Origin of the sequence: Escherichia sp. B1147, from assembly GCF_001660175.1 — a bacterium.
GTDB lineage: Bacteria > Pseudomonadota > Gammaproteobacteria > Enterobacterales > Enterobacteriaceae > Escherichia > Escherichia whittamii.
The window spans coordinates 460,916-518,586 of sequence record NZ_LFHY01000015.1 but is presented as its reverse complement, the minus strand read 5'-3'; the positions used below and the strand labels follow the sequence as shown (position 1 = coordinate 518,586).

The 57,671-nt window shown below is 49.6% G+C and carries 43 protein-coding genes, 1 tRNA gene and 2 pseudogenes (2 of these 46 running past the window's edge); 21 read left to right on the top strand and 25 right to left on the bottom strand.

Annotation, left to right across the window (positions count from 1 at the left end; genetic code table 11):
• A protein-coding gene (gene amiC, locus A9180_RS17410; RefSeq protein WP_044189882.1) for an N-acetylmuramoyl-L-alanine amidase AmiC crosses the window boundary here: on the bottom strand, window positions 1-815 show its 5' portion. The gene continues 439 nt to the left of window position 1, outside the view; 815 of the gene's 1,254 nt are visible here — the first part of the coding sequence; its start codon is at window positions 813-815; its stop codon lies off the left edge, out of view.
• 231 nt (window positions 816-1,046) lie between these two features.
• Here amiC and argA point away from each other — a divergent pair, with 231 nt between their 5' ends.
• Window positions 1,047-2,378, top strand: coding sequence for an amino-acid N-acetyltransferase (gene argA / locus A9180_RS17405; protein ID WP_064529846.1), 1,332 nt, complete (start codon window positions 1,047-1,049; stop codon window positions 2,376-2,378).
• Window positions 2,379-2,664: 286 nt separating this feature from the next.
• Here the strand turns inward: argA and recD are convergent, their stop codons facing one another.
• The 13 genes from recD to A9180_RS24965 form a co-directional block, all read right to left on the bottom strand.
• Entirely contained in the window at window positions 2,665-4,491 is a 1,827-nt protein-coding gene (gene recD / locus A9180_RS17400) for an exodeoxyribonuclease V subunit alpha (protein ID WP_064529845.1), read from the bottom strand.
• Window positions 4,491-8,033, bottom strand: coding sequence for an exodeoxyribonuclease V subunit beta (gene recB / locus A9180_RS17395; protein ID WP_064529844.1), 3,543 nt, complete (start codon window positions 8,031-8,033; stop codon window positions 4,491-4,493). The genes recD and recB overlap by 1 nt, the downstream gene beginning before the upstream one ends.
• Complete coding sequence (ptrA, locus tag A9180_RS17390; RefSeq protein ID WP_064529843.1) at window positions 8,026-10,914, bottom strand: pitrilysin; 2,889 nt, start codon at window positions 10,912-10,914, stop codon at window positions 8,026-8,028. The genes recB and ptrA overlap by 8 nt, the downstream gene beginning before the upstream one ends.
• A 175-nt stretch (window positions 10,915-11,089) precedes the next feature.
• A complete protein-coding gene (gene recC / locus A9180_RS17385) occupies window positions 11,090-14,458 on the bottom strand; it encodes an exodeoxyribonuclease V subunit gamma (protein ID WP_064529842.1) in 3,369 nt (1,122 codons plus the stop codon).
• A 12-nt stretch (window positions 14,459-14,470) separates the two neighbouring features.
• Entirely contained in the window at window positions 14,471-14,794 is a 324-nt protein-coding gene (locus tag A9180_RS17380; protein WP_064529841.1) for a prepilin-type N-terminal cleavage/methylation domain-containing protein, read from the bottom strand.
• Window positions 14,779-15,186, bottom strand: coding sequence for a DUF2509 family protein (locus A9180_RS17375; protein WP_064529840.1), 408 nt, complete (start codon window positions 15,184-15,186; stop codon window positions 14,779-14,781). The genes A9180_RS17380 and A9180_RS17375 overlap by 16 nt, the downstream gene beginning before the upstream one ends.
• Window positions 15,183-15,746: a prepilin peptidase-dependent protein gene (locus A9180_RS17370; protein WP_064529839.1), complete on the bottom strand. Its 564-nt coding sequence runs from the start codon at window positions 15,744-15,746 to the stop codon at window positions 15,183-15,185. The genes A9180_RS17375 and A9180_RS17370 overlap by 4 nt, the downstream gene beginning before the upstream one ends.
• Window positions 15,737-16,207, bottom strand: coding sequence for a prepilin peptidase-dependent protein (locus A9180_RS17365; protein ID WP_064529879.1), 471 nt, complete (start codon window positions 16,205-16,207; stop codon window positions 15,737-15,739). The genes A9180_RS17370 and A9180_RS17365 overlap by 10 nt, the downstream gene beginning before the upstream one ends.
• 185 nt (window positions 16,208-16,392) lie before the next feature.
• A complete protein-coding gene (gene thyA / locus A9180_RS17360) occupies window positions 16,393-17,187 on the bottom strand; it encodes a thymidylate synthase (RefSeq protein ID WP_000816232.1) in 795 nt (264 codons plus the stop codon).
• A 6-nt stretch (window positions 17,188-17,193) separates the two neighbouring features.
• Entirely contained in the window at window positions 17,194-18,069 is an 876-nt protein-coding gene (lgt, locus tag A9180_RS17355; RefSeq protein WP_000204656.1) for a prolipoprotein diacylglyceryl transferase, read from the bottom strand.
• Between the two features lie 150 nt (window positions 18,070-18,219).
• Window positions 18,220-20,466: a phosphoenolpyruvate--protein phosphotransferase gene (gene ptsP, locus A9180_RS17350; protein ID WP_064529838.1), complete on the bottom strand. Its 2,247-nt coding sequence runs from the start codon at window positions 20,464-20,466 to the stop codon at window positions 18,220-18,222.
• Window positions 20,467-20,478: 12 nt separating this feature from the next.
• Window positions 20,479-21,009: an RNA pyrophosphohydrolase gene (rppH, locus tag A9180_RS17345; protein WP_064529837.1), complete on the bottom strand. Its 531-nt coding sequence runs from the start codon at window positions 21,007-21,009 to the stop codon at window positions 20,479-20,481.
• A 352-nt stretch (window positions 21,010-21,361) separates the two neighbouring features.
• A complete protein-coding gene (locus A9180_RS24965; RefSeq protein WP_274540061.1) occupies window positions 21,362-21,508 on the bottom strand; it encodes a hypothetical protein in 147 nt (48 codons plus the stop codon).
• Between the two features lie 185 nt (window positions 21,509-21,693).
• On the opposite strand from A9180_RS24965, the gene mutH reads away from it, so the two are divergent.
• The 5 genes from mutH to A9180_RS17310 all read left to right on the top strand — a co-directional run bounded on the left by mutH (window position 21,694) and on the right by A9180_RS17310 (window position 26,499).
• The gene (mutH, locus tag A9180_RS17330) at window positions 21,694-22,395 is read left to right on the top strand and encodes a DNA mismatch repair endonuclease MutH (RefSeq protein ID WP_064529834.1); all 702 of its coding nucleotides are present in this window, start codon (window positions 21,694-21,696) and stop codon (window positions 22,393-22,395) included.
• 58 nt (window positions 22,396-22,453) lie between these two features.
• Entirely contained in the window at window positions 22,454-23,167 is a 714-nt protein-coding gene (locus tag A9180_RS17325) for a TerC family protein (RefSeq protein ID WP_064529833.1), read from the top strand.
• 138 nt (window positions 23,168-23,305) lie between these two features.
• Complete coding sequence (gene ygdR / locus A9180_RS17320; protein ID WP_061090702.1) at window positions 23,306-23,524, top strand: lipoprotein YgdR; 219 nt, start codon at window positions 23,306-23,308, stop codon at window positions 23,522-23,524.
• A 107-nt stretch (window positions 23,525-23,631) separates the two neighbouring features.
• Window positions 23,632-24,672, top strand: a complete 1,041-nt coding sequence (locus tag A9180_RS17315; protein ID WP_064529832.1) for an NADP(H)-dependent aldo-keto reductase — start codon at window positions 23,632-23,634, stop codon at window positions 24,670-24,672.
• A gap of 156 nt (window positions 24,673-24,828) precedes the next feature.
• Window positions 24,829-26,499: a DUF4139 domain-containing protein gene (locus A9180_RS17310; protein WP_077883538.1), complete on the top strand. Its 1,671-nt coding sequence runs from the start codon at window positions 24,829-24,831 to the stop codon at window positions 26,497-26,499.
• 38 nt (window positions 26,500-26,537) lie between these two features.
• Here the strand turns inward: A9180_RS17310 and lplT are convergent, their stop codons facing one another.
• Both lplT and aas read right to left on the bottom strand, forming a co-directional pair.
• Complete coding sequence (lplT, locus tag A9180_RS17305) at window positions 26,538-27,731, bottom strand: lysophospholipid transporter LplT (protein WP_064529831.1); 1,194 nt, start codon at window positions 27,729-27,731, stop codon at window positions 26,538-26,540.
• Window positions 27,724-29,883: a bifunctional acyl-ACP--phospholipid O-acyltransferase/long-chain-fatty-acid--ACP ligase gene (gene aas / locus A9180_RS17300; protein ID WP_064529830.1), complete on the bottom strand. Its 2,160-nt coding sequence runs from the start codon at window positions 29,881-29,883 to the stop codon at window positions 27,724-27,726. The genes lplT and aas overlap by 8 nt, the downstream gene beginning before the upstream one ends.
• 586 nt (window positions 29,884-30,469) lie before the next feature.
• On the opposite strand from aas, the gene galR reads away from it, so the two are divergent.
• Window positions 30,470-31,501, top strand: coding sequence for an HTH-type transcriptional regulator GalR (gene galR, locus A9180_RS17295; RefSeq protein ID WP_064529829.1), 1,032 nt, complete (start codon window positions 30,470-30,472; stop codon window positions 31,499-31,501).
• 6 nt (window positions 31,502-31,507) lie between these two features.
• Here galR and lysA read toward each other — a convergent pair whose 3' ends face one another.
• Window positions 31,508-32,770, bottom strand: a complete 1,263-nt coding sequence (gene lysA / locus A9180_RS17290; protein ID WP_064529828.1) for a diaminopimelate decarboxylase — start codon at window positions 32,768-32,770, stop codon at window positions 31,508-31,510.
• 121 nt (window positions 32,771-32,891) lie between these two features.
• Here lysA and lysR point away from each other — a divergent pair, with 121 nt between their 5' ends.
• A complete protein-coding gene (gene lysR, locus A9180_RS17285) occupies window positions 32,892-33,809 on the top strand; it encodes a DNA-binding transcriptional regulator LysR (protein ID WP_064529827.1) in 918 nt (305 codons plus the stop codon).
• 4 nt (window positions 33,810-33,813) lie between these two features.
• On the opposite strand, the gene ygeA is transcribed toward lysR, so the two are convergent.
• The 5 genes and pseudogenes from ygeA to A9180_RS17260 all read right to left on the bottom strand — a co-directional run bounded on the left by ygeA (window position 33,814) and on the right by A9180_RS17260 (window position 38,383).
• Complete coding sequence (gene ygeA, locus A9180_RS17280; protein WP_064529826.1) at window positions 33,814-34,506, bottom strand: amino acid racemase; 693 nt, start codon at window positions 34,504-34,506, stop codon at window positions 33,814-33,816.
• 118 nt (window positions 34,507-34,624) lie between these two features.
• A pseudogene (locus A9180_RS24370) lies at window positions 34,625-34,801 on the bottom strand (MFS transporter); the annotation flags it as partial.
• Between the two features lie 489 nt (window positions 34,802-35,290).
• A complete protein-coding gene (gene kduD, locus A9180_RS17270; protein WP_064529824.1) occupies window positions 35,291-36,052 on the bottom strand; it encodes a 2-dehydro-3-deoxy-D-gluconate 5-dehydrogenase KduD in 762 nt (253 codons plus the stop codon).
• 28 nt (window positions 36,053-36,080) lie between these two features.
• The gene (gene kduI / locus A9180_RS17265; protein ID WP_064529823.1) at window positions 36,081-36,917 is read right to left on the bottom strand and encodes a 5-dehydro-4-deoxy-D-glucuronate isomerase; all 837 of its coding nucleotides are present in this window, start codon (window positions 36,915-36,917) and stop codon (window positions 36,081-36,083) included.
• Window positions 36,918-37,195: 278 nt separating this feature from the next.
• Window positions 37,196-38,383 carry an acetyl-CoA C-acetyltransferase gene (locus A9180_RS17260; protein WP_064529822.1) on the bottom strand — a complete coding sequence of 396 codons (1,188 nt, stop codon included), beginning with the start codon at window positions 38,381-38,383 and terminating at the stop codon, window positions 37,196-37,198.
• Between the two features lie 254 nt (window positions 38,384-38,637).
• On the opposite strand from A9180_RS17260, the gene A9180_RS17255 reads away from it, so the two are divergent.
• The 5 genes and pseudogenes from A9180_RS17255 (at window position 38,638) to A9180_RS17235 (ending at window position 44,593) form a co-directional block, all read left to right on the top strand.
• On the top strand, window positions 38,638-39,867 hold the full coding sequence (locus A9180_RS17255) for an amino acid permease (protein ID WP_064529821.1): 1,230 nt from the start codon (window positions 38,638-38,640) through the stop codon (window positions 39,865-39,867).
• Window positions 39,868-40,327: 460 nt separating this feature from the next.
• The gene (locus A9180_RS17250) at window positions 40,328-40,960 is read left to right on the top strand and encodes a helix-turn-helix transcriptional regulator (RefSeq protein ID WP_064529877.1); all 633 of its coding nucleotides are present in this window, start codon (window positions 40,328-40,330) and stop codon (window positions 40,958-40,960) included.
• Window positions 40,961-41,302: 342 nt separating this feature from the next.
• Window positions 41,303-42,118, top strand: coding sequence for a transcriptional regulator (locus A9180_RS17245; protein ID WP_064529820.1), 816 nt, complete (start codon window positions 41,303-41,305; stop codon window positions 42,116-42,118).
• Window positions 42,105-42,586: pseudogene (locus tag A9180_RS17240) on the top strand (hypothetical protein). The gene A9180_RS17245 and the pseudogene A9180_RS17240 overlap by 14 nt, the downstream one beginning before the upstream one ends.
• 600 nt (window positions 42,587-43,186) lie before the next feature.
• Window positions 43,187-44,593, top strand: a complete 1,407-nt coding sequence (locus A9180_RS17235) for a winged helix-turn-helix domain-containing protein (protein WP_064529819.1) — start codon at window positions 43,187-43,189, stop codon at window positions 44,591-44,593.
• Window positions 44,594-44,757: 164 nt separating this feature from the next.
• Here A9180_RS17235 and A9180_RS17230 read toward each other — a convergent pair.
• A tRNA-Gly gene (locus A9180_RS17230) sits at window positions 44,758-44,831 on the bottom strand.
• Window positions 44,832-44,909: 78 nt separating this feature from the next.
• On the bottom strand, window positions 44,910-45,668 hold the full coding sequence (gene actS, locus A9180_RS17225; protein WP_064529818.1) for an amidase activator ActS: 759 nt from the start codon (window positions 45,666-45,668) through the stop codon (window positions 44,910-44,912).
• A gap of 376 nt (window positions 45,669-46,044) precedes the next feature.
• Between actS and xdhA the strand changes: the two genes are divergently transcribed.
• Genes xdhA through xdhC form a run of 3 tightly spaced genes read left to right on the top strand, consistent with a single transcriptional unit; the run spans window position 46,045 to window position 49,707 of the window.
• A complete protein-coding gene (xdhA, locus tag A9180_RS17220; protein WP_064529817.1) occupies window positions 46,045-48,342 on the top strand; it encodes a xanthine dehydrogenase molybdenum-binding subunit XdhA in 2,298 nt (765 codons plus the stop codon).
• A gap of 10 nt (window positions 48,343-48,352) precedes the next feature.
• Window positions 48,353-49,231, top strand: coding sequence for a xanthine dehydrogenase FAD-binding subunit XdhB (gene xdhB / locus A9180_RS17215; RefSeq protein WP_064529816.1), 879 nt, complete (start codon window positions 48,353-48,355; stop codon window positions 49,229-49,231).
• Window positions 49,228-49,707, top strand: coding sequence for a xanthine dehydrogenase iron sulfur-binding subunit XdhC (xdhC, locus tag A9180_RS17210; RefSeq protein WP_064529815.1), 480 nt, complete (start codon window positions 49,228-49,230; stop codon window positions 49,705-49,707). Before xdhB ends, xdhC begins: the two co-directional genes overlap by 4 nt.
• A gap of 40 nt (window positions 49,708-49,747) precedes the next feature.
• Here the strand turns inward: xdhC and A9180_RS17205 are convergent, their stop codons facing one another.
• The gene (locus A9180_RS17205) at window positions 49,748-51,526 is read right to left on the bottom strand and encodes a sigma-54 interaction domain-containing protein (protein ID WP_064529814.1); all 1,779 of its coding nucleotides are present in this window, start codon (window positions 51,524-51,526) and stop codon (window positions 49,748-49,750) included.
• A 478-nt stretch (window positions 51,527-52,004) separates the two neighbouring features.
• Between A9180_RS17205 and ygeW the strand changes: the two genes are divergently transcribed.
• The 5 genes from ygeW to arcC form a co-directional block, all read left to right on the top strand.
• Window positions 52,005-53,192 (top strand): knotted carbamoyltransferase YgeW, encoded by a 1,188-nt coding sequence (gene ygeW / locus A9180_RS17200; RefSeq protein ID WP_001360948.1) that lies wholly within the window; start codon window positions 52,005-52,007, stop codon window positions 53,190-53,192.
• Between the two features lie 57 nt (window positions 53,193-53,249).
• Complete coding sequence (gene dpaL / locus A9180_RS17195; protein WP_064529813.1) at window positions 53,250-54,446, top strand: diaminopropionate ammonia-lyase; 1,197 nt, start codon at window positions 53,250-53,252, stop codon at window positions 54,444-54,446.
• A gap of 57 nt (window positions 54,447-54,503) precedes the next feature.
• The gene (locus A9180_RS17190; RefSeq protein ID WP_064529812.1) at window positions 54,504-55,715 is read left to right on the top strand and encodes a YgeY family selenium metabolism-linked hydrolase; all 1,212 of its coding nucleotides are present in this window, start codon (window positions 54,504-54,506) and stop codon (window positions 55,713-55,715) included.
• A 215-nt stretch (window positions 55,716-55,930) separates the two neighbouring features.
• Window positions 55,931-57,316 carry a D-phenylhydantoinase gene (hyuA, locus tag A9180_RS17185; protein WP_064529811.1) on the top strand — a complete coding sequence of 462 codons (1,386 nt, stop codon included), beginning with the start codon at window positions 55,931-55,933 and terminating at the stop codon, window positions 57,314-57,316.
• A 47-nt stretch (window positions 57,317-57,363) separates the two neighbouring features.
• Window positions 57,364-57,671 carry the 5' portion of a carbamate kinase gene (arcC, locus tag A9180_RS17180; RefSeq protein WP_064529810.1) on the top strand. Its footprint extends 625 nt past the window's final position, so the window shows 308 of its 933 coding nt (coding positions 1-308); the start codon lies at window positions 57,364-57,366; its stop codon lies beyond the right edge, outside the window.

Here is a 57,671-nt window from a genome sequence, read left to right as displayed (position 1 = left end):
CGACTGGTAAAGGCGTCGGCATGAATAGAGACAAACAAGTCAGCACGCTGTTTCTGTGCTTTTGCTACGCGCACTTGCAACGGAATGAAGATGTCTTCATTACGCGTCATGTAAACCTTCATATTGCCCTCTTTCTCGATCAGAGAGCGCAGACGGCGAGCTATTTGCAATACCACGTCTTTTTCGCGCGTTTTGTATTTCCCCACCGCGCCAGAGTCTTCGCCGCCGTGGCCAGGGTCAAGCATAATGACAATCGGACGATCGCGCCCTGCCTTGCCAGGCTGTGGGCCACTCTGTGCAGGCGGCACCTGCTTTTCGAGGTCGCCTTTATTGTAATCTTCCAGCAGTGCCAACAGTGGGTCCTGCATGTCCTGAGCATTGGCCGGATAAAGGTCCATCACCAGGCGTTCTTTAAACCCGGCGACCGGCGCGAGGGCAAACATCTGCGGTTTTACATTTTGCTTTAACTCAAAAACCATCCGCACGGTTTGCGGATCAAATTGGCCAACGCGTGCCGACTTGATGAACGGGTCGTCAGCGCGGATTTGCGCAGCCATCCCCTTGAGCACCGAGTTCAGGTTTACATCTTCGATATCCACCACCACGCGTTCAGGGTTACTCAACGCAAACTGCTTATATTTCAGCTGACGATTTGATTCTACCGTCACACGGGTATAGCTGGATGCAGGCCAGACGCGCACCGCCACGACCTGACTGACCGCAGCCAGACTCACCTGGCTTACGCTCAATAGCCACATGGCGCCCGCGCCTTGCAGTAAACGACGGCGGCTGATTGCAGTGTTGGATCCTGACATGCCTCTCCCGAGCAAAAGAAATCTAAGCTGTGTAACAAGTAAACGACCAATTTGACCGGAAACTTTAGCGAAAGACGCATAATCTGTCATCTATAAAAAGGTAAACATTCTATTTATATTCACGGTATTACTGATAAAAAAGTCGCTCCCGCATAAAATTCGCACTTGCACACGGCGAAAAAACAGAATAAAAATACAGTAATTTCGAATAATCATGCAAAGAGGTGTGCCGTGGTAAAGGAACGTAAAACCGAGCTGGTCGAGGGATTCCGCCATTCGGTTCCCTATATCAATACCCACCGGGGAAAAACGTTTGTCATCATGCTCGGCGGAGAAGCCATTGAGCATGAAAATTTCTCCAGTATTGTCAATGACATTGGGTTATTGCATAGCCTCGGCATTCGTCTGGTGGTGGTTTATGGCGCACGTCCCCAGATCGACGCAAATCTGGCAGCGCATCACCATGAGCCGCTATATCACAAGAATACGCGCGTGACCGACGCCAAAACGCTGGAGCTGGTGAAGCAGGCTGCGGGTACGTTACAGCTGGATATTACCGCTCGCCTGTCAATGAGCCTCAACAACACGCCATTGCAAGGCGCGCATATCAACGTCGTCAGCGGCAATTTTATTATTGCCCAGCCGCTGGGCGTAGATGATGGTGTGGATTACTGCCATAGCGGGCGCATCCGGCGGATTGATGAAGAAGCGATTCATCGCCAACTGGACAGCGGTGCGATTGTACTGATGGGGCCGGTGGCGGTTTCGGTCACTGGCGAGAGCTTTAACCTGACCTCGGAAGAGATTGCCACTCAGCTGGCCATCAAACTGAAAGCCGAGAAGATGATAGGTTTTTGCTCTTCGCAAGGTGTCACCAATGACGATGGCGATATTGTCTCCGAACTTTTCCCTAACGAGGCGCAAGCGCGGGTAGAAGCCCAGGAAGAGAAAGGCGATTACAACTCTGGTACGGTGCGCTTTTTGCGAGGCGCGGTGAAAGCCTGTCGCAGCGGCGTACGTCGCTGTCATTTAATCAGTTATCAGGAAGACGGCGCGCTGTTGCAAGAGCTGTTCTCACGCGACGGTATCGGTACACAGATTGTGATGGAAAGCGCCGAGCAGATTCGTCGCGCAACAATCAACGATATTGGCGGCATTCTGGAGTTGATCCGTCCACTTGAGCAGCAGGGTATTCTGGTGCGTCGTTCTCGCGAACAACTGGAGATGGAAATCGATAAATTCACTATTATTCAGCGCGATAACACGACTATTGCCTGCGCAGCACTCTATCCATTCCCGGAAGAGAAGATAGGTGAAATGGCGTGCGTGGCTGTACATCCGGATTACCGCAGTTCATCAAGGGGCGAAGTTTTGCTGGAACGCATAGCGGCCCAGGCGAAGCAAAGCGGCTTAAGCAAATTGTTTGTACTGACCACGCGCAGTATTCACTGGTTCCAGGAACGTGGATTTACCCCGGTGGATATTGATTTGCTGCCGGAGAGCAAAAAGCAGTTGTATAACTACCAGCGTAAATCCAAAGTGTTGATGGCGGATTTGGGATAAGCGATGGAAATCGCCGGATGCGGCGTGAACGCCTTATCCAACCTACGCAGCACTCCATAGGCATAATAAGACGCGCCAGCATCGCATCAGGCATTGGCACTCATCGTCGGATGCGGCGTGAACGCCTTATCCGACCTACGCAGCACTCCGTAGGCATGATAAGACGCGCCAGCATCGCATCAGGCATTGGCACTCATCGCCGGATGCGGCGTGAACACCTTATCCGACCTACGCAGCACACCGTAGGCATGATAAGACGCGCCAGCGTCGCATCAGGCATTTACGTTCACTCCCGCGCACCAAACAACGCTGCCAGCCCGCTACGCCGCTCGGTGCGCGTGGCGATTGCCGCACTTAAAATGCGTTCATCGGCATACAATGACAAACGTCGACGCGCGCGTGTCACTGCGGTGTAAACCAGCTCTCGCGTTACTACCGGCGTGCGTTGGCTCGGTAAAATCAACGCCGCATGGTCGAACTCCGATCCCTGCGATTTATGTACCGTCATCGCCCACGTAGTTTCGTGCTCCGGCAAGCGACTCGGTTGCACTGACTTGATATTGCCATCCGGCATCGCAAACCAGACGCGCGTCCCCTGCCCGCGATCCAGCGCAATACCGATATCGCCATTAAACAACCCAAGCGCGCTGTCATTGCGGGCAATCATCACTGGCCTGCCTTCGTACCAGCGTGAGTGCAGATGCCGATGGATTTTGCGCTTCTGTTGCATAAACTGCTCAATTCGCTCATTCAGTCCAGCCACGCCAAATGGACCTTCCCGCAGGGCGCACAAAAGCTGGTACTCATTAAACGCCTGAATGATTAAATCCGGCTCGGCACGCGCTTGCAGCAGATCCAGATAACGTCCGTAACCGGCAAGAGCTTCCTCAAGCATCGCAATATAATCTTCGCCGCTCTGTAAAAGCCGTTTTTCGATGTCAGTAAAATCCTGCTGAAAAACCGTTTTCATTGCCGTTTTATCGCCGCGATTGATAGCCGCAGCTAACTGACCAATGCCAGAGTTGCTGCCGAAACGGTAACTTTTTTGCAGCAGGCAGAGACTGTCGCGCAGTGATGCCGCTTCTGTGCCGCTTCCCGCTGGAACGTGACTTCCTGTTAAGCGACTTAACTGCCCGGCGCGCTCTGCGGTAAAGCCCGCATTGGCATAAGCGCAGATATCCCCCAGCACAGCTCCAGCCTCAACGGAGGCCAGTTGATCACGATCGCCGAGGAAGATCACTCGCGCATGATCGGGCAAGGCATCGATCAACCGCGACATCATAGGCAGATCGATCATTGACGCTTCATCCACCACCAGCACATCAAGATGCAGCGGGTTACCCGCATGGTGGCGTAAACGCTGACTACCCGGCTGCGCGCCCAGGAGGCGGTGCAAGGTACTGGCATCTTCCGGTATGCGTTTCTTTTGTTCATCGGTCAGCGGTAACTGGCGCAAAGCTTTGCCAAGCGATTCGGTTAAGCGCGCAGCAGCTTTCCCCGTTGGCGCGGCCAGGCGGATACGACAGCGTTCACCGTCGGCCATCTGAATTAACGCTGCTAACAACTTCGCCACGGTCGTCGTTTTACCTGTGCCGGGGCCGCCGGAAATTACCGAAATGCGCCGCGTCAGCGCCACTGCTGCCGCCACTTTTTGCCAGTTAATCTCATCACCTGGCGGGAAGAGTTTATCCAGCGTTTGCTTCAGCAACGTCTCATCCACCTCAATGGCATGATTCACTTCGTTGAAAAAGCGTGCCACTGTGCGCTCATTACACCACATGCGATTCAGATAAAGGCGATCGCCACAGAGGATCATCGGCGTTGGCTCATCTCCCCGGCTGACCGCTTGTGAAGCCAGCAAGCACTCTTCCCAATTTTGTAGCTCACCGATTTCACTGACACAGGTCGCCAACAGCGGATGCGAGGCTTCGTTATTTTCCAGTCGTGAAAGCGGCAAACAGACGTGCCCTTCTCCGGCGTCGTGGCTTAACAGTGCCGCCGCAAGGGTGACTGCAGGATGTTCATCTCCCGCCACGGTCAGGGCAAACTGCACGTCCAGCGGGCGTAGCTGTTTGTGCTCCACAGCTTCCAGTAATTGCTTTTGCAATTTCATCACGCCTCCTCCAGGGTCATACCGGCAAACATCTCATCCATCAGGGCAATCAACCCGGCGTTGGGTCGGGTCGCGTAGATCCCTTGTTGCGGATGTTCTTTATCAACGCCACGCAGAAACAGATAGATAACGCCGCCAAAGTGGCGTTCATAGTCGTAATCAGCAATGCGATGGCGCAGATAACGGTGCAGCGCCAGGGTATAAAGCTGATATTGCAGATCATAGCGGTGTGCCTGCATCGCCGCTGCCATAGCCTGTTGGGTGTAAGCCGAACTGTCTTCACCCAACCAGTTGGATTTATAGTCGAGCAGGTAATAACGCCCTTCGTGGCGAAACACCAGGTCAATAAAACCTTTTAACATGCCGCGTACCTGCATGAACTCCAGCGGCGGGCAGCCTGCGGATAGCGGGTCAAACTGGCGGATTAACGTATCAAGCTGACTGGCGATAAGCGGCTCGCTAATCGGCAGGTAAAACTCCATCTCCACCTGTTTATCACGGGCGGAAAGCTGACTCAGAGTAACGCCGGTTTCATTGAGCGGCGCCTGAAGAATAGCGCTGATCCACTCGGTTAACACCGGTTCCCAGTGCGCTTCAAAACCACCAAGTTCCAGTTTTTCCCGCATCCAGTTCGGGTCAATCGGCTGGGTAAAATCCAGGTCTTCAAACAAACTGTGCAAGAACGTCCCCGGTGACGCACCGCGCGGGAACTGATGCGGTGTTAACGTCGCTTCTTCAACGACGCTGGCAACGCCTGCGGCATCGACATCCAGCCGAGGCATCAAATCCTGGGCGATACCGTGACTACGCTGTTGCAAACCGGAGTAGCTGGTAACGCGCCAGTTATCGCCGGGCAATCGTTGTAATGTCCTGGCATTCAGTTCAGCAGTTAAAGCATCATTAACCTGCCATGGCTGGTTAGCGCCAGTTTGTGCCGTTTGCCAGGCAATATCCTTATCACACAATGCTTCAATACAGGCACGAAGCCCTGCCGCATCTTGCGGTTCCCCTTTTTGCAGCAAGCGCCCGAGCGCACTTTGATGAACGTCGGTGTCACCTTTTTTATCGCCACGACGGCGCACCAGCGGCGCAACACCGAGACTGCAGTGCCAGACCGAACGCGTGAGCGCCACGTAAAGCAAACGCAGATCTTCAGCCAGACGCTCGGCTTCAGCGAGATCCACGCTTTCTGGCGCAGAGTTAAGATCCAGAACAGCTTCAAACGAGCCTCGATCGTGATAGAACGCCTGATCCTGTACACGGAAATTGGTGATAAACGGCAGCCAGACCAGCGGATATTCCAGCCCTTTCGATTTGTGGATCGTGACGATCTGCACCAGATATTTGTCGCTTTCGAGACGCATTTGTTGGCTGGAGGCATTACTGTCGGGTTCGAGGATATGTTGCGATAACCAGCGTACCAGCGCATGTTCACTTTCCAGCTGCGTTCCAGCTTCTTGTAGCAGTTCGCTGATATGCAAGATGTCAGTAAGACGCCGCTCGCCACCTGCCGTTGCCAGCAGGTTTTCTGCAATGTTGCGCGCCGACATCAGCGCCCGCAGCATTGGCATGACGCCGCGTTTGCGCCAGATTTGCCGATAACCATCGAACTCTTCGACCACCGCGTCCCACGCATTTTCGTCATTGTTCAGCGTTTCGATATCCAGTGCGTTCAGCCCCATCATTGACGTTGCCAGCGCACTACGCAGGGTGTTCTCTCGTTCGGGCGTCATCACCGCCTGCAACAGCCAAAGCATCTCCTGCGCTTCCAGAGTTTCAAAAACACTGTCGCGGTTCGAAAGGTAAACGGAAGGGATTTCCAGCAGCGTTAAGGCATCGCGCACCTGGGCGGCCTCCTGGCGGCTGCGCACCAGCACACTGATGTCCGAAGCGCGTACCGGACGAGCATCATCGCCGTTCATCAGCAACGCTTCGCCCCGCTGCCCGGCCTGTAACCAGTCGCGGATTTGCGCGGCACATACCTGTGCCATGGTACTTTGATAATCGCCAACGCCGCAGCTTTCGCCTTCCATCAACCACATTTTCATCGCCGGCTGCGTTTCTCCTTTAAATACAAAACGCAGTGCCTGATTTTTCCCGGCTGATTTCACTGGGATAAACGGTATTTCGCGAAACATGAAAGCGTCATCAGTCTGGCTGAATAGCTTATTTACGCTGTTCACCATTCCCGGTGCGGAACGCCAGTTGGTATCTAAGGTGTAGTGCGCGTGAACTTCGCTGCGCGCCTTCATGTAGGTGAAGATATCCGCACCACGGAATGCATAAATGGCCTGTTTCGGGTCACCTATCAGCAACAATGCGGTTTCCGGCTGATGGTGCCAGATACGGCGAAAAATCCGGTACTGCTGCGGGTCTGTGTCCTGAAATTCGTCGATCATTGCCACCGGGAATCGCGTACGGATCGCTGTCGCCAGAGCCTCACCGCTTTCGCTACGCAGCGCGGAATCGAGCCGGCTTAACATGTCGTCAAACCCCAGTTCGCCACGGCGACGTTTTTCACGCGCTACCGTTTCGCGGATCTCAGCCAACGCGCGGGTGATCACCAGATCGCGGATCGACAATGGTTCTGCAAGCAGTTGATCGATCACCTCAAACAGCGGATGGCGCGGCGTCTCGCCCCCCGCTTTCGTGCGATCTTCTAAGAAACTCTGAGAGAATTTTTCCAGCGACTCCGGTAACTGATAACTGTTTGTCTCTTCTTCTGCCCAGGCACTGATCTTGTCTATCCATTTAGCCTGATTGCTACGGTTAAACTTGCGGCGATCAATACCAGAAGATTCGATCAGTGCATCCAGTTCGCCCACCGCATCACGCCACTGCTGTTTTACGCCATCGATACGCGCCACAATTTGCGCGTGGCGGGAAGCCAGCGTTTCATCATCGGGCGGCGGTGCTTTGATAACCGGCGCTTCCCCTTGCAGATAACGATTAATATCGCGCAGCAACGCCTGCGGCCCTTTCCAGGTTTCAAAGACTACCTGGGCAATTTCACGCGGCAGCGGGTAGCAATGGCGACGCCAGAAATCGGCGCAGGCCTGGTAGCGCAGTAGCGATTCATCTTCAATCAATTGCTGCTCAAACAACATGCCGGATTCAAAGGCATTCAGGTTGAGCATACGCTGGCAAAAACCGTGAATGGTAAAGACTGCCGCTTCGTCCATCTGCCGTTCGGCTAACAGCAACCACTGCGCGGCCTGTGCTTTATCGTCGATCTCTTCCAGAAGGCGCGCGTAAAGAGGGTTGTCGGTGGTTTCACGCAAACAGGCGATGCGCAACTCGTGGATATTGCTACGGATACGACCGCGCAATTCTGCGGTGGCAGCCTCGGTAAAGGTCACCACCAGCAGTTCTTCAACGGTCAGCAGGCGGGGAAAGGCGGCAGAACCGCCTAGTCCAAGTAACAGGCGCAAATAGAGCGCCGCAATCGTAAAGGTTTTGCCTGTGCCGGCAGAGGCTTCAATCAGGCGCTCGCCCAGTAAGGGCAAGCGCAAAGGATCTAGTGTCTCGGCGACATCACTCATTCTTTTCACTCATCAGGGGCATTGTTTGCTGCAACGCGCTGACGTTCTCCCACACTTTCCAGCCTTCAGGGTGTACATATTCTGCTTTCCCATTCTGGCTGCCGGAAATCTGCGACAGGATAGCCATGCCTTGCGGCTCGACTACCGCCTGATGGAAGAAATCGGCCAGTTTTTGCGGCGTCAGCAGTTTAATCTGTGCCACGATTTTATCACGCGAATCGAAGCGCATATTGCCGCGATCGAAATCTTTACTTAACTTCGATGCCTCTTCGCCGAGTGTTTGCGGTGCCTGCAGCATCTGGGTAATAACCGCCTGCTGGATTTGCGCAAACTCTTCTGGCTTCATCGCCCGCAGTTTCGCTTCTGCTGTCGGGAAAAAGGCCTTGTAACGCTCCCACAGGTACGATGGTTGTTTTTCGTTGCTTTGCAGCAGGAAGCCCATGCCCCACTGACGCCCTACGCTCATTGGGAACGCGAACACGGCATAGCCCAGCTGTTCTTCGGTACGCAACTGATTATAGAACCACGGCTGTACAATCTGCGCCAACAGAGAACTGTAGGCTGAACTGGTGTATTCATCGTAGCCGGTTGGTACAAATACCGCTGCCAGTGCGGAGTCGGTGCTGTTACCGGCTTTTTCAAAGATGACGGATTGTTTTTTATCGACCAGTACATCTTTGTTACGACACCACTCTGAACCATCAGCCCCTAACTGTTTTTGCACATCACGTGCCAGTGTTGTTGCCTGGTCTTCGGTCATGTTGCCAATAACCATAAACTCTGGTCGGGCCCCTGATTTTAAGGCGTCACGATAGGCCAGCACCTCTTTCAACGTGATGGAAGGCAAAATTTTGCGCCGTTCATCACGCGAGAAGTAAGGCACCTGGGAAAGCATCTGTGCGGGCATAATCGCCTGCTCAAACGCTTTGCCCTTTTCTGCGGAATCCATCATCTGGTTATACCAGGATTTCGCCTGCTCAAGCTGATCTTCCGTAGCGGTATAGCTAAAGTACCCCTCGAGCAATGCCTGAAACAGCTGCGGCAGACGCTGGGTGTAACCATTAGCATTAACCATAAGGCCGTTGTTAGCGTTGGTGGAAAAACTAATACCGCCAACCGACGCCTGGTTGCTTAACTGATCAAGCGCCAGCCCTGCGAGATAATCATTAAGCGCAAACATTACCTGATTACGGGCGCTGTCCATGGCTTTCGGGTTACGCAAAATCAGGCTGACATCGGCTTTTGGCTCGCTGGCAAAATAACGGCTCGGCGCATACACCACACGCAGGTTCGATTCATCCACAATCAACTCTGGATGGTCGTATTTCTTCTCTGTCTTAATCAGCGAGAAATCGTCAGGAATATAGGGGTTAAGCTCCGGCAAAGAGAGCGCTATGTCGGCGGCTTTCTTCTGCCAGTCAGCGAAAGTTTGTTCGCTGATTTTATCGACCTGATACGGCGCATCGACAAAGTAAGCTGTTTTGTTGTGCGGCTCTTTCGGGCTGATATACCAGATACGCGCGTTCTGCGGCGTCATCATCGCCAGACGTTCTTTTACTGCTTTTGCATCGTACTGATCGGCAATATTGACCGCATCCAGCGTATGCTCAACAGGAACGCGAATCATGGTATCCGCCAGCCATTCGACATAATCCATATCGCGGGTGATCGACGGATAGCGGAAGTCGATATCCAGCACATTCGCCAGTTCATCGAAGTATTGTTTATCAATGCCTTTTTCACGTAACAGATTGAGATAGCTAAAAATTGCCGCCACAACCTGATCACGATTAGCCAGACCTTTATCGGTTAAAGAGGCAGAGATCGCTAAAACGCCGCTGTTGCCGTTGACGATAGGATCGGAGTTGGCGCTAATGCCCTCAACTAATCCCTGTTTTTGCAGCCAGTCAGAAAGCGTTCCAGGGCTGCGATTGCCAATCAGATAGGTAATCAATTCATCGGTTTTACTACGGAATTTCGCCGAGTTGTTATCAATACGAAACTCGACGCGCAGCACTTTACGCGGCAGCGCCGGAACATAATGAATGATAATGCCCTTTTGCGCGTCGGTGACTACCGGCACGGTGATTTCCGGTTTTTTGCTCTCTTTGTTCGGCACGCGACCGAAGGTATCCGCCGCCATTTTTGCCAACTCCGGCAGCGGTTTATTGCTGTAAATAACCGCCTTCATCAGATTGGCAGAATAGTACTTCTCGTGGAAATCTTTCAGCGCCTGCTGCACAGGGTTACCAGGTTTGTCGCTTAAAGTTTCGAGGTTACCGCCAGAAAACTTTGAACCGGGGTGTGCCGGGTTAATGGTTTCTGCGCTGACCTGCGCCATGCGCATCCCGTCACGCGTACGCGCCATGGTTAATTCGGCATTCACCGCATTACGCTCACGTTCGGCGTATTTCTTGTCGAGCAAGGGGTCAGCGATAGCATCGGCCAGGCGGTCTACCGCACCGGGCAAGGCGTCGTTCTCAACTTCCAGATAGAAAGCCGTGCGATACGGCGCAGTGCTGGCATTGTGACTGCCGCCGTGCATTTTGAGATATTCGGCCAGGCTATCAGCCTGCGGGTACTTTTTCGACCCCATCAGACTCATGTGTTCAAGGTAATGCGCCAGCCCCTGATAAGCCTTGGGATCTTCCAGCGATCCAACAGGCACCACCAGCGCCGAGAGCGATTTAACCGCCTGCGGGTCAGAAACCAGCAAGACCACCATACCGTTATCCAGACGTACGGCCTGATACTGGCGGTTATCTTTATCACTTTTACGGATGGTTTCCTGAATCGGCTGCCATCCCGTTTCTGCCTGACTTAAGGGAACCCAGAGGGCAACAAACAACAATAATGCTTTGAACCAGGTGCTGCGGGGCATTCACGGACCTCATTATCAACTTTATTTTCCAACCAGATTCAACACGTTAACGATAATCATCCGGTAGAATTTAATCTTGTGCTGAACGAGTCAGCCTATGTCTATATATCCATCAGTCCGTGACTGGTGCGCATCATAAAGTAAGCGAATGAATTGCGCAATTTTTATACAGCACTCATGACTGATTAAAGCGAAACAGCGGTAACAGGAAACGTTGCGACTGTTTAACGATGGCTTCCATTGTCTCTGGCGTTAATTGCCGCCATAGCCTCTGATACCAGATATCATCACCTTCGCCACGCACCATCATGTTGCCTTCGTAAGCCTGAAGGAATTTCGTACGGGCTTTTTGCAACGTGGATTCGTCGTCCAGCATGGCATCGTTTTCTGCGTCATAACAGGTTTTTAGCCATGCGCCGCCGCTTTCAGGTAACACCAGCAACGGCGCGGACATACCTTCACGATACCCCTCAATCAGTTGTGAGAGGTAATGTAAAGCCTGCTCTGCTTCAAGTGGCGGAAAGCGCCATTCGCCATCTTTACGCAGAAAAAGGCGACTCACACCATTACCGCCGCTGGCACAGTAGACAAGGTGTTCCAGCCAAAGTTGCATCCCTTGCGCCACACTTAATAAAGATGGGCGCCAGCGCAACAGGCCATCCGACTGGACCTGCGGCAGCCAGCCCGTTATCTGCACGCCGTTGCAGGCGAGATCGATTTCCATGCTCTGGCCCGGCTGACGACAGGCAATAACTCTGTCGGCAAGTTGCTGCATCTCCTGACACTGCGTTTCCCAGAAAATTTCACCAAAGGCGCCATACGGCAAATCCCCTGCCGCCCGGAATCGGCGGAACAAGCGTTCGGCATCATCCTGCTCGACCAGTGCATTTAATAACTGCTGGTTGATTTGATAACGACTAAGCCCTTCCAGAATAAATGGTTCGGTGTCGGGGATTTCGCTGTCTTCGGTACGGAAGTTCACCTGCAAACGCATCTGAAAAAACGCCCGCACCGGATGCGCCCAGAATCGTTGTAGCGTCTCCAGCGGCACGGTTTCCGGCAAGGTAAACGGCAGCGGCTGAACAAATTCAGAATGTGCCTTACCTGCCTGACTGGCCGCGGGTAGCCACTCGCGCGCATAGCTTTGTAAGTTACCGGGCTGGTAGTTTTGTGGGTCAAACGGCATCCGGGTATGGAGACAAGTAAGATGCGCTTTTACCCTTGCCTCGCTTTCATCACAGTTAAGCGTTTCATCGCCCGGTAGATAATGGCTTTGCCCGATGTAGTCGATCAGTTCCTGCACCAGAACCGACGGGAATCGTTCGCTGTTATCCTGGATAGAGCGGCCAATATAGCTGATATAGAGTTTTTGTTGCGCGGATATTAACGCTTCCAGGAACAGATAGCGGTCGTCATCGCGACGGCTGCGGTCACCACGCTTCGGTTTCTGGCTCATCAGGTCAAAGCCCAATGGCGCAAGCTGCCGCGGGTAAACTCCATCGTTCATCCCCAGCAGGCAAACCACTTTGAATGGGATGGAACGCATTGGCATCAGAGTACAAATGTTGACCGGACCTGCGAGAAAACGCTGGCTGATACGTTCTTGATCCAGGCGTTGTGCCAGTTCATCACGTAACAACGATAGCGGCACTGCTTCGCCATACTGTGCACCCAAACCTTCAGCGATAATCGCCTGCCATTGTTGCTCAATAAGCGTCATCGCCGCTTCGGTTTCCGCATCCGGCAGGAAGAAGGCATTGAGCATATCGCGGCAAACCGGCAGCCACTCTTCAAGCGGTCGTTCCTGCGCCAACCCGCGACGCCAGATGTTTAGCTGCATTAGCAGTGACGCCAGGTGTCCTACCAGCTCCGCAATTAAGCCACTCGATTCATCGTAAGGAAGGACCGATTGCCATTCACCCTGTGCGCTTTCCATTGCGTAGCCTAGTAACATGCGCGTCAGACCAAATCGCCAGGTGTGTTGCCCGGTGGCGGGGAGTTCCAGCTCGCGCACGTTGTCGTCATCAATCCCCCAGCGAATGCCAGATTCATTAACCCACTGACGTAAATAACGTAGCCCTTCTTCGGTGATATCAAACCGCGCCGCCAGTACCGGCACGTCCAGCAGTGCTAACACGTCCTCCGACACAAAGCGGCTGTCCGGCAACGATAACAGGCTGATAAACGCTTCAAGTACAGGATGCGACTGCCGCGCCCGACGGTCGGAAATGGCATATGGCAGATACCGATCCGCTGGCGCACTGCCAAACACGGCCTGAATAAACGGACTGTAGCTGTCGATGTCGGCCACCATCACGATGATGTCGCGCGGAGTGAGTGTCGGATCTTCTTCCAGCATCGCCAGCAGGCGATCGTGCAAAACTTCAACTTCACGTTGTGGGCTATGGCAAACATGGAAGGTAACGCTGCTATCCTGTGGGTCAAGCGGGCGTTTGTTATCACTACGGGAAAACTCTTCGAGGTTCACGCCCGCAACGGCGTGGTTTTCCAGTTCCAGAATGTCGGACTGTATGTTATGCAACAGATTGTCTGGCGTGACATCGACAAAGGCGTCCAACTCCTGACTGTTCTCCAGATCGGAAAGAAGAAAGATATAGTCGCGCCCCAACTTGCCCCAGGAGGCCAGCAGCGGGTTGCCGACATCCTGTTCACCGTCGCTATTAAATAATTGTCCGGCATTTTCGCTATCGCGAAATAGCGGCAATTCACGATCTTCAAAACTGTGTCGACGCTGGCGGGTCAGCAGTTTTGCCAGATAAGCAGGATCTTTAATATCGCCCCAGTAATAACGGCAAGGGTTGGTAAACAGGAGATGGATTTCAATATGTTTACCCAGCGCCTGTAGCGCCTGGAGATAAACTGGCGGTAACGCGGAAATACCGCATATAAAGACGCGCGAAGGTAAGCCGGATGGGCAAGTCGTTGCAGACTCCAGCGTTTCGATAAAGCGTTGATAGAGATTGGCACGGTGCCAACGCGGTTGCCCGAGTTCATGGGTATATTCCACCAGCGCCTTCCACAACGGTGCTTGCCAGGCCTGCGCTTCTCCCAGCCCTTCAACCAAATGTCCTGCTTCCCACTGTGCCAGCCAGTCCGGACGATAGACCAGATATTGGTCAAACAGGTCCGCCGCTTTTGAGGAAAGCTGAAACAGTTTTCGCTTGTCGCTATCGTCAGTCAGGTAATGACGCAATAGTGTAAAATCTTCGCGCTCAAGTAGTTGCGGCAGCAGAGTCATCAGTTTCCAGCTCATACTCCGCTTGTTAAAGGCGCTCTCTTTGGGGATCTCCGGTAATACACGGACAAACATATCCCAGATAAAGCTTGCAGGCAGCGGAAAATCAATGTTTGCCGCAATGCCGAACTTCTGCGACAGGGTCATTTGCAGCCACTGCGCCATACCGGTACTTTGCACCAGAATCATTTCTGGCTCGAAAGGATCGTCCAGCCGTTCGCGTTCGACAATAAACTCCATCAACGCTTCCAGTACGTCCAGACGATTGGAATGGTAGACCCTTAACATAGCGGCTCCTGACTACTGACGATTCGGGCAATGCAGGCGGGTCATCTCGCCTTCTCTGCCCCCGGGTGAAAATAGCGTAACGCTGATGCTGACACATCCCGCCTGCGATGTCTGCATTCGGTTGACCTGCCAGTTTGCAGGTGGCGAAATCGCGCGCAGTTGCGTTTGCTGCCAGCCATGCCGCCAAAGTTGTTGGTACTGGTTTCTGCTGCCAAGACTGTTCATTAGTGTTCTCTGATACCCCGATAACGCAGTGACAATCATCACCATCAGCACCATTGCCAGCATCACTTCCGGCAGGCTAAAGCCTTGTTGATTCTTCAGGGAAGCTGACATAACGCCCCCTCTTTTTGCGGGCAGAAATCACTCCAGCCGCGTGGCGAAAAAACAATCTTTCCATCGTTCACTTCGCCTGTTCGCCACAATGAAACGCCTTCATAAACGGCAATCAGCAAGATTTCATTATCTGCCAGTAAACGCAGACAAACTCGGGCATCGGTTGCAGCGTACTGTGAGCACTGAACTGCAGGCTGTGTCTGCCAGGCATGCATTTTCCCCCACTCAAGCGCTGACTGCACAATGGCCTGACGGCGCAATGACTGGCTTTCCATAGTCACCCGAGAGGCAAAACTACGATCCTGCTGGCTCATTCCTTGTAACAGCAAGCTCCCCAAAACCAGCAGCATCAGGACCAGTGCCAACGATGAAACACCCTTTTCGCGGTTCACAGGTTGAATCCTGTCACGCTATAGCTGGCATCCACCACGGTTTGCGGATCAGCCTTGCTGGCAGCGTGCATATTAACCGTCAGCACCGGCGCGAAGCCGCTGTTATCCTGTCGGGTAACCTGAAAAGTTTCGATAGTGACGGCATCTGGATTAGTCAATTTATCCCACCCCTTACCTTCACAGGATGTCGTACCGCGTAGCGTTTCCAGAACATTGTCTTTTAGCCGAAATCCAATCTGGTCGGATTCTTTTCCCGGCTCATGCTCCCAGATGCCGTTACTGTTCGCATCCCACTGCACAATGATGCAGTCACCCTGTCCAACAATTTTCAGCCCTTCACCAGAGCAGGTTCCATGACAATAACCTGCTCTCTGGAGATGCTTCGCGACTGTAAATACTCGCAGCCATATTTCATCTTCCAGCGCCAGCTTGCGAGTAGTCATCAAACTTTCACGCTGTAATGCGGGCAGAAACCGTGCAGCCCCCAGCAACAGTACGCTGCTGATCGCCATAGCAATCAGCACTTCCAGCAGGGAAAATCCTTGCTCTTTTATAAGCATCCTTCTGTTTCTCCTTGCTGACAAAGTCGAAGCCTTCCCCATGGCGAAACCACCAACCACCACTCGCCCGTAGAATTTTTGAAGCGAATATGTCCGGCCCATGCGGTATTGCGTAGGCCAAAGAAAGTAAGCGAAGGTGTCAGGTCGCTCATTTCGACTTCGGGCCAGCGAGGCACAAAGACCAGCGGTGAACTGCCATGACAGGTATTCGCCCCAACGGCAGCACTTGCAAGACACCATGACGCTCCCTCCCTGATGACACTGATACTGTGGTCGCGGTTATGCCAGTTGGCATCCTCACGTAAATAGAGCAAATAGTCTCGCGCCTGGCTGGCGGTTTGCCATAACCGTTGCGACTGCTGCCAGTACTGCCAGCCATAGAGTCCACTTGCACTTAACATGACCAAAATCAGCATCGCGACCAGCGTTTCAATCAGCGTATAACCACGTTGTTTTTTCATGCTGGCAGTATGCGTCGCAAAGAAAAAAAGACGAGTGCCAGTTTCTATTTCTTCGGCGCGTCTTCCGGACAACTTACCCTGTTGCAGGGCGTTGCAAAATTTCGGGAAGGAGTCTCGAAGAATTTAACAGGGGATAAAAAAAAACCGACGCACGCTGGCGTCGGCTCTGGCAGGATGTTTCGTAATTAGATAGCCACCGGTGCCTTAATGCCCGGATGCGGATCGTAGCCTTCAATCTCAAAGTCTTCGAAACGGTAGTCGAAGATGGATTCGGGTTTACGTTTGATAATCAGCTTCGGCAGCGGACGCGGTTCACGGCTTAATTGCAGATGGGTTTGATCCATATGGTTGCTGTACAGGTGCGTGTCGCCACCAGTCCAGACAAAATCACCCACTTCAAGATCGCACTGCTGCGCCATCATATGCACCAGTAACGCGTAGCTGGCGATGTTAAACGGCAGGCCGAGGAAGACGTCACAGGAGCGTTGATAAAGCTGGCAAGAGAGTTTGCCGTCTGCCACATAAAACTGGAAGAACGCATGGCATGGCGCCAGTGCCATTTTATCCAGTTCCCCCACGTTCCACGCTGAAACAATAATGCGGCGGGAATCCGGGTCGTTTTTCAACTGGTTCAGCACTGTGGTTATCTGGTCAATATGACGTCCATCCGGCGTTGGCCAGGCGCGCCACTGTTTGCCATATACCGGGCCGAGATCACCGTTTTCATCAGCCCATTCGTCCCAGATAGTGACATTGTTTTCATGCAGATAAGCAATGTTGGTGTCGCCCTGCAGGAACCACAGCAGTTCGTGGATGATGGAACGCAGGTGGCAACGTTTGGTTGTCACCAGCGGGAATCCATCCTGCAGGTTAAAACGCATCTGATGACCAAAAATGGAAAGCGTTCCGGTTCCGGTACGGTCGTTTTTCTGTGTGCCTTCGTCGAGCACTTTTTGCATCAGTTCTAAATACTGTTTCATGGTTCCTCAGGAAACGTGTTGCTGTGGGCTGCGACGATATGCCCAGACCATCATGAAAACACCCGCGACAATCATCGGGATGGAAAGAATTTGCCCCATGCTGATGTACTGCACCCAGGCGCCGGTAAACTGCGCGTCGGGCTGGCGGAAAAACTCAACAATGATGCGAAACGCGCCGTAGCCAATCAGGAACAAGCCAGACACGGCTCCCATCGGGCGCGGTTTACGAATATACAGGTTGAGGATAATAAACAGCACCACACCTTCCAGCAGCATTTCGTACAACTGTGACGGGTGGCGAGGCAGCACGCCATAAGTATCAAAAATGGATTGCCACTGGGGATTGTTTTGCAGCAACAGAATATCTTCGGTACGGGAACCCGGGAACAGCATGGCAAACGGGAAGTTCGGATCAACTCGGCCCCACAGTTCACCGTTAATAAAGTTGCCCAGACGCCCGGCGCCAAGACCAAACGGAATGAGCGGCGCTATAAAATCAGATACCTGGAAGAAGGAACGTTTAGTGCGGCGGGCGAAGATAATCATCACCACAATCACGCCAATCAGGCCGCCGTGGAAGGACATGCCGCCGTCCCAGACGCGGAACAGATACAGCGGATCGGCCATAAACTGCGGGAAGTTGTAGAACAGAACATACCCAATACGTCCGCCAAGGAAAACGCCGAGGAAGCCCGCATAGAGTAAGTTTTCAACTTCATTTTTGGTCCAGCCGCTCCCCGGACGGTTCGCCCGACGTGTTGCCAGCCACATCGCAAAAATGAAACCCACCAGATACATCAGGCCGTACCAGTGAAGCGCTACGGGTCCTATTGAGAAAATGACCGGATCGAATTCCGGAAAATGCAGATAGCTACTGGTCATCTGTCACCACAAGTTCTTGTTATTTCGCTGAAAGAGAACAGCGATTGAAATGCGCGCCGCAGGTTCCAGGCGCTCCAAAGGTGCGAATAATAGCACAAGGGGACCAGGCTGGTTGCCGGATACCGTTAAAAGATATGTATATGATCCGCGCTACAGCCCTCCGCGAATCAGCCCGCCCATACCGCGACGCTCCATAAATGCTGCAACCTGATGACGAACTTCGGTCGCCAGTTGCGCTTCCAGACTACGCTGCGCAAGGTTTTCCGCTTCGGCAAAATCAATGCGCCGCAGCAAATATTTTACGCGCGCGACAGAACGCCCATTCATGGATAAATGGCGGTAACCCAGTCCAATGAGGATCGCTACGCACATAGGATCTCCCGCCATTTCGCCACACAAACGAAGATCTATCCCTTGCGTTTCCGCTTCCCTGGCGATCATTGCCAGCGCGCGTAACATCGCAGGATGCAGGCTGTCATAAATGTTCGCAACCCGTGTGTTGTTACGATCAACAGCCAGAATGTACTGAGTCAGATCGTTGGTGCCAACAGAGATAAAATCGACCCGTTTTGCCAGGTGAGGCAACATAAACACCATCGATGGCACTTCCAGCATGATACCGATGCGCGGTTTCGGGATCGCATAGCCAATCATCTCCTCGACTTCACGTCCGGCACGTTCGATCAGGCGACGCGCTTCGTCCACTTCATCGAGGCTTGTGACCATCGGCAATAAGATGTTCAGGTTGCCCGTTGCTGCATTGGCACGCAGCATCGCCCGCACCTGGATTAAAAAGATTTCCGGCTGATCGAGTGTAATGCGGATCCCACGCCAACCCAGACATGGATTTTCTTCGCTGATCGGCATGTAAGGCAGTTGTTTATCGGCACCGACATCCAGCGTACGCAGGGTGACGGGCTTATCATTGAACATTTGCAGCATGCCCTGATACTGCGCTACCTGCTCTTCTTCCGACGGGAAACCGCTTTGCAGCATGAAAGGGATTTCGGTGCGATAGAGTCCGATGCCATCAATGCGACTGCCCAGTTTTTCTTCATGTTCCGGGCTTAAACCTGCATTGAGCATGACTTTAATGCGCTCACCGCTTTTTAACTGTGCGGGTAAATTGACGTCATCTTCCGCCAGACGACTTAGCTCATTTTCTTCGCTAATTAGCCGTTGGTATTCTTGCAGCAGCACCGGTTCCGGGTCGACCAGTAATTCTCCGCGATAACCATCAACAATCAGCGTCCGACGATGCAGCACTGAAGGTTGAATATCCGCCCCCATCACGGTAGGAATACCCAGCGCGCGCACCATAATCGCAGCATGGGAGTTGGCCGCACCATCGCGCACGACGACGCCAACTAAGCGATCCTGGGGCAACTCCGCAAGGGTCGTCGCCGACAATTCATCTGCCACCAGAATGAAACGTTCCGGCCAGGCGTTCGGCCCCTGATTCGCATCATCAAGGTGAAACAGCAACCGCTGGCCCAGTGCGCGTAAATCGCCAGCGCGCTCTTTGAGATAGTTATCACTTAGTGCGGCAAACTGTTCAGCAAATTTTTCAATTACCGTTTTCACAGCCCACTCTGCGACCGAGCCTTTATCCACCTCGTCAAACAGTTCGCGACGCAAACGGGTGTCGGAAAGCAGGTGTGAGTAAAGATCGAAAATGGCCGCAGTTTCTTTCTGCGCCCCAGCAGCAAAGCGTTTGCTGTAGCGACGAAATTCGTTAGCTGCCTCTTCCAGCGCTCCGGTCAGGCGCTCACGTTCCAACGCTGGATCAAGCGTTGATGCCTGATACACCTGTTCCATTAAGGGTAATGTTGCATCCTGCCAGCCTTCGGCAATAGCCACACCAGGTGCTGCTGGTAATGCGCGGATTCGCGTCTGGCGATATTGCCCGAATAAGGCAGTCAACTGCGACTGGGAAAGAATGGCCGCCATCTGGGTGGCGAGCGTCACCAGGAAGGATTCTTCGCTTTCGTCGTACTGGCGTAGCTCTCTTTGCTGCACCACCAGCACGCCAAGCAATTGGCGACGCTGAATAATCGGAACGCCTAAGAAAGCACGGAAACGCTCTTCTTTTACGGAGGGGACATATTTAAAACTGGGGTGTTTTTGCGCATCCGCAAGGTTTATCGGTTCCGCCAGCCTGCCAACCAGGCCGACGATCCCTTCATCAAACGCGAGCGTTACGGTACGACCTCGCGGTTTTTTTAGCCCCCGAGTCGCCATCAGGTAGTAACAACGTCGGTCGTGATCGGCCAGGTAGACCGAACAGACCTCGGTATCCATCGCAAGACAGATGTCGGTAACCAGAATATTCAACGCCTCGTTAAGGCGAGGAGCACTGGCTACCTTTTCGACTATTTCGCGCAGGCGAGTGAGCATAATTGGCGTGACTTAACCTCTTTTACGTCGATAAGTAGATGCGTTTTGTGGTTTAGGCGCATTGTCCTGTAACGCCATCACAACACTCGCAAACTCTTTCATTACCCTGCGGTAGACATCACGTTTAAATGACACCACCTGTCTGACCGGATACCAGTAACTTACCCAACGCCAGCCGTCAAACTCTGGTGTACTGCTGGTTTGCATATTGATTTCCGCATCGCCGCTCACCAGCTGCAAGAGAAACCATTTTTGTTTTTGGCCGATACACACCGGCTTCGTGTCCCAACGCACCAAACGTTTTGGTAATTTGTAGCGCAACCAGTTACGTGTTGAAGCAAGGATTCGAACGTCTTTGCGGCTTAATCCTACTTCTTCAAACAATTCACGGTACATCGCCTGTTCTGCGGATTCTCCGGGGTTAATTCCGCCTTGCGGAAATTGCCAGGAGTGCTGACCAAATCGACGGGCCCACATTACTTGCCCCTGACGATTACAAATCACGATACCTACGTTTGGGCGGTAGCCATCGTCATCAATCACCGGACTACCTCAAAATAAAACTTTATATGCGAATGATTGTTTCATACTCCAGGAAGGCGGTAAACCACTCTCTGCAAGGCATTACACACTAATAACAATTGAATAACTCACAGTTAAGTGCAGAGTTATAAACAGCAGAGGGGGAACATCACCGTTTTTATTCACCTTTTCTGTGGATAGAGTTGTGAAGAACTACGGAATTACCACGGGAAAACCCAGAGCATTCTGAACAAGCTTGATTCAGGCATTACAAAATAATAATTACTAATCAATGAACTAGATGCCTAAATTACTACCAAAAAGGTAAATTCGTGACCTGCATCACACTCGCCACATACGAGGTGGTGAAAGATCAACCAATGTCGTATTTATCCACAGAATGTGCCAATAAGTTAAGCACTGCCCCCCTAAAAATTGGAGTTTCGTCGCACGTCAAGGCTGTAAATGGAAACAGTAGTGAGGGTTTTTCACAGTTATCCCAGCTTTCTGTGGATAACATGGTGTAAGATCCTGTTTATTTTCAGTGACCAGATTTGGAAAACCTACCCATACGTTGCGCAACGTGGTTATCTGAAGACTAAAAATCAATATAAATCATGCAATTGAATAACACTCGTGGAAAAAGTTACACTCGGCATATCCGGTATAAAATTACTGCTCAATTTTTAATCAAGGTATAACGCCATGCTCCAACCTCGCCCATTGCTCTCTCCACCAGAAACTGAAGCGCAGTTATTTGCGCAAGCACAGCAACTTTCCGGTTACACATTGGGTGAGCTGGCGGCACTTGCCGGGCTGGTTGCACCGGAGAATTTAAAGCGCGATAAAGGCTGGATAGGCGTGTTGCTGGAAATTTGGCTTGGCGCCAGCGCGGGCAGTAAGCCTGAACAAGATTTTGCGGCCCTGGGGGTAGAGCTAAAAACGATTCCTGTGGATAGCCTTGGCCGTCCTCTGGAAACCACTTTCGTTTGCGTGGCGCCTTTAACCGGCAATAGCGGCGTCACCTGGGAAACCAGCCATGTACGCCATAAGTTAAAACGCGTGCTGTGGATACCTGTAGAGGGCGAGCGCAGTATTCCTCTGGCGCAGCGGCGCGTAGGGTCACCATTACTGTGGAGCCCGAATGAAGAAGAGGAACGGCAGTTACGCGAAGACTGGGAAGAATTGATGGATATGATTGTTCTCGGTCAGGTTGAAAGGATTACCGCTCGTCACGGGGAATATTTACAGATAAGACCTAAAGCGGCGAATGCGAAAGCGCTCACCGAAGCCATTGGCTCCCGGGGTGAACCGATTCTGACACTGCCGCGCGGCTTTTATTTAAAGAAGAATTTCACCAGTGCGCTATTGGCTCGTCATTTTTTGATCCAGCACCCATCGCTTTGACCTGCCGCATTCCGGGCATATAATTACCGCTTCATTTTTTTTGGCAGGGCTTTGTTTGATGTTATTTGCATGGGTAACCGATCCTAACGCCTGGCTTGCGCTCGGTACGCTGACGCTGCTGGAGATCGTTCTTGGGATCGATAATATTATTTTCCTCTCGCTGGTGGTGGCAAAACTACCTACAGCACAACGTGGCCACGCGCGGCGTCTGGGTTTGGCGGCGGCAATGGTCATGCGTCTGGCGCTGCTGGCGTCTATTGCCTGGGTAACGCGTCTGACGAATCCACTTTTTACAATTTTCAGTCAGGAAATTTCCGCCCGTGATTTAATTTTGTTACTCGGCGGCCTGTTCCTTATCTGGAAAGCCAGCAAGGAAATCCACGAGTCCATTGAAGGCGAAGAAGAAGGGCTGAAAACTCGCGTTTCATCATTCCTCGGCGCTATCGTGCAGATTATGCTGCTGGATATTATCTTCAGCCTCGACTCGGTGATTACCGCTGTGGGCCTGTCAGATCACTTATTCATAATGATGGCAGCAGTGGTGATTGCCGTAGGCGTGATGATGTTCGCCGCGCGCTCGATTGGTGATTTTGTCGAACGCCACCCTTCGGTAAAAATGCTGGCGCTCTCTTTCCTGATTCTGGTGGGCTTTACCCTGATTCTGGAAAGTTTCGACATCCACGTACCGAAAGGTTACATCTACTTCGCGATGTTCTTCTCTATTGCGGTTGAAAGCCTCAACCTGATCCGCAACAAAAAGAATCCGCTCTGATATTCCGTTCGCTCTCCTGCGGGAGAGCGTTCCGCCCCCCTTCCTCACAGTTTAAGATTTTCCTGCTTTCATGATGTATAACGTCAGATTATAAACAGTCTATTATCATTAATGGGCAAAATAGGTGAGGATGACCGGATGAAAAAATGGGCAGTATTAATTTCTGCAGTCGGACTGGTATTTGCCGTTTCCGGCTGTTCCAGTGATTACGTCATGGCGACCAAAGATGGCCGTATGATTTTGACAGATGGAAAACCGGAAATTGATGATGATACCGGGCTGGTGAGTTATCACGATCAGCAAGGTAACGCTATGCAAATAAACCGTGATGATGTCTCGCAAATTATTGAACGTTAAAAAATAAGGTCAGCATCCGGCTGGCCTTAAGATTTTTCTCTTTCCCTTTTCCCTTCCCTCTGCCATTTTTATATTCCTTATGTCGTGATTATAAAAAGGAAACGGCTATGCAATATCACCGTATACCCCACAGCTCGCTGGAAGTCAGCACGCTGGGGCTTGGCACGATGACGTTTGGTGAACAGAACAGCGAAGCCGACGCCCACGCACAACTCGACTATGCCGTTGCTCAGGGCATTAACCTTATCGACGTTGCCGAGATGTACCCGGTACCGCCGCGCCCCGAAACTCAGGGGTTAACCGAAACCTATGTCGGTAACTGGCTGGCAAAACATGGCAATCGCGAAAAGTTAATTATCGCCTCCAAAGTGAGCGGACCGTCGCGTAATAATGACAAGGGGATCCGCCCGGATCAGGCGCTGGACAGGAAGAATATTCGCGAAGCTCTGCATGACAGCCTCAAGCGTCTGCAGACTGATTATCTCGATCTCTATCAGGTGCATTGGCCGCAGCGCACCACCAACTGTTTCGGCAAGCTCGGTTATAGCTGGACAGATTCTGCCCCTGCGGTTTCTCTGCTCGACACGCTGGACGCCCTGGCAGAGTACCAACGCGCGGGGAAAATTCGTTATATCGGCGTGTCGAATGAAACCGCATTTGGCGTAATGCGCTATTTACATCTCGCGGATAAACACGACCTGCCGCGTATCGTCACCATTCAAAATCCCTACAGCTTGTTAAATCGTAGCTTTGAAGTGGGACTTGCTGAAGTCAGCCAGTATGAAGGCGTCGAGTTACTGGCCTATTCGTGTCTGGGTTTTGGTACGTTGAGCGGGAAATATCTCAACGGCGCAAAACCGGCTGGCGCGCGCAATACGCTCTTTAGCCGCTTCACCCGCTACAGCGGTGAGCAAACGCAAAAAGCCGTCGCGGCGTATGTTGATATAGCCAAACGTCATGGTCTGGATCCTGCTCAGATGGCGCTGGCCTTTGTGCGCCGTCAACCGTTTGTAGCCAGCACTCTGCTGGGCGCAACAACGATGGAGCAGCTGAAAACTAACGTCGAAAGTTTGCATCTGGAGTTAAGCGAAGACGTATTAGCAGAAATTGAAGCGGTGCATCAGGTTTATACTTATCCGGCACCGTGATCCTCTCGCCTGGCGTTTTGCGCCAGGCGTCTTTTTTCCCACTTTTCAGAATATATTCACTACTTTTCGCCACATCTTTCCTGACAAAGCGCAATAGACTCTTTCGGTCAACGCCAGCGCGCGTTTCAATGTCTGTGCCCATTGTTAAGGATAACCATGTTGATTTTCAAACCTCTTCCCCTCGCCATGTTGCTTACTGGGTGTATGTCCTCCGCCTGGGGGACGCAATTAACCCAACCGCTAACACTTAAAGACGTCACTGTTTATCTGCATGGCGCCAGCCTGCAAGGTGAAGAGACACTCAACTTACCGGCAGGTGAAAGCGAAATCATCTTCACCCATATTGCCAATTCAGTAAGCGACGACAGCATCGCTATCTCTATCGATAACGGAGTGACGGTGCTTTCCTCACGTATCGCGCTAATGGAAACACAGCCGAATGCGTTGCCGTCAGAGATTCAGCAACAGTTAAAAGCAGCAAAGGTGGAACAGACAAAACTAACCGCCGAGAAAAACAATATTGCGGCTCAAATTAAGGTATTAGAGGCAAATAGCACATTAACCAATAAAAGTGCCGCCGAAGTTGGCAAGTATCTGCAAATGGTGAAAGAGAAAAATGGTGAGTTATTACGAGCCGACAATGAGTTGACGCAGAAACTTGCTGATAACCAGCTTGAAATTGAAAGGTTAGAGCAACGCGAGAGTATGCGTAACGGCGATTCTGAGGCAGCCGATGATCCGCTGGTTATTATCGCTAAGGTCTATGCCCCCCAAGCCGTTACGGCGAAGGCGGTGGTGCGCTATATGACGCCAAATGCCACATGGACGCCGCTCTATGATATTCATGCCAGCGCCATTAACCAGCCGCTGCGTCTGGTTTATAAGGCTAATATTCGCCAGTACACCGGGCTTGCATGGAAGAACGTTAATCTCGTGCTCTCGACCAATGAACCTGATACCCATCTCACCTTGCCGCAACTGGAAACACAGTATGTGGATGTACCGGAGTATGGTGGTGTAAGCGGCTCGATTTCTGCTTCAGCTAAAAAGCGGAACCCCGTAATGGAACAGCATTCGCCAGAGTCCTCTGACCAGGATGCCTCAGAATTGCAGAAAGCCCTGGAGACAGAGATGCAAAAAACAAGGGAGCAACGAGCCGGGCGCATGTATGCGGCATCAGCAGCGCCCGTTTCACCGCGCCCTGAAAGTTTCACTGCGCAAAATGTTCGCTATGCGCTTTCGCTGCCGTGGCAAATCGACAGCGATAATACCGCGCGCACGGTGGTCATTAAGGAAGAGTCGATCAACGGAGAATATCGCTTCTTTGCCATTCCGAAAATCAGTAATGCCGCCTGGCTCCAGGTACAGATCAAAGACTGGGAACAGTTGAATCTGATCCCCGGCGAAAGTCAGATCTTCTTTGGCAATAACCGTACAGGTCTGGGCTATTTACAACCGCCGGAAGATGGTAAGTCGCTGGATATTCAGCTAAACCGCGATCCTAAGCTGATTATTCAGCGTAAAGCCGTTCTCAAAAAAGAGAATGCGTTATCTATCTTTAACGACAGCGCAATACGTAACTTCAGTTACACCCTCAATGTGAAGAACAGCTACGGCGAAGCAGTGGATATCACTCTGCTCGACCAGATCCCAGTCAGTGCTAATAGTGATATTACTGTGGAAAAAATGCAGTATGGCCAGGCGCAGTTTGATGCGAAAACGGGTGAACTGTCCTGGACGCTGAAACTGTCAGGCAAAGAGAACGTGAGTCTGCCATTCTCATACAGCGTGAAGTATCCAAAAGGTATGCACCCTTCGGGAATGTGACCTTCACCAGATGGCGGAATGTGCCATCTGGTAAAAGCTTAATGACGGCGTTGCCAGACCCACAGCGCCGTTATTGCCAGCGCAAACAGTGCACCAAAGCCAATACCAATTGGCACAACCGGAATACCCACCATTACCGCCAGCGAGTAAATGCCCAACATCAACAACATGGCGCTGTTTTCACCCAGGTTCTGTACTGCAATCGCATTCCCCGCCCCGACGCTTTTTTTGCCTCGTTCCTGGAGTAACGCATTCAGTGGAACGACAAAAAAACCGCCCAGTACGCCAATCAGCATCAGTAAGGCGTAGGCAGGAAGCAGAGCGTGTTGCAGGGAGAAAATCAGTACCACCACGCCAATCAAAATACCGGCTGGCATGCAGCGTGACACGGTTTCCAGCGTAACCAACTTCGCTGCCGCACCTGCACCAACCACGATACCAATCGCTACCATCGCGTTGAGATAGGTCGGCGTGGCGTTATCGGTAATGCCCAGCGCCACCGGTACCCACAGCACCAACAGGAAGCGCAGCGTGACACCCGCGCCCCAGAATAAACTGGTGCCCACCAGCGAAAATCGTGTTTCACCGTTGCGCCATAATACGGCGCAAGCAGAGATAAAGCTGCGAGCCATGTTGATCAGATTCCACGACTGTCCCGGACGTGCCGCCGCCAGTTTTGGAATATAGAGATTTGCCGCTACCGCCCCAGCATAAGCCAGCGCACAGGCCGCCAGCGCGGCAAGAACATGCCAGTCCGCCAGCACGCCACCCGCTACGGAGCCGAGCAAAATCGCCGCAATAGTGGAGGCCTCCATCAAGCCGTTAGCCTTCACTAACTGATTACCGGTAGTTAACTCACCAAGAATACCGTATTTCGCCGGAGAATAAGCCGCTGCACCGACGCCCACCAACGTATAACCGAGAAACGGATTAATGCCAAAACAGATACTGGCTGCACCCAGCAACTTAAGGCCGTTGGCAAACATCATTACCCGGCCTTTCGCAAAGCTATCCGCCACCTGACCGACAAACGGCGCAAAGAGAATGTAAGCACCAACAAACACCATTTGCAGGATTGGCTGGCTCCAGTCCGGGTAGAACTGCGCTTTCAGCAACGCCAGAGTGGCAAACAGCAGCGCGTTATCGCCAAACGCAGAGAGAAACTGCGCGGCGATAACTGCTTTCATTCCCTTCGACCATAGTGAAGTGTTAGTGTGCACTGACTCACTCATCGTGTTTTTCCGCTTCGTCGACCCAACTTTTCAACGTGACAAAGTCAGGCTTGCCGCTGCCCAGTAATGGCATCTGTTTCAGATAGCGAATGTCGCGCGGTACGGCAAGTTCCGGTACGCCATGTTCGCGGGCATATTGTTGCAGCTTATCGCGCGTCAGTTCGCTGTCTGTAGTGAACAGTACCAGCGCCTCGCCTTTACTGGCGTCGCTCTTAATCGCGGTGGCATGGACTTTATCTGGCGAAACACCAAGTGCCAGTTGTTCCACCATTTCCAGTGAAACCATCTCTCCGGCAATTTTGGCGAAGCGTTTCGCGCGGCCCTGAATCTGCACAAAGCCCTGCTCGTCGAAACGCACGATATCGCCTGTATCATACCAGCCGCGCTCCATCTCACCGTGGATGTTCTCAGCCGTTGGCACTTCCAGCACGCCAGGTTTCTCCACCCGCAGGTAGCCGTTCATTATGTTCGGCCCTTTTAGTTGCAGGCGACCGCCTTCTTCAATGCCAGGAACCGCCAGCAGTCGCGCATCCATCCCCGGCAAAATACGCCCTACCGTACCTGGTTTCGCCGCCATCGGTACGTTGATGGACACCACCGGCGCGCATTCGGTCACGCCGTAACCTTCAAGAATGCGCAGGCCAAACTTATCCTGCCAAAGCTGTTTGGTGCTTTCTTGCAGTTTCTCCGCACCTGCCACCACATAGCGTAGACGATAGAAGTCATACGGGTTGGCGAAGCGCGCGTAGTGACCGAGGAAGGTCGAAGTGCCGAAAAGCACCGTACAACTGCGGTCGTACACCAGTTCCGGCACAATGCGGTAGTGCAGCGGGCTGGGGTATAGGAACACTTCCGCCCCCGTCAACAGTGGCGTAAACAAGCCAACGGTCAGACCAAAAGAGTGAAACAGCGGTAACGCCGACATAAAGCGATCGTTGGTGGTGAAGTCGGCGATAGTTTTAATCTGCTCAACGTTCGCCAGAATGCTTTTATGGCTATGGACAACGCCTTTCGGATGGCCTTCAGAACCGGAAGTAAAGAGGATCAGCGCCTCTTCTTCTGGCTGCTGTTTTACCTGTGCCAGACGCGGCATCAACAGATGGGCGAAGATCCATACTTTGTCGACAGTGGTGACGTCCGCTTTTAAATCTTCCAGATACACCCAGCGCACCTGAGTCAGCTGCTCCGGCAGATGCCAGAGTTTGCCTTTGTCGAGGAACTGGCGGGAAGTGAAGATGGTTTTGATTTCGGCGGCAGTAATAGCACTGGTCAGCCCTTTTACCCCGGCGGTGTAGTTCATCATTGCCGGAATACGGCGACGGGCGATGGCCCCAAAAATCACCGCTGCACTAATGCCCGCATTGGGCAGCATTAAGCCGATTCTTTCCCCTTCAACGCTATATTTTTCGAGGATGCGACCAACAAACAGTGTCTTAGTGAGCAATTTGCGATAGGTGTCTGGGGTAAAGTTGACGTCTTCGACACACTTTTTCCTGGCGCCGAAACGGTACATTGCGCTCAGTAGTGATTCGTACAGCGTTTCACGTGGGCGCACCGCCATACGCGCTTCCATCATAATTTGGTGCAGCATTTCCCCTGCGATTTTACGGCGGTCGCGAGCGCGCGGCGCATCAGGCATCGGCACCTGCGTCGGAGGCAAAATATGCAGATGAATTTGCGGGAACAAGCGCCGTTTAACCAGACCTTTCAGGCGACTGAAGTGCGTAAGCTCCGCCCCTTCAATACGCACCGGAATAACCGTTGCACCTGACTTCGCCGCCACAAAACCAGCCCCATCGTAGATTTTCATCAGCGAGCCGGTGGTCGTGATGCGCCCCTCCGGGAAAATCACTACCGGACGACCTTGCTCCACTAAACGAACCAGATGTTTGATTGCCATCGGCTGAGTCGGATCGAGAGGAACGAAGTCGATAAATGATTTCAACCAACGCATATACCACTGCTGGCTGATGGAGGTGTAAACAGCAAACACCGGGCGAACGGGTAAAAATAAAGCCAGCAGAATGCCATCAATAAAAGAGACGTGATTGGGCGTAATAAGAACGCGCTCGCCCTTAAGCGCCTGGGTGTCACCTGTCACGCGAACGCGGTACAGAGCAAGGCACAAATTTCGAAAAAAGCTAAAAAGCATTTCAACTCCCTTTGCTCATTAATTCATTTAATGCGAATGCGGTGAGATTACACGAGATGAAGAGATCGAGCGACAGTAAAGTCGGTGCGAAAAAAAACCTGCGCATCCGCGCAGGTTGGTGCAAGAGACAGGGTACGAAGAGCGTACCGAATAATCTCACCAATCAATACCTCTGGGATCTTGATTGTGGTCCGCACGGCGACGCTTCGCCAGCGAGAAAAAGCAAAGGAATGAAGGGAAATGCAACGAGGTGTGTAAATTGTCGGTTACTGTTACAGATTTGCGACAGGCAAAAAAAACCTGCGCATCTGCGCAGGCTGGTGTAATTCATGTGCTCAACCCGAAGTTGACTTCACCTATCAATACCTCTGGGATCACCACTTTATCAACCTGTAGACAAATGCCACCAGCAGTCAATCGCAACAGCGTTTCGCAAAGTGTAACCAAAGGTTTGCAATCTCTTTTTTTTCTTACTTATTCTCGTTTCGCGCACACTTCCCACGCTGAAATCACAACGCCCCTTGAACCAACGGGCGTTTTCCGTAAAACTGGCAGATTGTAAGCGTTTACCCACAAAGGTATTTTCATGGCGACCATTAAGGATGTAGCCCGACTGGCAGGCGTTTCAGTCGCCACCGTTTCCCGCGTCATTAATAACTCTCCAAAAGCCAGTGAAGCTTCTCGTCTGGCTGTGCATAGCGCAATGGAATCTCTGAGCTATCACCCGAACGCGAACGCCCGTGCGTTGGCGCAACAGACCACTGAAACGGTCGGCCTGGTCGTTGGTGATGTTTCCGATCCGTTTTTCGGTGCAATGGTGAAAGCGGTCGAACAGGTGGCTTACCATACCGGTAATTTCTTATTAATTGGCAACGGTTACCACAACGAACAAAAAGAGCACCAGGCCATTGAGCAGTTGATTCGCCATCGCTGCGCCGCGCTGGTCGTCCATGCCAAAATGATCCCGGATGCCGATTTGGCCTCATTGATGAAGCAAATACCTGGCATGGTATTGATCAACCGGATCCTTCCGGGTTTTGAGAATCGTTGTATCGCTCTGGACGATCGCTACGGTGCCTGGCTGGCAACACGCCATTTAATTCAGCAAGGTCATACACGCATTGGTTATCTCTGCTCTAACCACTCTATTTCTGATGCCGAAGATCGTCTGCAAGGATATTACGATGCCCTTGCCGAAAGTGGTATTCCGACCAATGATCGGCTGGTGACTTTCGGCGAACCGGACGAAAGCGGTGGCGAACAGGCGATGACTGAACTGTTGGGAAGAGGCAGAAATTTCACCGCCGTGGCCTGTTATAACGACTCAATGGCGGCAGGCGCAATGGGCGTGCTCAATGATAATGGGATTGATGTACCGGGTGAAATTTCGCTGATTGGTTTTGATGATGTGCTGGTGTCACGCTATGTGCGCCCACGGCTGACCACGATCCGTTACCCAATAGTGACAATGGCGACCCAGGCTGCAGAACTGGCATTGGCGCTGGCGGATAATCGCCCCCTGCCGGAAATCACCAACGTCTTTAGTCCTACGCTGGTACGTCGCCATTCAGTTTCAACACCGTCGCTGGATGCAAGTCATAACGCAGCCAGCGACTAGCCACGATTAAAGCAACTCGAGCGCCAGTAATTCCTCAATGGTCTGGCGGCGGCGAATCAACCGCGCCCGACCATTATCAAACAGAACTTCTGGCAACAATGGGCGACTATTGTAGTTAGATGACATTGACGCACCATATGCGCCAGTATCATGCAGAACCAGATAATCGCCAGCCTTCACTTCCGGTAAGGCGCGGGTTTCGACATTCCCCCCTTCCTGCTGGGTAAAAACATCGCCCGATTCACATAATGGCCCTGCGACAACGGTTTCCACCGTTGGCGCATGTTCAAGAGAGCGACCATCAGCCGCCAGCGCGCTAATATGGTGGTAACTGCCGTACATTGCCGGGCGCATCAGATCGTTAAATCCAGCGTCAACCAGCACAAAGTGGCGACTCCCCATTTGTTTGACGCTCCGTACCTGGGTAATTAACACACCAGACTGTGCTACCAGGAAGCGACCCGGTTCAATTTCCAGTTTCACATGGTGACCGAGATGGCGGGCGATTTGCTCACGTGCAGCATTCCACAGACCATAATAATGTTCAGTATCAACCGCCTCTTCTCCCTGCTGATACGGAACAGAAAGCCCGCCCCCCGCAGAGATAGCCTGTAAATCCTGACCAAAATCGACAACCTGACGCACCATCGCACCACACACCTGCTCCAGATGCGCATAATCAACACCAGAACCGATGTGCATGTGAATGCCGACCAGTTGCAGATGATGACGTTGTATCACTTCCAGCGCGGCCGGAAGATCGGTATACCAGATGCCGTGCTTGCTGTTTTCGCCACCGGTATTGGTTTTTTGGCTATGACCGTGACCAAAGCCTGGATTAACGCGCAGCCATACCCGATGCCCTGGCGAAACCTGACCAAGTTGGTCGAGCATATCAACGGAGCCAGCATTCACTGGAATTTGCAATTCACTGACGCGATCGAGCGTCGCCTGATCGATAACATCCGCAGTAAAGACAATATCATCGGGATGCGTTTGCGGATTATATCCCGCCGCCAACGCGCGTTCGATTTCCCCTAATGAGACGGAATCCACTTTCACGCCCTGTTCGCGCATTAAGCGCAAAATATGAATATTGGAACAGGCTTTCTGCGCGAAGCGCACCACATCAAACTGTTTCAGCGCTGCAATCTGCCGACGGATAATTTGTGCATCGTAGACCCAAACCGGGCAACCGAATTCTGCAGGCAAGCGCAGCAGATTTTCGGCGGTGAGATCGGTATCAGTGCTGAATAGTGAATGTGGCATAACAAACTCCGAATAAGTGCTTTTTTATGATTACGCCACATCATAAAAAGAATAAAAAATATCGATTTATGCCGAGTCTATGCAAAAATGATATGGATCACCGAATTGCGAGAGAACGCCAATGGCCGCCGTTAACTTACGTCATATTGAAATTTTTCATGCGGTTATGACCGCCGGCAGTCTGACTGAGGCGGCACAACTGCTGCATACTTCACAGCCAACCGTCAGCCGCGAACTGGCACGCTTTGAAAAGGTGATCGGATTGAAACTGTTTGAGCGCGTTCGCGGGCGATTACATCCTACCGTTCAGGGACTGCGCCTGTTCGAAGAGGTTCAGCGCTCCTGGTACGGGCTGGATCGCATAGTCAGCGCTGCTGAAAGTCTGCGCGAGTTTCGCCAGGGAGAACTTTCTATTGCCTGCCTGCCGGTCTTTTCGCAGTCTTTTTTGCCGCCGCTGCTGCAACCTTTTCTGGCCCGTTATCCTGAAGTCAGCTTAAACATTGTGCCGCAGGAATCGCCGCTACTTGAAGAGTGGCTTTCGGCCCAGCGTCATGATTTAGGCCTCACCGAAACGCTGCATACACCTGCGGGTACGGAACGCACGGAATTACTCTCTTTAGATGAAGTGTGTGTTTTACCGCCGGGCCATCCGCTGGCGGTAAAAAAGGTATTAACGCCGGAAGATTTTCAGGGTGAGAACTACATCAGCCTTTCCCGTACTGACAGCTATCGTCAGCTGCTGGATCAATTGTTTACTGAGAATCAGGTTAAACGACGCATGATTGTAGAAACCCACAGCGCCGCGTCAGTCTGCGCGATGGTACGGTCGGGGGCGGGTGTTTCGGTGGTTAACCCGCTCACCGCTCTGGATTATGCGGCAAGCGGATTAGTGGTTCGGCGGTTCAGTATTGCGGTTCCCTTCACCGTCAGCCTGATTCGCCCTCTGCATCGTCCGTCATCAGCACTGGTACAGGCATTCAGCGAGCATTTACAGAGCGGTTTACCAAAACTGGTTGCCACTCTTGAAGCTATTTTGTAGCGAATTACGACAGCATAAAGGCAACTGCATCCTCGGCATGAATAGCCGTAGTATCAAACACAGGCAGAACACTGCGCTCTTCTGGCACCAGTAAACCAATTTCCGTACAGCCAAAAACGACGCCCTGCGCGCCCTGTTCTGCGAGGCGAGCAATCACCTGCGCATAATAAGCGCGTGATGTTTCGCTAAATTGCCCCAGACACAGTTCTTCAAAAATAATCTGGTTAATTTTCGCCCGCTCATCCGCTTCAGGGATCAGACAGTCGATGGAAAATTGCTCCGCCAGTCGCCCACGATAAAAATCCTGTTCCATGGTGTAGCGCGTACCCAGCAGCGCCACGCGAGTCATTCCGGCACGGGTAATTGCTCGTCCGGTGGCATCCGCAATATGTAAGAAAGGCAGTGAACAACGGGATTCGATAGCATCCGCCACTTTGTGCATCGTATTAGTACATAACACAATGCCTTCAGCCCCCGCCCGCTGTAAACCCAGCGCCGCTTCAGCCAGAATTTCTCCTGCTTTGTCCCACTCCCCGCGACGTTGACACTCTTCTATTTCATGAAAATCAACGCTATGTAACAGCACTTGCGCAGAGTGAAGCCCACCAAGTCGTTGTTTAATGCCTTCATTTATCAGACGATAGTAAGGAATAGTAGATTCCCAGCTCATACCACCCAGCAGACCAATTGTTTTCATTCCTTTCTCCTGACTTGTGAGTTAATGCAGCAAGGCTGAATAAGGAACTCAACGGCCTGGCGCCCGATCTCTATTAGCGAAAAAAAGGCCGGATGTACAGCACATCCGGCCTGTGACATCAGATGCCGATATTTCTCAATTTTTCGCCGGCCATCAGTTTGCGTTCGATATGCTCCAGCGTGACATTCTTGGTTTCCGGAATGAGCCAGAAGGTAATGCCCACAAACGCAATATTCAGCGCGGTGTAGAGCCAGAACGTACCGGCAGCACCAATGCTATTGAGCAGTGTCAGGAAGACTGGTTAGCACAAAGTGATCGGTAATGAACGGCAAGGCTCCGGCGATGACCCCGATATCAAGACCGAATAACAATCCTGCAACCGCAGCAGCTACCGAAACAAACATATTCATACGACGCGTATCTCGTAGAGGACGCGGCGTTAAAGCAGATTCCGTATTGATAGTAACCATTTTTTCCTGCCAGCAGAGAATAAGACATAGTGAAAAAATACGTGAACAACTCATACAGGTGTCAGGTCGGAATTAGCATAAATATGGATTAAATTGCTACGACATGCGGTTATGTGATGGACATTCCAATTTTCAAATTAAGTAAAATTATTGACGTTATTATTAACTACATAATTTTAAAGTAGATAAAACTCATAAAATTTATTAATTGATAATTTATATGGATTATTTCATAACCGAGATATGGATTATGATGATCTGCTGGTATAAAAAACCCTGCCATATGGCAGGGTCATAAAAATGAATTGAATAACTTAACGCGCCAGCCAGCCGCCATCTACGGCGATGGTATAACCATTCACATAGTCTGAAGCACTGGAGGCAAGGAACACCACTGGCCCCATTAGATCGCTCGGCAATCCCCAACGCCCTGCCGGGATGCGGTCAAGAATTTCCGCACTACGCTTTTCATCAGCCCGCAGTTGTTGGGTATTGTTGGTCGCCATGTAGCCCGGAGCAATCGCATTAACGTTGATGTTATGTTTTGCCCATTCGTTCGCCATCAGGCGGGTCACGCCCATCACGCCGCTTTTTGATGCGGTATACGAAGGTACGCGGATCCCGCCCTGAAATGAGAGCATCGAAGCGATATTGATAATCTTGCCGCCGTTGCCCTGTGCAATGAAGTGTTTCGCCGCTGCCTGGGACATGAAGAATACACTTTTGATGTTCAGGTTCATCACATCGTCCCAGTCTTTTTCACTGAAATCGAGAGCATCTTCACGGCGAATCAATCCGGCATTATTCACCAGGATATCAATATGGCCGAACTCTGCTACCGCACGATCCAGAAGTGCAGGAATGCCATCAATCTGACGTAGATCGGCGGTCAGGCTTAAAAAACGACGACCCAGCGCCGTGACCTGTTCAATGGTTTCTGTCGGTTCAACGATATTAATACCGACGATATCACAGCCCGCTTGCGCTAGTCCCAGCGCCATCCCCTGCCCCAGTCCAGTGTCACAACCAGTGACTACCGCAACTTTACCATCAAGAGAAAATTCTTTTAAAATCATAATAATACCTTATTCATTTTGCCCGCAATTAGCGCAGGTCTTTAACGGCAACGTGGTCCATATCATCAAAGACCTGGTTTTCACCTACCATGCCCCAGATAAAGGTATAAGCTTTGGTCCCTACGCCGGAGTGGATAGACCAACTCGGGGAAATTACTGCCTGCTCGTTATGCATCACAATGTGACGCGTTTCTTGCGGTTGCCCCATCATGTGGAAAACACAGGCGTCATCATCCATGTTGAAATAGAAGTAAACTTCCATCCGACGCTCGTGGGTGTGGCACGGCATGGTATTCCACAGGTTTCCCGGAGCCAGCTCCGTCAGCCCCATGCTCAACTGGCAGGTTTCCAGCACATCTGGCACAAAATATTTGTTAATTGTGCGACGATTACTGGTGATGTTATCGCCCAGCGTAACCGGAGCGACTTCAGCCGGGGTCACTTTTTTAGTGGGATAGGTAGTATGGGCAGGTGCGCAGTTGTAATAAAACTTCGCCGGAGTGGCACTATCAATGCTGGCAAAAACCACTTCTTTTGCACCTTTACCAATATAGAGAGCGTCGCGGTGACCGATTTCGTAGCATTGACCATCGACGGTAATCGTACCAGCGCCGCCAATATTAATAACGCCCAGCTCGCGACGTTCCAGGAAGTAGCTCACGCCCAGTTGTTTTCCAACTTCCCCACCAACGGAAACCGTTTTTGCTACCGGCATAATGCCGCCAACAATAATGCGGTCAATGTGGCTGTAAACCATCGTGTACTCATCCGCAACGAATACCTTTTCAACCAAAAATTCATTACGCAGCCCCTGGGTATCCAGCGTTTTTGCATGCGCACTGTGGATGCTCTGTCTTACGTCCACATCAACCTCCGATAATCATTGAACTGTAAAATCACAACGATTGTGAAACATCGTTTCGTTTTATTCTTTAAAGGATGATATGCCTGCACAGTGTGCTTTTCAATCAAAAATAAAACATTGTTTCATTTTTTGATAAGGGATTGAGAAAAGTGTCGCGTCGATCACGAATAGGTCAGGTGAAGGAAAAATTCAGAGTCTATAGGGTATGTGCGCAGACGTGCCAACCATCATCATGAAATGGCTTGATGGCGGCAGATGTTTAACGAATAGAAAGGAATTTAGATCTGGTCGTCACGTTCAATAGTTAACGCCACGCCCTGACCGCCACCAATACAAAGTGTAGCCAGTCCTTTACGCGCATTGCGTTTTACCATTTCATGGACCAAAGAAACCAGAATGCGGCAACCGGATGCGCCAATCGGGTGACCCAACGCAATTGCGCCACCGTTAACATTGACCCGACGTTCATCCCATTCGAGCATTTTGCCAACGGAAAGCGCCTGTGCGGCAAACGCTTCATTAGCCTCAATAAGATCGACATCAGAAAGCTGCCAGCCCACACGCTCAAGGCAACGGCGAGTCGCATATACCGGCGCAATCCCCATCAGTGCAGGATCGACACCAACACTGGCAAAGGCGCGAATACGTGCCAGCACGGGTAAATTCAATGCTCGCGCTTTGGCTTCGCTCATCATCATTACCGCAGCAGCACCATCATTAATCGATGAAGCATTACCCGCAGTAACCGAACCGTGGCTATCAAATGACGGATTTAAGCTAGCCAGCCCTTCTGCGCTGGCATCCGTACGCGGCTGCTCATCGGTATCAACAATCAGTAGCTGCCCATTGTTTTGCGTTCTTACCGGGACAATCTCATCTTTGAATCGTCCAGCGTCAATGGCCGCCCGCGCTTTTTGTTGTGAACTAAGTGCATAGGCATCTTGTAATTGACGACTGATACCATATTCACGCGCCAGATTTTCGGCAGTGACACCAATATGGTAATCATTGAACGCATCCCATAAGCCATCATGCACCAGACTATCAACCAGTTGGCTATCGCCAAGCTGTGCTCCGGTACGGCTATCAGTCAATACATGCGGTGCGCGACTCATGTTTTCCTGACCACCGGCGATAACAATATCAGCCTCGCCACATTGGATCGCTTGTGTGGCAAGATGCAGTGCTTTTAGCCCGGAACCACAAACATCATTAATTGTAATTGCCGAAACGCTGTTGGGTAGACCACCTTTAATGGCCGATTGCCGTGCTGGATTCTGCCCTGCCCCTGCGGTCAGAACCTGCCCCAGAATCACTTCATCTACCGCTGGTGCAGCAACGCCAGTGCGTTCTAATAACGCTTTCACGACCAGGCTACCAAGTTCCACGGCAGAATGGCCAGCCAACGCTCCACGAAAGCAGCCGATAGGTGTTCGTAACGCACCGACAATCACTACGTCTTTCATCACAACCTCGCACAGATTAACAGCGCAATAGTAAATGATTGTTAATGAAAATTATTTTAAATGTTTAAAAATAGTGATTTTTATCACAAAGGAAATTCACCGGAATGAGGGATGGATACCCAGCTGGCACGCAAGGTTTGCATCGACTAACACATGAATCCATGAGGAGATATGGCGTTAATCTCCCATATCTGACCTGGTTTATGGTAAATTGCCCTCCATTTTTCTTAATTTGTAGATGATACGTTCAAATAATGTCTAAAATTTGGTCAAAAGAAGAAACTCTCTGGAGCTTCGCACTTTACGGCACAGCCGTTGGCGCAGGCACGCTCTTTCTCCCTATTCAGCTAGGTTCAGCGGGAGCGGTAGTCCTGTTTATTACAGCACTGGTCGCATGGCCTTTAACATATTGGCCACATAAGGCCCTGTGCCAGTTCATCCTTTCGTCAAAAACATCCGCAGGTGAAGGGATTACTGGCGCAGTAACTCATTACTATGGCAAAAAGATCGGCAATCTGATTACCACTCTTTACTTCATTGCTTTTTTTGTCGTCGTGTTGATATATGCAGTGGCAATCACCAATTCGCTGACAGAACAGCTGGCAAAGCATATGGTCATCGACCTGCGCATTCGTATGCTGGTGAGTCTGGGGGTTGTGTTAATTCTGAATCTCATTTTTCTGATGGGGCGCCATGCCACAATTCGGGTAATGGGATTTTTGGTGTTTCCACTGATTGCCTATTTCTTATTTCTTTCTTTCTACCTCGTTGGTAGTTGGCAACCAGCTCTATTAACTACCCAGGTAGAGTTCAATCAGAATACCCTTCACCAGATATGGATATCGATTCCCGTGATGGTTTTCGCCTTTAGCCATACGCCCATTATTTCTACGTTTGCTATTGATAGACGTGAAAAATATGGCGAACACGCTATGGATAAATGCAAAAAAATTATGAAAGTCGCTTATCTCATCATCTGCGTGAGCGTACTGTTCTTCGTCTTTAGCTGCCTGTTATCAATACCACCGTCTTATATTGAAACAGCTAAAGAAGAGGGAGTTACTATTTTATCGGCACTTTCTATGCTGCCAAATGCCCCTGCATGGCTGTCGATTTCTGGAATTATTGTCGCGGTTGTAGCAATGTCTAAATCGTTTTTAGGTACCTACTTTGGTGTTATTGAAGGTGCAACAGAATTAGTCAAAACAACGCTACAGCAGGCAGGGGTTAAAAAAAGCCGTGCATTTAACCGCGCGCTGTCAATTATGTTAGTATCACTGATTACTTTCATCGTTTGCTGCATCAACCCTAATGCAATTTCGATGATTTACGCGATCAGTGGTCCACTTATTGCCATGATTCTTTTTATCATGCCAACGTTGTCAACATATCTCATCCCGGCACTTAAGCCCTGGCGTTCCATCGGAAATCTAATTACGTTGATCGTCGGTATCCTGTGCGTATCGGTAATGTTCTTTAGCTAATCAAAGATGTGAATGGTTCAAAATAACCACTATTTTGAACCATTCCAATTCTTACCATGCATATCTTGCATTGTTCACCCTCCCCAAGCGACCCATAACTTAAACTAGCATTATCAAGCTGTTATCCTAAATAAAAATCTGAACATCTTAATTAAGACTATTTAAGATGCATCACTTAGATTTACAAGATATCTTCTGGTCATTCGAAAACAATTTGCAGTATAGATATTCTTAATACATTAGGCACTTGTCTGATTTGCAATAAGGTTGACATGATTAACTGAGTGAAATCCAATCATATTTAAAGCTTAATGATGCACACTTAAATATGCCATTAAGAATAATATCAAATACGGATTAAACACAATTCTTCATAAAAATCTTACTAAATCAGAGTGTATTGACATCATCAATAACCAATGAAATTATGCAATTATCTATGAATAGGGAGGTTATTAACATGAGGCTTTGTAGTCGCTATAAAAGTCTTACATGCAATAGTTGCTCAATGCATTGCCAAATAATGCCAGAAAAATCACCACGTTTGCAGTATTGTGCAAATGCATGTTTTTGCATGTGGCCTGAAGATAGTTCTTACTTTAATCGTGGCGTGGTTGAAGGTATATTAAGTAAAAACCACAATGCTCGATTAAGCGGATATATTTTTGTAGATTTTTCAGTAAGCTTTTTACGTCTTTTTTTAGAGCATGACTGGATCGACTATCTCACGAGTACTGAGATGGGAATTGTGTTAGTAAGCGATCGAAATATGCAATCTCTTGCTAATTACTGGAGAAAACACAACTCCTCGATATCAGCCATTATATATAATGACGATGGACTGGATGTTGCCAACGAAAAGATCAGGCAACTATTCATTGGCCGTTATTTGTCATTTACCAGAGGCAATACGTTAACTCAAATGGAATTCACCATAATGGGACATATGGTTTCTGGTTATAATCCATATCAGATTGCAGAGGTTCTTGATATGGATATCCGTAGCATCTACGCCTACAAGCAAAGAATTGAAAAAAGGATGGGTGGTAAAATAAACGAGTTATTTATCCGTTCACACTCCGTTCAGCACTGAAACGTTACAATTGATAATAAGCATTGTATATACGGGCACTTATAGAGATGCCCGTATTTTATCACATGAACTTTTAATTGAGTTTATTAGAGCGCTTATTTAATTATGTAACCCTGACGTACTACCGCAAAAATGAAGAGATATTGCGATAGAAAAAGGCATCAAGACAACTGCCAGGAGTGTTAAATTTGTTAATCTGCATGGAATTTTAAGTTGCATTGATATGTTATAATTATACCTTGCATGATAAATATAAAATTAATATATATTTATTTCATGAATACTAATATACTTATCAAACTATATAATTTCAATTTACTTAATTTTGTGTTTTATTGACGTATGTACTGGATTATTAACGATAATATTGAGTTCTGGCCAGAGCACAAAAAACTAATTTCGGTACATGACGCCGAGCTTAACGCCATTCTGACATCGCCAGCAAGCAGGTGCTTATCGCTGCTACTCGAAGCCTTTCCGGATGTGGTTGCACAACAAGATTTTTTCTCCAGAGTCTGGGAAGAAGAAGGCATGCGAGTACCGGTCAACACGTTATATCAAAATATATCGATTATCAGACGCGGGTTTCGAACGGTTGGTGAAACCAATCATTCGCTTATTGCAACCGTGCCGAGAAAAGGGTTTAAGATCAGTAATGATATAAACATAGAAAACCATGTAATAATCCCTTCTGCAGATGCTCAAAAGACCGTATCTCCCCAATGCTTGAACGTTAAAGATGAGTTTAAAGAGACAAGTGCTCAACCAAATAATCATCTCAGAAATATCGTCAGGCTATCTAAAAATTATTTACCCATGCTAAGTGCATTTAGTGTAGGTTTGCTTGCCGCATTTTTTCTCTGGCACAATAGTCAACCTAAATCATTCTTTAAAGATTACAAAACCGTTGCACAAATAAATGGTTGTCATTTCAATGTTACAGAAGATAGCATTGATGGGTTGAAAGATCTCGATAAATATAAGAACCGTATATTAGGATCCGGAATTGATTGTAAAAAGTATCCCTGGCTATATTTCCCTCTCGATAAGTCGTCTCCTGGATTGATTGTTATGGCATGCAAGAAAAACCACAGTAATAACACAGTTGCAGACTGTTTAACTCTATCGTATCGTGGAGTTAATCATGATTCGTTATAAAAAAATGCTGTTTATTATTATATGCTTTCTCAGTGGTTTCATTTTTTAATTGCCTATCATTATTCCAAAGAACAAATAGTATACAATGAGAAATGCACGGCCAATTGGGTTATATTTAATGACCAGGGAAGGGCTAATCTCACGATTGACTTTATGTATAATAAAAATAAAAAGACAGGAACGGTTGCACTTAGCGGCACCTGGAAACAAAACACAAACACATATAAATCATTTCGCCGAGATATTGAATATACATGGACTGAAAATTATGACACTTTGCATCTTACCTCTACCAAAATAAATAAATTTGATATCATTGATCAAATTTCAGATGATAACCTGGCACAACTCCTGCCTGATTTTTATATATTTCCAGGAAAAATGATAAGCTATAACATACAAAAACAGAACAACCATAATTTTCTTTTTAGCATTGGCAATAGAGCAATTATGTATTGTGCAAGGTAATCAAACAACCTGATGCTATATCTGTAATTGAAAGCCAAAATAACAAATGTAATATTCCTGGCGCTGGAATATAATCTTTATGTATTTTGATATCCATCATCATATCTGACACATCATACGGCTATCCTCTCTCCCACTTAAATTACATCCGTCATTAAAAATCCTTCCGCACTCCACTATGACGATAATGGTATAAAAATAACGTCTGGTACACACAAGAATATTTAAGAGAGCAAATAAATACAATAGCTGTTAATAAATAAAATCACTATTGCAATAATTCTTGCAAATCAAATTGTCATTCGACGCATAACTATTCCTCACGGCATGTCATTTTATCTTAAATGTACAATCACATTAAGTTAAGAAATGTGATAATCATAATTTTATCAATACGTTTCAATGAGTTATATACTCACATGATTAACCAGCATTAATTAAGAATATTTCAGATTACAATCACATCAAGCTAATATAAATTAACTTAAACAATCATAATGAATTTCGTAAATAGAAGTATCAAATGAAATATATGAATATCAGTTATATCTGTTACTCATGCAGGATGCAAAAAACCACAAACTTAATAGAGGTGAGCTAATGGATTTAGAAAATAAGTTCTCATATCATTTCCCTGATGGAATCATACTTACAGAAGATGGCATTCTTACAAAAGGGAATGAGGAATTTTACATCCCGCAGAAAGAACTCGGTGTATTATTTGTATTGCTTGAATCTGCGGGAAACGTTGTATCCAAAGATACGATCATCGAATCAGTATGGAAAAATGTGATTGTAAGTGATGAGTCACTTACACGATGCATCTATTCATTAAGATGTATTTTTGAAAGAATTGGCTACAACCGTTGCATTGAAACCATATATAGAAAAGGTTATCGATTTAGTGGACAAGTATTCAAGATAAAAGAAAATCAAGATAATGATACAGGCAGCACTATTGCTTTATTTCCATTTACAATATCTCACTGCAATCAGGATCCATTAGCACTTAATCAGAAACTTGTACAACTAATCTCAAATAAAAAAACAGATGATCTCTATATATATCCAATGACTGCAACCCAGTATTGCATAGATAATAAATCTCAGACAGCCTTTCTGGCCAGATTCAAACCAGATTATTTTGTAACGGGAAGAATCAGCCAATATGATGCTTCAAACAGTTTATATATTGAAGTAATCGATGCAAAAAGTTTTTATCTTATTGCCAGCACACATATTCAAGCAGATGACATACAAAAAATCTCACACTTTATAATTAGTAACTTATATCTGGCAATGAAGAAACCTAAAGCAGAACCAGAATTTATGACCCGATATATACCTTCTGATGAAAATATTTTATCAGCGGAAATGTCTGCCGGAAAAAGTGAACTGAATGAATTCACACCTGAAAACATTGCCAATGCAATAACTATATTTGAAAGTGTTAAAAATAAGTCTAATGCTCAGTCAATAACCAATGAATGCTATTGTCTGTTGGCTGAATGCCATATGTCTATGGCACTTCATGGTCTATACGAACTTAAACATGCAACACAAAAAGCATTGGCCTTTATAGATAAGGTTTCTGACAAAAATATTTTCGATGGAAATATTTTAGGAATCATGGGGCTGATAACCGGCCTTTCCGGACAAACGACTGCATCACGCATTTTTTTTGACCATGCACAGACGCAAGTATTAGATGTAGCCTCCTTGTATTACTATAAGACACTGGTAAATATATATAACGAAAGAATTGAAGATGCCATCGCTTGTATAGACCAGTCACTGCGACTTGAACCCAAAAGACATAAATCCGCTGTAATAAAAAAATGCATTGATGTATATGTTTCTACAATACAAAATGAAAGAAACACATTCTCTTATCACGGAACTGAGAAGGAATATCATTTAGTTATTATCAATAACATCCAAAAATTGAAGCAATTGACAAAAATTAACAGCATTATTGATTTTAATGCTCAATTTGAGGTTGCTTGAACTGCAATAAATATCATAAGAAGAATAGCGCTCCATATTTTGAGCTATACACTCTATTTTTGTTGGGGATGTTGGATTTATCTACATCTGACGTGAATGTATCAACAATAACGGAAGAATTTGATGACTACAGAAAAAACAGAGAAAGAGAAAAATTAAGAAACTGGAGCGGGCGAAGGGAATCGAACCCTCGTATAGAGCTTGGGAAGCTCTCGTTCTACCATTGAACTACGCCCGCTTCGAGAGGCGTAAGGCATTATAAACCTTACGCTCTCCTAAGCAAGTGCCTTGCTACTGACTGCTGATTAATTCGCCATCAGCACTTTGGCTTGCTGCCCTGTGGCGGCAAGTAGCGCAAAGGATCTATTGCCGTAGCACGGTAGCGAATCTGGAAATGTAGCCGCACGGATTCCGCATCAGTACTCCCCATAGTCGCTATCTTTTGCCCAGCTTTAACACTTTGCCCATTGTTCACCAGCATCGTCTCGTTATGGGCATAAGCAGTAATGTAATCTTCACTGTGTTTAATCATGATGAGATTACCGTAGCCACGTAGCTGATTACCCACGTATACCACTTTACCAGCACCTGCGGCGTATATTGGCGTTCCGCGCGCCGCCGCAATATCAATCCCTTTATTGCCGCCATCTGCCATTGAGTAAGGCATAATAACCTTTCCGCTCGTTGGCCATAACCAGCAACGTTGCCCAACCGGCGGCCATGAAGATTTCGAAACGGCCGAAGACGGTGTCACTGACGCTGTTTTTGTCGTCGATTTTCCGGTGGATTTACGCGTGCTGTTACTACTTTTTTTCGCCCCACCAAGTTTCAATTTTTGGCCAATTTCTATGGTATAGGGGGGTGAAATGTCATTGAGTCGGGCTAGCTCTTTTACGCTGGTCCCCGTGGTGCGTGAAATACGATAAAGCGTATCCCCCCGTTTCACGGTGTAAACGGAGCCGGAATACGTTCCTGTATCTGATGATTTGTTACCCGAACAGCCAGCCAGAAGCAGCCCTACTGATAACAGCATCACGATACCCAGAGTTTTTTTATTCAGGCGTCCTGCGCTCAAAATCTTTCCTCGCTAAAAAACAAGACGCTATATCATAGCAGCCCCCCGTCAGATCCCCAATCCATTGCGTGGGAACAGGCATGTACGAATCAATAACTGTTCAAGAATCTATTAGCACCGTTGGCAAACTATGACGAAATCGAAACCGTCCTGATTGACCTCTAACACTCATTTATCACAATGATTTTTATCACACTCATATTGATAAACCGCACTCACTTTCTTTGCTGATAAAAATGCATCATCCGTAGTATTTTTTTAACGACGTCACACTTCCCCCCTCCCCTCGTGCTTATAGTCGTTTCTGGCGTAATTCTTGCCTGCAAAGACTTAATCATTGCCATAAGAACCAAATGTTCAAATCAAGGGGATTTCTATGGAAGCGCGGGAAGCAACCGCTACAGGTGAATCATGCATGCGCGTCGATGCCATTGCGAAGGTCACCGGGCGGGCACGATATACTGACGATTATGTTATGGCGGGCATGTGTTACGCGAAATATGTTCGTAGCCCAATTGCACATGGTTATGCGGTAAGCATTAACGATGAACAAGCCAGAAGTTTACCAGGCGTACTGGCTGTATTTACCTGGGAGGATGTCCCTGATATTTCCTTTGCCACGGCGGGCCATGCCTGGACTCTGGATGAGAATAAACGCGATACCGCCGATCGCGCCCTGTTAACACGCCACGTCCGCCATCATGGAGATGCGGTTGCTATTGTCGTTGCCCGTGATGAGCTCACAGCGGAAAAAGCGGCGCAACTTGTCCACATCGAATGGCAGGAATTGCCCGTCATTACCACGCCAGAAGCTGCACTGGCAGAAGACGCTGCGCCAATCCATAGCGGTGGCAATTTACTGAAACAAAGCGCAATGTCGACAGGTAATGTCCAGCAAGCAATCGACGCCGCCGATTACCAGGTGCAGGGGCATTATCAGACGCCGGTCATTCAACATTGCCATATGGAAAGCGTGACCTCATTGGCGTGGATGGAAGACGATTCACGAATTACCATCGTTTCCAGCACCCAAATCCCGCACATTGTCCGCCGCGTTGTTGGTCAGGCGCTGGATATTCCCTGGTCGTGCGTGCGAGTCATCAAGCCCTTTGTTGGCGGTGGTTTTGGTAATAAACAAGATGTACTGGAAGAACCGATGGCGGCATTCCTGACCAGTAAACTCGGCGGCATTCCGGTGAAAGTTTCCCTAAGCCGCGAAGAATGTTTTCTGGCAACCCGCACTCGCCACGCTTTTACCATTGACGGACAAATGGGCGTAAACCGCGATGGTACGCTGAAAGGCTATAGCCTGGATGTTCTGTCTAACACCGGTGCTTACGCTTCACACGGTCATTCCATCGCTTCTGCAGGCGGCAATAAAGTTGCTTATCTCTACCCGCGCTGTGCCTATTCTTATAGCTCAAAGACTTGCTATACCAACCTGCCCTCAGCGGGTGCGATGCGTGGTTATGGCGCGCCGCAGGTGGTTTTTGCTGTTGAATCCATGCTGGATGACGCTGCCGAAGCGCTGGGTATCGACCCTATCGAAATTCGTTTACGCAACGCCGCTCGTGAAGGCGATGCAAATCCGCTCACAGGCAAACGTATTTACAGTGCCGGATTACCAGAGTGCCTGGAAAAAGGGCGGGAAATCTTTGAATGGGAAAAGCGCCGTGTGGAGTGCCAGAAGCAACAAGGTAATCTGCGCCGCGGCGTTGGTGTTGCCTGTTTTAGTTACACCTCCAACACCTGGCCTGTCGGTGTAGAAATCGCTGGCGCGCGCCTGTTGATGAATCAGGATGGAACCATCAACGTGCAGAGCGGCGCGACGGAAATCGGTCAGGGTGCCGATACCGTGTTCTCGCAAATGGTGGCTGAAACCGTAGGCGTTCCGGTCAGTGATGTCCGCGTAATTTCGACGCAAGATACCGATATTACGCCATTCGATCCAGGCGCGTTTGCTTCACGTCAGAGCTATGTCGCAGCCCCGGCACTACGCAGTGCAGCGCTTTTGCTAAGAGAGAAAATTCTCGCCCACGCCGCAGTAATGCTGCATCAGTCGGCGATGAATCTAACCCTGATAAAAGGCCATATCGTACTGGTTGAAAGACCGGAAGAGGCGTTACTGTCGTTAAAAGATCTGGCAATGGATGCATTTTATCATCCCGAGCGTGGCGGGCAGCTTTCTGCAGAAAGCTCAATCAAAACTACCACAAACCCACCTGCATTTGGCTGTACCTTTGTTGATCTGACGGTCGATATCGCGCTGTGTAAGGTCACCATCAACCGCATCCTCAATGTTCATGATTCGGGCCATATTCTTAATCCGCTGCTGGCTGAAGGTCAGGTTCACGGCGGGATGGGGATGGGCATCGGCTGGGCGCTTTTTGAAGAGATGATTATCGACGCGAAAAGTGGCGTGGTACGTAACCCAAATTTACTGGATTACAAAATGCCGACCATGCCGGATCTGCCACAACTGGAAAGTGCGTTTGTCGAAATAAATGAACCACAATCCGCATACGGACATAAGTCACTGGGTGAGCCGCCAATTATTCCTGTTGCCGCTGCAATTCGTAATGCGGTGAAGATGGCTACCGGTGTCGCAATCAATACGCTGCCGCTAACGCCAAAACGGTTATATGAAGAGTTCCATCTGGCAGGATTGATTTGAGGATAACATCATGTTTGATTTTGCTTCTTACCATCACGCAACGACCGTTGCCGATGCAACCAACCTGCTGGCTCAAAATCCGCAGGCCAAACTGCTCGCCGGTGGCACTGACGTACTGATTCAACTCCACCATCATAATGATCGCTATCGCCATATTGTTGATATCCACAATCTGGGGGAGCTTCGGGGAATTACGCTGGCGGAAGATGGTGCACTACGCATCGGCTCTGCGACGACCTTTACCCAGTTAATAGAAAATCAGTTAACGCAACATCATCTTCCGGCGTTATGCGCTGCGGCTTCGTCTATTGCCGGCCCGCAAATCCGTAACGTCGCTACCTACGGCGGAAATATTTGTAACGGTGCCACCAGCGCAGACTCAGCCACGCCAACGCTGATTTACGACGCGAGACTGGAAATCCATTCACCGCGTGGGATCCGTTTCGTCTCGATTAATGGTTTTCATACCGGACCGGGCAAGGTTTCCCTTGAGCATGATGAAATTCTGGTCGCGTTTCATTTTCCTCCGCAGCCAAAAGAACACGCAGGTAGCGCACATTATAAATATGCCATGCGCGACGCAATGGATATTTCAACAATCGGGTGTGCCGCTCACTGTCGATTGAACAACGGCTACTTCAGCGAGTTGCGTCTGGCATTTGGCGTTGCTGCGCCTACGCCGATCCGCTGCCAGCACGCCGAACAGGCTGCGCAAAATGCGCCATTAAACCTGCAAACGCTGGAGGCAATCTGCGAATCTGTCCTGCAGGATGTCGCACCACGTTCTTCATGGCGAGCAAGTAAAGAGTTCCGTCTACATCTTATCCAGACGATGACCAAAAAAGTGATTAGCGAAGCCGTCGCTGCGGCGGGGGGAAAATTGCAATGAATCACAGCGAAAGTATTACTATTGAATGCATCATTAACGGTATGCCTTTTCAGCTTCACGCCGCGCCAGGCATGCCGCTCTCGGAACTGCTCCGCGAACAAGGGCTGCTTAGTGTCAAACAAGGATGCTGCGTTGGTGAATGCGGTGCCTGTACGGTGCTGGTTGACGGAACCGCGATAGACAGCTGCTTATTCCTGGCCGCATGGGCTGAAGGAAAACAGATCCGCACGCTGGAAGGCGAGGCAAAAAGCGGCAAACTGTCTCATGTACAACAGGCTTATGCGAAATCTGGCGCTGTACAGTGTGGTTTTTGTACGCCGGGGCTTATTATGGCCACTACGGCGATGCTGGCAAAACCTCGAGAAAAACCGTTAACCATTACGGAAATTCGCCGTGGTTTGGCTGGGAATCTGTGTCGCTGTACCGGATATCAAATGATTGTGAATACAGTCCTGGACTGCGAAGAAACGAAGTAAAACGCAATCCGGCCTGAATTCAGGCCGGATTTTTTGATGGCTATGCGCTTAACAATTCATATTTCTTAATTTTACGATAAAGCGTGGCGATGCCAATTCCCAACTCATCAGCGACTTGCTTCTTACTGTTATGCCGTGAGAGCGCTTCGCGAATCATCTGTTTTTCCATCTCCTCTAGCGCCGTGCCGCCAGCATCATCGAGAGCCAAATGTGCCTCGCTGGCTTCTGGCGTCTCACTTTGCTCCGTCGTACCGTTATTAACCAGATTTGGTGGTAGTAGCGTACTGTCGATGACTTCGCCCGAAGGAACGACGTTAACCAGATATTCCATCAAATTACTTAACTCTCGCAGGTTTCCAGGCCAACGATGCTTACGCAGTAACTCAACAACATCGGGAGCAATACCAGGGTAAACCGATCCCAGGCGACGGGTATGGAGATGTAAAAAGTAATGCACCAGCAGTTCAATATCTTCCTGACGCTCACGTAGCGGCGGCAGAGTGATAGGAATAACGTTAAGTCGGTAGAAAAGATCTTCGCGGAATTTACCTTCGGCTATGAACTGAGCCAGATTCTGGTTAGTTGCAGAAATGATGCGAATGTCGACCTGTATTGGACTACTGGCGCCAATAGGCAGGATCTCACGCGCTTCAATCGCCCGCAGCAGTTTTGCCTGAAGCATTAAAGGCATATCGCCAATTTCATCAAGAAACAGCGTTCCCGTGTTTGCTGCCTGAATCAGCCCTGTTTTACCGTTGGCAGAAGCGCCAGTAAATGCGCCTTTAACATAACCGAACAGCTCGCTCTCCAGAAGCTGCTCCGGAATCGCCGCGCAGTTGATAGCGATAAAGGGTTTGTTCCGTCGCCCACTCAACTTATGAATAGCACGGGCCACCACTTCTTTTCCGGTCCCACTTTCACCAACGACCATGACGCTGGAGGGGCTAGGTGCGATGCGGCTAATAAGCTGTTTTAATTGCCGCATAACACGGCACTCGCCAACCAATTGTTCAATATGCGGTTCATCAGATGCATTTGCCACGGAAAAACTGGTATGGGATTGGTGAAACGCCATTAAAAATAGCTGTCGTCCCTGAATGTTATGCAACTGACCAATTATCAATTCACTTTTATCATCCCACGAGACAATATGTTGCATATGTCCATGAGTAAAATTACTCTCAAATGTTAATGGCCTGAAACGAATAAGTTTCCCAACCATATTATTTTGAACAACGCCAAGTGTTTTTAATGCAGTCTGGTTAACGAACTGAACACGATTGTCTTCATCAATAACTAATACACCTTGATCCATATTATCGATCATGGTAGCAAATATTTTACTGATGTTATCTCCCGGCCCCTGCTCTTCCAGGAGTTTAGAGACAAAAATAGTCGATATATGGCGAACGTAATCTGAAAATTCGCGTAAATTATCACTGATATGTTCTTGTTGCTCATGAGTAACAGCAATCAAACTTATCACTCCGATACAACGATCCTGCAGAATAACGGGCGTCCCCAGGAACGCCTTCTCACGACAACTCTCTTTATTGTCACAGCCTTCACAAAGGGGATCGAAGCGAGAATGTGTCACGACCTTTTCGGTTTTCGTTTCGAGGACATAGCGGAGCAAGCGTGAGTTGCCACTCAACTGGCGACCAAGAGATTTCCCATATGCGCCGGTTCCAGCGACGCGACACAAGTTTTCATCAACGATCTCAACTTCAAGCTGCAAAACGCTGGCTAGCATTCTGGCAAAACGCTGAATTGTTGGTTGAATTTGCATCAAAACTGACTGCGTATTAGCAAGCTCCATAGCTTTACCTTCCAGAATCACTTAAAAGTCGATCATTGAAGACGTTGATGGTTCACAGATCATAACGATATTAACTCAGGCAAAAATCGCTTTGCTAAAAACATAAGATTTTTATCACTTTCTAATGAAATTATGGAAGTGATATCACATTTCTATATCAATATGAGAATTACGGGTGTGAGTTTATCAAACTGACGAGGTTTCACCTGCCCCTTTATCTTATTTCTGATACTTAGCAGCAAATAAATAACAGCGTTAAAAAAGCCAAACGTTTTCGTATATTCTTAACTTCCGTAGTGTGGCGATAATTTGTGATCAATCCCACATATCCCCTGTCAGATTAGCGTTTCATGACCGCGTAGATAATTCTGGCATGTTTATTGTTAGTCCCTGGTATAGCTGTGAAAACACCAATCACTTTGGCAAGTCACAGTGAAATAAACCACTTTGCCTGTCATTCCACTACCGGGACTTTATGATGAAAACTGTTAATGAGCTGATTAAGGATATCAATTCGCTGACCTCTCACCTGCACGAGAAAGATTTTTTGTTAACGTGGGAACAGACGCCAGATGAACTGAAACAAGTACTGGACGTTGCCGCAGCGTTAAAAGCACTGCGTGCCGAAAACATCTCGACCAAAGTCTTTAATAGTGGATTAGGTATTTCCGTATTCCGCGATAACTCCACCCGTACCCGTTTCTCTTATGCTTCCGCGCTTAACCTGCTCGGCCTTGCACAGCAGGATCTCGATGAAGGTAAATCACAAATCGCGCACGGCGAAACCGTCCGTGAAACCGCTAATATGATTTCCTTCTGCGCTGACGCTATCGGTATTCGTGACGATATGTATCTGGGTGCGGGTAACGCCTATATGCGTGAAGTTGGCGCGGCGCTCGACGACGGCTACAAGCAAGGCGTACTGCCGCAGCGCCCGGCTTTAGTTAACCTGCAATGCGATATCGACCATCCGACTCAGTCAATGGCTGACCTGGCATGGTTGCGTGAACACTTTGGTTCACTGGAAAACCTGAAAGGTAAAAAAATCGCCATGACATGGGCATACTCCCCAAGCTATGGCAAACCGCTGTCTGTACCGCAAGGCATCATCGGTCTGATGACCCGCTTCGGTATGGATGTCACCCTTGCCCATCCAGAAGGTTACGACCTGATCCCGGATGTCGTTGAAGTCGCTAAAAACAATGCTAAAGCATCCGGCGGTAGCTTCCGTCAGGTAACAAGCATGGAAGAAGCATTCAAAGACGCAGACATCGTTTATCCGAAGTCCTGGGCGCCTTACAAAGTGATGGAAGAGCGTACTGAACTGCTGCGCGCTAACGATCACGAAGGACTGAAAGCACTGGAAAAACAGTGTCTGGCACAGAACGCACAGCACAAAGACTGGCATTGTACTGAAGAGATGATGGAGCTGACCCGTGATGGCGAAGCCCTGTATATGCACTGCCTGCCAGCCGATATCAGCGGCGTATCCTGCAAAGAAGGTGAAGTCACTGAAGGCGTATTCGAAAAATACCGTATCGCGACCTACAAAGAAGCCAGCTGGAAGCCATATATCATCGCAGCGATGATCCTTTCCCGTAAATATTCCAAACCGGGTGCTCTGCTCGAACAACTGCTTAAAGAAGCGCAAGAACGCGTGAAATAACCCCTCGGGCCGATCGACAGGTCGGCTCTCTATTTCCAGAGGCCAAAAGGATAGGATATGTCCGTTTTCTCATTGAAGATTGATATCGCCGATAACAAATTTTTCAACGGCGAAACATCACCGCTCTTTTCGCAAAGCCAGGCAAAACTGGCGCGCCAGTTCCACCAGAAAATTGCTGGCTATCGCCCAACACCGCTTTGTGCGCTGGACGATCTCGCAAACCTTTTTGGTGTGAAGAAAATTCTCGTTAAGGACGAGTCAAAACGATTCGGTCTGAACGCATTCAAAATGCTCGGCGGTGCATACGCCATCGCTCAGTTGTTGTGCGAAAAATATCATCTTGATATCGAAACACTGTCATTCGAGCATCTGAAAAATGCCATCGGCGAAAAAATGACCTTCGCGACAACGACCGACGGCAACCACGGGCGCGGTGTTGCCTGGGCTGCACAGCAACTCGGTCAGAACGCGGTAATTTACATGCCGAAAGGTTCAGCTCAGGAACGCGTTGACGCCATTCTGAACCTCGGAGCCGAGTGCATCGTCACTGATATGAACTATGACGATACCGTTCGCCTGACCATGCAACACGCGCAGCAACACGGCTGGGAAGTGGTGCAGGATACCGCTTGGGAAGGCTACACCAAAATCCCAACCTGGATCATGCAGGGCTACGCCACTCTGGCAGATGAAGCCGTCGAGCAAATGCGTGAAATGGGCGTAACCCCGACTCACGTTCTGCTGCAAGCCGGTGTCGGTGCTATGGCCGGTGGTGTGCTGGGTTATCTGGTCGACGTCTACAGCACACAAAATCTGCACAGCATTATTGTTGAACCTGACAAAGCTGACTGTATCTATCGCTCTGGCGTCAAAGGCGACATCGTCAACGTTGGCGGCGATATGGCCACTATCATGGCGGGCCTGGCCTGCGGCGAACCTAACCCTCTGGGCTGGGAAATCTTACGTAACTGTGCCACCCAATTTATCTCCAGTCAGGACAGCGTTGCCGCATTAGGTATGCGCGTACTGGGTAATCCGTACGGCAACGATCCACGCATCATTTCTGGTGAATCTGGCGCTGTCGGTTTGGGCGTTCTCGCGGCTGTTCATTATCACCCGCAACGTCAAAGCCTGATGGAAAAACTGGCGCTGAACAAAGATGCCATCGTCCTGGTTATCAGCACTGAAGGCGACACCGACGTGAAGCACTACCGCGAAGTTGTCTGGGAAGGCAAACACTCTGTAGCACCTTAATCACCCTATTGGAACAGCTCCCCGCCAAACGGGGAGTAAAAAATCTGGAGAAAAATAATGGCTAAGAATATTCCATTCAAACTGATTCTTGAAAAAGCAAAAGATTACCAGGCAGACATGACTCGCTTCCTGCGCGATATGGTTGCGATTCCCAGCGAAAGCTGCGACGAAAAACGCGTAGTGCATCGTATTAAAGAAGAGATGGAAAAAGTCGGCTTCGATAAAGTTGAAATTGACCCGATGGGTAACGTTCTCGGTTATATCGGTCACGGCCCGCGTCTGGTGGCGATGGACGCTCACATCGACACCGTAGGCATTGGTAACATCAAAAACTGGGAATTCGACCCGTACGAAGGCATGGAAACCGACGAACTGATCGGTGGCCGTGGTACTTCCGACCAGGAAGGCGGCATGGCATCAATGGTTTATGCCGGTAAGATCATTAAAGACCTCGGTCTGGAAGATGAATACACCCTGCTGGTTACCGGTACGGTGCAGGAAGAAGACTGCGACGGTCTGTGCTGGCAGTACATTATTGAGCAATCCGGCATTCGCCCGGAATTTGTGGTCAGTACCGAACCAACCGACTGCCAGGTATATCGTGGTCAGCGCGGTCGTATGGAAATTCGCATTGATGTTCAGGGTGTTAGCTGCCACGGTTCTGCGCCAGAACGCGGTGATAACGCCATTTTCAAAATGGGCCCGATTCTTGGCGAGTTACAAGAACTCTCCCAACGTCTGGGCTATGACGAATTCCTCGGCAAAGGTACTCTGACTGTTTCCGAAATTTTCTTCACATCACCAAGTCGTTGCGCGGTAGCAGACAGCTGTGCCGTTTCCATCGACCGTCGTCTGACCTGGGGCGAAACCTGGGAAGGCGCGCTGGACGAAATCCGTGCTCTGCCAGCCGTACAGAAAGCCAATGCTGTCGTTTCTATGTACAACTATGACCGTCCGTCCTGGACTGGCCTGGTTTACCCAACCGAATGCTACTTCCCGACCTGGAAAGTGGAAGAAGATCATTTCACCGTTAAAACGCTGGTGAATGCCTACGAAGGTCTGTTTGGCAAAGCTCCGGTCGTTGATAAATGGACCTTCTCAACTAACGGCGTATCCATCATGGGCCGTCACGGCATTCCGGTCATCGGCTTTGGACCGGGTAAAGAACCTGAAGCACACGCGCCAAACGAAAAAACCTGGAAATCTCACCTGGTGACCTGTGCCGCTATGTACGCTGCAATCCCGTTAAGCTGGCTGGCAACAGAGTAATAATTCTCAGACTGATGACAAAGTCACAAAAACGCTCGGACGGACCCTCTCCCCATTGGGGAGAGTTAGGGTGAGGGGGAACAGGCCATCATCTTCCCCCCTCCCAAGTCAGGGAATAGCCCTACCCGCGTTGAAAATTAAACCGATTTGTCAGCATTCTGTTCACTCTTCACCTATTTCCCTCCGGTTTACCGGAGGGTTTTTTGGAGTTTGCTATGCGCGTATTGATTAAAAACGGCACTATCGTTAACGCAGATGGACAAGCCAAACAGGATTTGCTGATTGAAAGCGGCATTGTTCGCCAGTTGGGCTGCGATATTTCGCCGCAGCTCCCTTATGAAGAAATTGATGCCACTGGCTGTTTTGTTTTCCCTGGCGGCGTAGATGTCCATACGCATTTCAATATTGATGTCGGCATCGCGCGCAGTTGTGATGATTTTTTTACCGGTACCCGCGCAGCCGCGTGTGGCGGTACAACAACCATTATTGACCATATGGGATTTGGCCCAAATGGCTGCCGGTTACGCCATCAACTGGAAGTTTATCGTGGCTATGCCGCCCATAAAGCGGTCATCGACTACAGCTTTCATGGTGTTATCCAGCATATTAATCACGCCATCCTCGACGAAATCCCGATGATGGTCGAGGAAGGACTGAGTAGTTTTAAACTCTATTTAACCTATCAATACAAACTCAACGATGATGAAGTATTGCAGGCATTACGCCGCCTGCATGAATCCGGCGCGCTGACCACTGTACACCCGGAAAATGACGCAGCAATTGCCAGCAAGCGAGCGGAATTTATCGCCGCAGGGTTAACCGCGCCGCGCTATCACGCCTTGAGTCGCCCTCTGGAATGCGAAGCGGAAGCCATCGCCCGCATGATTAACCTGGCACAAATTGCCGGTAACGCCCCGCTCTATATCGTCCACCTGTCTAACGGCTTAGGTCTGGATTACCTGCGCCTTGCCCGCGCGAATCACCAGCCAGTCTGGGTTGAAACCTGCCCGCAATATCTCCTGCTGGACGAACGTAGTTACGATACAGAAGACGGCATGAAATTCATTCTTAGCCCACCGCTGCGTAACGTACGCGAGCAGGACAAACTGTGGTGTGGCATCAGCGATGGTGCGATTGACGTGGTGGCGACCGACCACTGCACCTTCTCGATGGCCCAGCGCCAGCAGATTTCTAAAGGCGATTTCAGTCGCTGCCCAAATGGCTTACCCGGTGTGGAAAATCGCATGCAGTTGCTGTTCTCCAGCGGCGTGATGACGGGACGTATCACACCGGAGCGTTTTGTTGAATTAACCAGTGCTATGCCCGCCAGGCTGTTTGGCCTGTGGCCACAAAAAGGATTATTAGCCCCCGGCTCAGATGGTGATGTGGTAATTATCGACCCACGTCAGAGTCAACAAATTCAGCATCGCCATCTCCACGACAACGCCGACTACTCCCCCTGGGAGGGCTTTACCTGCCAGGGCGCAATTGTCAGAACCTTATCCCGTGGTGAAACGATTTTCTGCGACGGCACCTTTACAGGCAAAGCCGGGCGAGGACGCTTCCTGCGACGCAAACCGTTTGTCCCTCCCGTGATCTAACCACTGCCAGGGATCTATACACAATCAAGAATGATGAGTGAGGAAAAATGAGTAAGAAAATTGTTCTCGCCCTCGGCGGGAATGCGCTGGGCGACGATCTGGCCGGACAAATGAAAGCGGTAAAAATTACGTCTCAGGCAATTGTTGATTTAATTGCCCAGGGACATGAAGTTATCGTCACTCATGGTAATGGACCGCAGGTAGGCATGATTAACCAGGCATTCGAAGCCGCTGCAAAAACTGAAGCGCACTCGCCGATGCTGCCAATGTCTGTCTGTGTTGCGTTGAGTCAGGGATATATTGGTTACGATCTGCAAAACGCTTTAAGAGAAGAACTGCTTTCTCGTGGCATTAA

Coding starts and splice junctions, on each gene's coding strand:
- A9180_RS17255 (WP_064529821.1), top strand. CDS start 38,638: ATGTCTAAAATTTGGTCAAAAGAAGAAACTCTCTGGAGCTTCGCACTT.
- A9180_RS17380 (WP_064529841.1), bottom strand. CDS start 14,794: ATGTCAGCTTCCCTGAAGAATCAACAAGGCTTTAGCCTGCCGGAAGTG.
- A9180_RS17190 (WP_064529812.1), top strand. CDS start 54,504: ATGGCTAAGAATATTCCATTCAAACTGATTCTTGAAAAAGCAAAAGAT.
- xdhA (WP_064529817.1), top strand. CDS start 46,045: ATGGAAGCGCGGGAAGCAACCGCTACAGGTGAATCATGCATGCGCGTC.
- ptsP (WP_064529838.1), bottom strand. CDS start 20,466: ATGCTCACTCGCCTGCGCGAAATAGTCGAAAAGGTAGCCAGTGCTCCT.
- recB (WP_064529844.1), bottom strand. CDS start 8,033: ATGAGTGATGTCGCCGAGACACTAGATCCTTTGCGCTTGCCCTTACTG.
- A9180_RS17260 (WP_064529822.1), bottom strand. CDS start 38,383: ATGAAAGACGTAGTGATTGTCGGTGCGTTACGAACACCTATCGGCTGC.
- kduD (WP_064529824.1), bottom strand. CDS start 36,052: ATGATTTTAAAAGAATTTTCTCTTGATGGTAAAGTTGCGGTAGTCACT.
- A9180_RS17310 (WP_077883538.1), top strand. CDS start 24,829: ATGTTGATTTTCAAACCTCTTCCCCTCGCCATGTTGCTTACTGGGTGT.
- galR (WP_064529829.1), top strand. CDS start 30,470: ATGGCGACCATTAAGGATGTAGCCCGACTGGCAGGCGTTTCAGTCGCC.
- A9180_RS17245 (WP_064529820.1), top strand. CDS start 41,303: ATGTACTGGATTATTAACGATAATATTGAGTTCTGGCCAGAGCACAAA.
- ygdR (WP_061090702.1), top strand. CDS start 23,306: ATGAAAAAATGGGCAGTATTAATTTCTGCAGTCGGACTGGTATTTGCC.
- dpaL (WP_064529813.1), top strand. CDS start 53,250: ATGTCCGTTTTCTCATTGAAGATTGATATCGCCGATAACAAATTTTTC.
- ygeA (WP_064529826.1), bottom strand. CDS start 34,506: ATGAAAACAATTGGTCTGCTGGGTGGTATGAGCTGGGAATCTACTATT.
- lysA (WP_064529828.1), bottom strand. CDS start 32,770: ATGCCACATTCACTATTCAGCACTGATACCGATCTCACCGCCGAAAAT.
- A9180_RS17315 (WP_064529832.1), top strand. CDS start 23,632: ATGCAATATCACCGTATACCCCACAGCTCGCTGGAAGTCAGCACGCTG.
- mutH (WP_064529834.1), top strand. CDS start 21,694: ATGCTCCAACCTCGCCCATTGCTCTCTCCACCAGAAACTGAAGCGCAG.
- A9180_RS17235 (WP_064529819.1), top strand. CDS start 43,187: ATGGATTTAGAAAATAAGTTCTCATATCATTTCCCTGATGGAATCATA.
- xdhB (WP_064529816.1), top strand. CDS start 48,353: ATGTTTGATTTTGCTTCTTACCATCACGCAACGACCGTTGCCGATGCA.
- A9180_RS24965 (WP_274540061.1), bottom strand. CDS start 21,508: ATGTTATCCACAGAAAGCTGGGATAACTGTGAAAAACCCTCACTACTG.
- lysR (WP_064529827.1), top strand. CDS start 32,892: ATGGCCGCCGTTAACTTACGTCATATTGAAATTTTTCATGCGGTTATG.
- thyA (WP_000816232.1), bottom strand. CDS start 17,187: ATGAAACAGTATTTAGAACTGATGCAAAAAGTGCTCGACGAAGGCACA.
- lplT (WP_064529831.1), bottom strand. CDS start 27,731: ATGAGTGAGTCAGTGCACACTAACACTTCACTATGGTCGAAGGGAATG.
- ptrA (WP_064529843.1), bottom strand. CDS start 10,914: ATGCCCCGCAGCACCTGGTTCAAAGCATTATTGTTGTTTGTTGCCCTC.
- lgt (WP_000204656.1), bottom strand. CDS start 18,069: ATGACCAGTAGCTATCTGCATTTTCCGGAATTCGATCCGGTCATTTTC.
- recD (WP_064529845.1), bottom strand. CDS start 4,491: ATGAAATTGCAAAAGCAATTACTGGAAGCTGTGGAGCACAAACAGCTA.
- A9180_RS17205 (WP_064529814.1), bottom strand. CDS start 51,526: ATGGAGCTTGCTAATACGCAGTCAGTTTTGATGCAAATTCAACCAACA.
- A9180_RS17365 (WP_064529879.1), bottom strand. CDS start 16,207: ATGAAAAAACAACGTGGTTATACGCTGATTGAAACGCTGGTCGCGATG.
- ygeW (WP_001360948.1), top strand. CDS start 52,005: ATGAAAACTGTTAATGAGCTGATTAAGGATATCAATTCGCTGACCTCT.
- xdhC (WP_064529815.1), top strand. CDS start 49,228: ATGAATCACAGCGAAAGTATTACTATTGAATGCATCATTAACGGTATG.
- recC (WP_064529842.1), bottom strand. CDS start 14,458: ATGTTAAGGGTCTACCATTCCAATCGTCTGGACGTACTGGAAGCGTTG.
- hyuA (WP_064529811.1), top strand. CDS start 55,931: ATGCGCGTATTGATTAAAAACGGCACTATCGTTAACGCAGATGGACAA.
- A9180_RS17325 (WP_064529833.1), top strand. CDS start 22,454: ATGTTATTTGCATGGGTAACCGATCCTAACGCCTGGCTTGCGCTCGGT.
- A9180_RS17370 (WP_064529839.1), bottom strand. CDS start 15,746: ATGCTTATAAAAGAGCAAGGATTTTCCCTGCTGGAAGTGCTGATTGCT.
- aas (WP_064529830.1), bottom strand. CDS start 29,883: ATGCTTTTTAGCTTTTTTCGAAATTTGTGCCTTGCTCTGTACCGCGTT.
- A9180_RS17250 (WP_064529877.1), top strand. CDS start 40,328: ATGAGGCTTTGTAGTCGCTATAAAAGTCTTACATGCAATAGTTGCTCA.